General features: G+C 71.0%; 54 protein-coding genes (1 of these 54 running past the window's edge). 25 read left to right on the plus strand and 29 right to left on the minus strand.

Features of this window, described 5'->3' with window-relative positions; translation table 11 throughout:
* Positions 1 to 136 precede the first annotated feature (136 nt).
* From ACWC2B_RS33360 to ACWC2B_RS33395, 8 genes are all read left to right on the plus strand, one after another.
* Positions 137 to 781: an HAD family hydrolase gene (locus ACWC2B_RS33360; protein WP_450723258.1), complete on the plus strand. Its 645-nt coding sequence runs from the start codon at positions 137 to 139 to the stop codon at positions 779 to 781.
* A gap of 43 nt (positions 782 to 824) precedes the next feature.
* The gene (locus ACWC2B_RS33365) at positions 825 to 2024 is read left to right on the plus strand and encodes an MFS transporter (RefSeq protein ID WP_450723260.1); all 1200 of its coding nucleotides are present in this window, start codon (positions 825 to 827) and stop codon (positions 2022 to 2024) included.
* Entirely contained in the window at positions 1993 to 3168 is a 1176-nt protein-coding gene (locus ACWC2B_RS33370; protein WP_450723262.1) for an acetoin utilization protein AcuC, read from the plus strand. Before ACWC2B_RS33365 ends, ACWC2B_RS33370 begins: the two co-directional genes overlap by 32 nt.
* 356 nt (positions 3169 to 3524) lie before the next feature.
* Positions 3525 to 4340 (plus strand): phosphatase, encoded by an 816-nt coding sequence (locus ACWC2B_RS33375; RefSeq protein WP_450723264.1) that lies wholly within the window; start codon positions 3525 to 3527, stop codon positions 4338 to 4340.
* 128 nt (positions 4341 to 4468) lie between these two features.
* Positions 4469 to 4678, plus strand: a complete 210-nt coding sequence (locus tag ACWC2B_RS33380; RefSeq protein ID WP_450723266.1) for a helix-turn-helix domain-containing protein — start codon at positions 4469 to 4471, stop codon at positions 4676 to 4678.
* Positions 4679 to 4798: 120 nt separating this feature from the next.
* On the plus strand, positions 4799 to 4897 hold the full coding sequence (locus ACWC2B_RS33385) for a 30S ribosomal protein bS22 (protein ID WP_003948845.1): 99 nt from the start codon (positions 4799 to 4801) through the stop codon (positions 4895 to 4897).
* A gap of 181 nt (positions 4898 to 5078) precedes the next feature.
* The gene (locus ACWC2B_RS33390) at positions 5079 to 6161 is read left to right on the plus strand and encodes an NAD-dependent epimerase/dehydratase family protein (RefSeq protein ID WP_450723268.1); all 1083 of its coding nucleotides are present in this window, start codon (positions 5079 to 5081) and stop codon (positions 6159 to 6161) included.
* Positions 6162 to 6175: 14 nt separating this feature from the next.
* A complete protein-coding gene (locus ACWC2B_RS33395) occupies positions 6176 to 7231 on the plus strand; it encodes a lysophospholipid acyltransferase family protein (protein ID WP_450723270.1) in 1056 nt (351 codons plus the stop codon).
* A 113-nt stretch (positions 7232 to 7344) separates the two neighbouring features.
* Here the strand turns inward: ACWC2B_RS33395 and ACWC2B_RS33400 are convergent, their stop codons facing one another.
* From ACWC2B_RS33400 to ACWC2B_RS33410, 3 genes are all read right to left on the minus strand, one after another.
* On the minus strand, positions 7345 to 8523 hold the full coding sequence (locus ACWC2B_RS33400; protein ID WP_450723272.1) for a DUF5667 domain-containing protein: 1179 nt from the start codon (positions 8521 to 8523) through the stop codon (positions 7345 to 7347).
* A gap of 259 nt (positions 8524 to 8782) precedes the next feature.
* Complete coding sequence (locus ACWC2B_RS33405; protein ID WP_053724590.1) at positions 8783 to 9571, minus strand: ECF subfamily RNA polymerase sigma factor, BldN family; 789 nt, start codon at positions 9569 to 9571, stop codon at positions 8783 to 8785.
* Positions 9572 to 9942: 371 nt separating this feature from the next.
* Positions 9943 to 10893: an HAD family hydrolase gene (locus tag ACWC2B_RS33410; protein WP_450723275.1), complete on the minus strand. Its 951-nt coding sequence runs from the start codon at positions 10891 to 10893 to the stop codon at positions 9943 to 9945.
* 141 nt (positions 10894 to 11034) lie between these two features.
* On the opposite strand from ACWC2B_RS33410, the gene ACWC2B_RS33415 reads away from it, so the two are divergent.
* The 6 genes from ACWC2B_RS33415 to hemB all read left to right on the plus strand — a co-directional run bounded on the left by ACWC2B_RS33415 (position 11035) and on the right by hemB (position 18166).
* Positions 11035 to 11319, plus strand: coding sequence for a glutaredoxin family protein (locus ACWC2B_RS33415; RefSeq protein WP_450723277.1), 285 nt, complete (start codon positions 11035 to 11037; stop codon positions 11317 to 11319).
* A gap of 327 nt (positions 11320 to 11646) precedes the next feature.
* Positions 11647 to 12438 (plus strand): redox-sensing transcriptional repressor Rex, encoded by a 792-nt coding sequence (locus ACWC2B_RS33420; RefSeq protein WP_450723279.1) that lies wholly within the window; start codon positions 11647 to 11649, stop codon positions 12436 to 12438.
* A complete protein-coding gene (locus tag ACWC2B_RS33425; RefSeq protein WP_450723281.1) occupies positions 12435 to 14132 on the plus strand; it encodes a glutamyl-tRNA reductase in 1698 nt (565 codons plus the stop codon). The genes ACWC2B_RS33420 and ACWC2B_RS33425 overlap by 4 nt, the downstream gene beginning before the upstream one ends.
* Positions 14129 to 15088 (plus strand): hydroxymethylbilane synthase, encoded by a 960-nt coding sequence (hemC, locus tag ACWC2B_RS33430; RefSeq protein WP_450723283.1) that lies wholly within the window; start codon positions 14129 to 14131, stop codon positions 15086 to 15088. Before ACWC2B_RS33425 ends, hemC begins: the two co-directional genes overlap by 4 nt.
* Positions 15085 to 16731 carry a bifunctional uroporphyrinogen-III C-methyltransferase/uroporphyrinogen-III synthase gene (locus ACWC2B_RS33435; protein WP_053724584.1) on the plus strand — a complete coding sequence of 549 codons (1647 nt, stop codon included), beginning with the start codon at positions 15085 to 15087 and terminating at the stop codon, positions 16729 to 16731. Before hemC ends, ACWC2B_RS33435 begins: the two co-directional genes overlap by 4 nt.
* Before the next feature lie 445 nt (positions 16732 to 17176).
* Positions 17177 to 18166, plus strand: coding sequence for a porphobilinogen synthase (hemB, locus tag ACWC2B_RS33440; RefSeq protein ID WP_450723285.1), 990 nt, complete (start codon positions 17177 to 17179; stop codon positions 18164 to 18166).
* Positions 18167 to 18236: 70 nt separating this feature from the next.
* Here hemB and ACWC2B_RS33445 read toward each other — a convergent pair whose 3' ends face one another.
* The 5 genes from ACWC2B_RS33445 to ACWC2B_RS33465 all read right to left on the minus strand — a co-directional run bounded on the left by ACWC2B_RS33445 (position 18237) and on the right by ACWC2B_RS33465 (position 21631).
* Positions 18237 to 18896, minus strand: a complete 660-nt coding sequence (locus ACWC2B_RS33445) for a hypothetical protein (RefSeq protein ID WP_450723287.1) — start codon at positions 18894 to 18896, stop codon at positions 18237 to 18239.
* Between the two features lie 117 nt (positions 18897 to 19013).
* Entirely contained in the window at positions 19014 to 19532 is a 519-nt protein-coding gene (locus ACWC2B_RS33450) for a DUF402 domain-containing protein (protein ID WP_450723289.1), read from the minus strand.
* Positions 19533 to 19610: 78 nt separating this feature from the next.
* Positions 19611 to 20372 (minus strand): DUF4253 domain-containing protein, encoded by a 762-nt coding sequence (locus tag ACWC2B_RS33455; protein ID WP_450723291.1) that lies wholly within the window; start codon positions 20370 to 20372, stop codon positions 19611 to 19613.
* Between the two features lie 207 nt (positions 20373 to 20579).
* Positions 20580 to 20810, minus strand: a complete 231-nt coding sequence (locus tag ACWC2B_RS33460) for a DUF397 domain-containing protein (protein WP_450723293.1) — start codon at positions 20808 to 20810, stop codon at positions 20580 to 20582.
* A complete protein-coding gene (locus ACWC2B_RS33465; protein ID WP_450723295.1) occupies positions 20807 to 21631 on the minus strand; it encodes a helix-turn-helix domain-containing protein in 825 nt (274 codons plus the stop codon). The genes ACWC2B_RS33460 and ACWC2B_RS33465 overlap by 4 nt, the downstream gene beginning before the upstream one ends.
* 112 nt (positions 21632 to 21743) lie before the next feature.
* Here ACWC2B_RS33465 and ACWC2B_RS33470 point away from each other — a divergent pair, with 112 nt between their 5' ends.
* Both ACWC2B_RS33470 and ACWC2B_RS33475 read left to right on the plus strand, forming a co-directional pair.
* Positions 21744 to 22217 (plus strand): ATP-binding protein, encoded by a 474-nt coding sequence (locus ACWC2B_RS33470; protein ID WP_450723297.1) that lies wholly within the window; start codon positions 21744 to 21746, stop codon positions 22215 to 22217.
* Positions 22218 to 22264: 47 nt separating this feature from the next.
* Positions 22265 to 23491: an aminotransferase-like domain-containing protein gene (locus tag ACWC2B_RS33475; RefSeq protein WP_450723299.1), complete on the plus strand. Its 1227-nt coding sequence runs from the start codon at positions 22265 to 22267 to the stop codon at positions 23489 to 23491.
* Between the two features lie 81 nt (positions 23492 to 23572).
* On the opposite strand, the gene ACWC2B_RS33480 is transcribed toward ACWC2B_RS33475, so the two are convergent.
* From ACWC2B_RS33480 to ACWC2B_RS33490, 3 genes are all read right to left on the minus strand, one after another.
* On the minus strand, positions 23573 to 23779 hold the full coding sequence (locus ACWC2B_RS33480) for a hypothetical protein (protein WP_450723301.1): 207 nt from the start codon (positions 23777 to 23779) through the stop codon (positions 23573 to 23575).
* Complete coding sequence (locus ACWC2B_RS33485) at positions 23779 to 24177, minus strand: carboxymuconolactone decarboxylase family protein (protein WP_450723303.1); 399 nt, start codon at positions 24175 to 24177, stop codon at positions 23779 to 23781. The genes ACWC2B_RS33480 and ACWC2B_RS33485 overlap by 1 nt, the downstream gene beginning before the upstream one ends.
* A gap of 289 nt (positions 24178 to 24466) precedes the next feature.
* On the minus strand, positions 24467 to 25219 hold the full coding sequence (locus ACWC2B_RS33490) for a DUF4232 domain-containing protein (protein WP_450723305.1): 753 nt from the start codon (positions 25217 to 25219) through the stop codon (positions 24467 to 24469).
* 348 nt (positions 25220 to 25567) lie between these two features.
* On the opposite strand from ACWC2B_RS33490, the gene ACWC2B_RS33495 reads away from it, so the two are divergent.
* On the plus strand, positions 25568 to 27040 hold the full coding sequence (locus tag ACWC2B_RS33495) for a helix-turn-helix domain-containing protein (RefSeq protein WP_450723307.1): 1473 nt from the start codon (positions 25568 to 25570) through the stop codon (positions 27038 to 27040).
* A 49-nt stretch (positions 27041 to 27089) separates the two neighbouring features.
* Here the strand turns inward: ACWC2B_RS33495 and argS are convergent, their stop codons facing one another.
* Entirely contained in the window at positions 27090 to 28850 is a 1761-nt protein-coding gene (gene argS, locus ACWC2B_RS33500; RefSeq protein WP_450723309.1) for an arginine--tRNA ligase, read from the minus strand.
* A 168-nt stretch (positions 28851 to 29018) separates the two neighbouring features.
* Between argS and lysS the strand changes: the two genes are divergently transcribed.
* Complete coding sequence (gene lysS / locus ACWC2B_RS33505; protein ID WP_450723311.1) at positions 29019 to 30746, plus strand: lysine--tRNA ligase; 1728 nt, start codon at positions 29019 to 29021, stop codon at positions 30744 to 30746.
* 129 nt (positions 30747 to 30875) lie between these two features.
* On the plus strand, positions 30876 to 31100 hold the full coding sequence (locus tag ACWC2B_RS33510; protein WP_450723313.1) for a hypothetical protein: 225 nt from the start codon (positions 30876 to 30878) through the stop codon (positions 31098 to 31100).
* A 7-nt stretch (positions 31101 to 31107) separates the two neighbouring features.
* Here ACWC2B_RS33510 and ACWC2B_RS33515 read toward each other — a convergent pair whose 3' ends face one another.
* The 3 genes from ACWC2B_RS33515 to ACWC2B_RS33525 form a co-directional block, all read right to left on the minus strand.
* Positions 31108 to 32403: a DUF2637 domain-containing protein gene (locus ACWC2B_RS33515; protein WP_450723315.1), complete on the minus strand. Its 1296-nt coding sequence runs from the start codon at positions 32401 to 32403 to the stop codon at positions 31108 to 31110.
* 104 nt (positions 32404 to 32507) lie between these two features.
* The gene (locus ACWC2B_RS33520; RefSeq protein WP_450723317.1) at positions 32508 to 33269 is read right to left on the minus strand and encodes a DUF3558 domain-containing protein; all 762 of its coding nucleotides are present in this window, start codon (positions 33267 to 33269) and stop codon (positions 32508 to 32510) included.
* 34 nt (positions 33270 to 33303) lie between these two features.
* Positions 33304 to 34149, minus strand: coding sequence for a DUF3558 domain-containing protein (locus ACWC2B_RS33525; RefSeq protein ID WP_450723319.1), 846 nt, complete (start codon positions 34147 to 34149; stop codon positions 33304 to 33306).
* Between the two features lie 210 nt (positions 34150 to 34359).
* Here ACWC2B_RS33525 and ACWC2B_RS33530 point away from each other — a divergent pair, with 210 nt between their 5' ends.
* Positions 34360 to 35553: an RtcB family protein gene (locus ACWC2B_RS33530; protein WP_450723321.1), complete on the plus strand. Its 1194-nt coding sequence runs from the start codon at positions 34360 to 34362 to the stop codon at positions 35551 to 35553.
* Between the two features lie 721 nt (positions 35554 to 36274).
* Here ACWC2B_RS33530 and ACWC2B_RS33535 read toward each other — a convergent pair.
* Positions 36275 to 37315, minus strand: a complete 1041-nt coding sequence (locus tag ACWC2B_RS33535; RefSeq protein WP_450723323.1) for a hypothetical protein — start codon at positions 37313 to 37315, stop codon at positions 36275 to 36277.
* 617 nt (positions 37316 to 37932) lie between these two features.
* Between ACWC2B_RS33535 and ACWC2B_RS33540 the strand changes: the two genes are divergently transcribed.
* The gene (locus tag ACWC2B_RS33540) at positions 37933 to 38760 is read left to right on the plus strand and encodes an MmyB family transcriptional regulator (RefSeq protein WP_450723325.1); all 828 of its coding nucleotides are present in this window, start codon (positions 37933 to 37935) and stop codon (positions 38758 to 38760) included.
* A 109-nt stretch (positions 38761 to 38869) separates the two neighbouring features.
* Here ACWC2B_RS33540 and ACWC2B_RS33545 read toward each other — a convergent pair whose 3' ends face one another.
* Both ACWC2B_RS33545 and ACWC2B_RS33550 read right to left on the minus strand, forming a co-directional pair.
* On the minus strand, positions 38870 to 39634 hold the full coding sequence (locus tag ACWC2B_RS33545; protein ID WP_189968750.1) for an SDR family NAD(P)-dependent oxidoreductase: 765 nt from the start codon (positions 39632 to 39634) through the stop codon (positions 38870 to 38872).
* A 320-nt stretch (positions 39635 to 39954) separates the two neighbouring features.
* Positions 39955 to 40290 carry a YnfA family protein gene (locus ACWC2B_RS33550; RefSeq protein ID WP_450723327.1) on the minus strand — a complete coding sequence of 112 codons (336 nt, stop codon included), beginning with the start codon at positions 40288 to 40290 and terminating at the stop codon, positions 39955 to 39957.
* A 266-nt stretch (positions 40291 to 40556) separates the two neighbouring features.
* Between ACWC2B_RS33550 and ACWC2B_RS33555 the strand changes: the two genes are divergently transcribed.
* The gene (locus tag ACWC2B_RS33555; protein WP_450723329.1) at positions 40557 to 41108 is read left to right on the plus strand and encodes a hypothetical protein; all 552 of its coding nucleotides are present in this window, start codon (positions 40557 to 40559) and stop codon (positions 41106 to 41108) included.
* Positions 41109 to 41163: 55 nt separating this feature from the next.
* Here ACWC2B_RS33555 and ACWC2B_RS33560 read toward each other — a convergent pair whose 3' ends face one another.
* The gene (locus ACWC2B_RS33560; RefSeq protein WP_450723331.1) at positions 41164 to 42705 is read right to left on the minus strand and encodes an FAD-dependent monooxygenase; all 1542 of its coding nucleotides are present in this window, start codon (positions 42703 to 42705) and stop codon (positions 41164 to 41166) included.
* 104 nt (positions 42706 to 42809) lie between these two features.
* Here ACWC2B_RS33560 and ACWC2B_RS33565 point away from each other — a divergent pair, with 104 nt between their 5' ends.
* On the plus strand, positions 42810 to 43388 hold the full coding sequence (locus ACWC2B_RS33565; RefSeq protein WP_450723363.1) for a TetR/AcrR family transcriptional regulator: 579 nt from the start codon (positions 42810 to 42812) through the stop codon (positions 43386 to 43388).
* A 67-nt stretch (positions 43389 to 43455) separates the two neighbouring features.
* Positions 43456 to 43956 carry a MarR family winged helix-turn-helix transcriptional regulator gene (locus ACWC2B_RS33570; protein ID WP_450723333.1) on the plus strand — a complete coding sequence of 167 codons (501 nt, stop codon included), beginning with the start codon at positions 43456 to 43458 and terminating at the stop codon, positions 43954 to 43956.
* 185 nt (positions 43957 to 44141) lie between these two features.
* Here ACWC2B_RS33570 and ACWC2B_RS33575 read toward each other — a convergent pair whose 3' ends face one another.
* Both ACWC2B_RS33575 and ACWC2B_RS33580 read right to left on the minus strand, forming a co-directional pair.
* Entirely contained in the window at positions 44142 to 44897 is a 756-nt protein-coding gene (locus tag ACWC2B_RS33575) for a Mut7-C RNAse domain-containing protein (RefSeq protein ID WP_450723335.1), read from the minus strand.
* A gap of 104 nt (positions 44898 to 45001) precedes the next feature.
* Positions 45002 to 45841 (minus strand): NAD(P)H-binding protein, encoded by an 840-nt coding sequence (locus ACWC2B_RS33580; RefSeq protein WP_450723337.1) that lies wholly within the window; start codon positions 45839 to 45841, stop codon positions 45002 to 45004.
* Positions 45842 to 46152: 311 nt separating this feature from the next.
* Here ACWC2B_RS33580 and ACWC2B_RS33585 point away from each other — a divergent pair, with 311 nt between their 5' ends.
* Entirely contained in the window at positions 46153 to 46584 is a 432-nt protein-coding gene (locus ACWC2B_RS33585) for a GNAT family N-acetyltransferase (RefSeq protein ID WP_450723339.1), read from the plus strand.
* A 41-nt stretch (positions 46585 to 46625) separates the two neighbouring features.
* Here ACWC2B_RS33585 and ACWC2B_RS33590 read toward each other — a convergent pair whose 3' ends face one another.
* From ACWC2B_RS33590 to ACWC2B_RS33625, 8 genes are all read right to left on the minus strand, one after another.
* A complete protein-coding gene (locus ACWC2B_RS33590) occupies positions 46626 to 47165 on the minus strand; it encodes a GNAT family N-acetyltransferase (RefSeq protein WP_450723341.1) in 540 nt (179 codons plus the stop codon).
* Positions 47166 to 47205: 40 nt separating this feature from the next.
* Complete coding sequence (locus tag ACWC2B_RS33595) at positions 47206 to 48030, minus strand: AraC family transcriptional regulator (protein ID WP_450723343.1); 825 nt, start codon at positions 48028 to 48030, stop codon at positions 47206 to 47208.
* A 74-nt stretch (positions 48031 to 48104) separates the two neighbouring features.
* Positions 48105 to 50720 carry a magnesium-translocating P-type ATPase gene (mgtA, locus tag ACWC2B_RS33600; protein WP_450723345.1) on the minus strand — a complete coding sequence of 872 codons (2616 nt, stop codon included), beginning with the start codon at positions 50718 to 50720 and terminating at the stop codon, positions 48105 to 48107.
* Positions 50704 to 51057: an ArsR/SmtB family transcription factor gene (locus ACWC2B_RS33605; protein ID WP_450723347.1), complete on the minus strand. Its 354-nt coding sequence runs from the start codon at positions 51055 to 51057 to the stop codon at positions 50704 to 50706. Before ACWC2B_RS33605 ends, mgtA begins: the two co-directional genes overlap by 17 nt.
* A 70-nt stretch (positions 51058 to 51127) precedes the next feature.
* Complete coding sequence (locus ACWC2B_RS33610) at positions 51128 to 53158, minus strand: ABC transporter permease (protein WP_450723349.1); 2031 nt, start codon at positions 53156 to 53158, stop codon at positions 51128 to 51130.
* 103 nt (positions 53159 to 53261) lie between these two features.
* The gene (modA, locus tag ACWC2B_RS33615) at positions 53262 to 54074 is read right to left on the minus strand and encodes a molybdate ABC transporter substrate-binding protein (protein ID WP_450723365.1); all 813 of its coding nucleotides are present in this window, start codon (positions 54072 to 54074) and stop codon (positions 53262 to 53264) included.
* Between the two features lie 213 nt (positions 54075 to 54287).
* A complete protein-coding gene (locus tag ACWC2B_RS33620) occupies positions 54288 to 54683 on the minus strand; it encodes a TOBE domain-containing protein (RefSeq protein WP_450723351.1) in 396 nt (131 codons plus the stop codon).
* A 344-nt stretch (positions 54684 to 55027) separates the two neighbouring features.
* Positions 55028 to 55262 carry the 3' end of a hypothetical protein gene (locus ACWC2B_RS33625; protein ID WP_189968883.1) on the minus strand. Its footprint extends 350 nt past the window's final position, so 235 of the gene's 585 nt are visible here — the last part of the coding sequence; its start codon lies beyond the right edge, outside the window; its stop codon occupies positions 55028 to 55030.

Here is a 55262-nt window from a genome sequence, read left to right on the forward strand (position 1 = left end):
AGCCTTTCAGCGCCGATGGTACTGCAGGGGGGACCCTGTGGGAGAGTAGGACGCCGCCGAACAAATTTTGGGGAAAGCCCCGCACCAGACTCTTCAGAGTCACGGTGCGGGGCTTTTCTGCGTTTAAGGTCGAGTCATGCGCTACGACCTCATCATCTTCGACAACGACGGCGTGCTCGTCGACAGCGAGCCCATCTCGAACACCATCCTGTCCGGGTATCTCACCGAGCTCGGCCATCCCACCTCGTACGAGGAATCCCTCCGCGACTACATGGGGGCCGCCGTCCACCGCGTACACGATCTGATTCAAGAGCGGACCGGGCAGGTGCTGCCGGCTGACTTCGACGAGACGCTGCATGCCCGGATTTTCGCCGCGTTCGAGCGGGAACTGCAGCCCGTCGCGGGGGTCACCGACGTACTCGGAAAGCTCGTGGCGGACGGAGTGCCTTACTGCGTGGCGTCGTCCGGGACGCATGAGCGGATCAGGGTGGGGCACCGCACGGCCGGGCTCGACGAGTGGTTCGAGGAGGAGTGGGTGTTCTCCTCGGAGGACGTCGGGCGGGGGAAGCCGGCGCCGGATCTGTTCCTGCACGCCGCCGAGCGGATGGGCGTGGCGCCCGAGCGGTGTGTCGTCGTCGAGGACAGCCCGCTCGGGGTGGAGGCCGCGCGGGCCGCCGGGATGGACGTGTACGGGTTCACGGCGATGACGCCAGCCGAGCGGCTCGACGGGGCCAACGGGTACTTCGACGACATGGGGCAGCTGCTCGGATTGCTCGGGTGATCTCTCTACCCAGGAGTAAGTAACGGCTCTAGGCTGTGCCGCCATGACAGACGCACGCCTGCGGCACGGCAGAGCGTCCCTGGCGGTGAGTTTCTTCGCGCAGGGCATGGCCTTCGCCCTCCTGGTGACCCGCATACCCGCGATCCAGGACCGGTACGGGATATCCGACGGGCTGCTGCCCGTCTTCCTCGCGGCCGTGCCGATCCTCGCGGGGGTCGGCAGCGTCTGCACCGAGCAGCTGATCAAGCGGGTCCGGCCGAGCGGGGTCCTGCGGTTCGCCCAGCCCGCCGTGCTCCTGGCGCTGCTCGGGGCCGGGGCGGGCGACCGGATGTGGCAGGCCGCGCTGTCGCTCGGCGCGTTCGGGCTTTCGGTGGGGGCGCTCGACGCGTCGATGAACATGCTGGGGGTCAGCCTCCAGCGGACGTACGGGCGCAGCATCATGCTCGGGTTCCACGCCTCGTACAGCCTCGGGGGGATCGGCGGCGCCTCGCTCGCCTGGGTGGGGGCGCACTGGCAGCTGTCGCTGCTCGTGTCGTATCTGCCGGTCGTGGCCGTGCTGCTGCCGGTGTGTCTGGCCGCGAGCCGGTGGTACGTGGACGGGGAGCCGGCCGGCGCCGCGGTGGAGGGCGCTCCGGGGGCCAAGCCCGTCGTCTTCCGGCTGCTGCTGCCGCTCTGCTTGGTGATGAGCTTCGCGTACATCGGGGACTCGACCGTCTCCAACTGGAGCGCGAAGTACCTCCAGGACACCCTGGGAAGTTCCGAGCAGCTCGCGACCGTTCCGTACAACGTCTACATGGTGACCACGCTGCTCGGGCGGGCCGCCGGGGACTTCGGGGTGCGGCGGTTCGGGGCGGTGGCAGTGGTGCGGCTGGGGACGGTGCTCGCGGCGGCCGGGTTCGCCGTGGTGGCGGCCGCGCCCGGGGCCTGGGCGGGCATGGCCGGATTTACGCTGCTCGGGTTCGGGCTGTGCGTGATCGTGCCGCAGACGTTCGCCGCCGCCGGGCGGCTGTTTCCGGACGCCAGCGACGCGGCGATCGCCCGGCTCAACATCTTCAACTACGTGGGTTTTCTTGTCGGCTCGCCGCTCGTGGGGGCGCTGGGGGATGCCTGGAGTTACCGCGGGGCGATGCTCGTGCCGATGGTTCTGGTGCTTCTGACGTTGGTGTACGCCCGCTCGTTCGGCTCCGAGGCCGCCCGATACGGTGGCGGGCATGAGCGGCCGCGCACTGTTGATGTGGGATGAAGCTGTCACGCGCTACGACTTCGGGTCGAGCCACCCGATGGACCCGGTGCGGCTCGCGCTGACCATGGGTCTGGTGCGGGCGTACGGGCTCGACAAGCAGGTGGATGTCGTTGCCGCGCCGTCGGCCGGGGATTCCACGCTGCGGCTCGTGCACCGGCAGGACTACGTCGACGCGGTGCGGGCGGCGTCGGCGGATCCGGGTGCCGCCGACGCCTCGTACGGGCTCGGGACGATGGACGATCCGGCCTTCGCCGGGATGCACGAGGCCTCCGCGCTCATCGCCGGGCAGTCGGTCGCCGCGGCCGAGGCGGTGTGGGCGGGGGAGGCCGCACACGCCGTCAACTTCGCGGGCGGGTTGCACCACGCGATGCCGGGCGGGGCGGCCGGGTTCTGCATCTACAACGATGCGGCTCTGGCCATCGCGCGGCTGTTGGAGCTCGGCGCCGAGCGGGTCGTGTACGTGGATGTCGATGTGCATCACGGGGACGGCGTGCAGGCGGCGTTCTGGGAGGATCCGCGAGTCCTGACGATCTCGCTGCACGAGCATCCCCGGCTGCTGTTTCCCGGAACGGGGTGGCCGGAGGAGACCGGTCCGGACGGGGCCGGCGAGGGCTCCGCGGTCAATGTCGCGCTGCCGGCGGGGACGGGGGACGAGGGGTGGCTGCGGGCGTTCCACGCGGTGGTGCCCGAGCTGATCGCCGACTTCCGGCCGCAGGTCCTCGTCACGCAGCACGGGGCGGACACCCACTTCGAGGATCCGCTGGCCCATCTGGCCGTTTCGCTCGACGCGCAGCGCGCGGTGCAGGCCGCCTGCCACTCGCTGGCCCATGAGTACGTCGAAGGTGCGAAGTGGGTCGCGCTCGGGGGTGGGGGGTATGCGGTGGTGGATGTGGTGCCGCGGTCCTGGACGCATCTGGTGGGCATCGCGGGGCATGCGCCGATCGATCCCGAGTCGGTGATCCCCGGGTCCTGGCGGGATGAAGTGTTCGCGCGTACGCGGGAGTTGGGGCCGGGGCGGATGACGGACGGGCGGGCCGTGTCGTGGCGGTCCTGGGATGCGGGGTACGACCCCGCGGATCGGCTCGATCAGGCGGTGTTGGCCACTCGGCGGGCGGTGTTTCCGTTGCGGGGGTTGTTGGCGTAGCCGGTGCTGGTGCCGGTGGCCGGCGCCTTCGGCGGGCTTCCCCACCCCGCCCGTTCCCGAGACCCTCCGGGAGGAGTCGTTCGGCTGCGGACCGTACGTGGCTGGTCGCGCAGTTCCCCGCGCCCCTGTAGGGCACCCAGGGCTGCCGGTCGCGCCCACCGCGGCGGAGCCGCACATGTCGCAGTCCCGCGCCACTAGCGGGGTCGGTGCTGGCCCGCACCGGGCATTTCAGCCTGTCCTGGGGGTCCCCAGGGTGGGGAGAGGAACCCCCGTCGGCGACCGGCCGCGTTACGCCAACTGTGGGGTGACAGCCGGGTTTTGGCCCGCGCCCCGCCCCCCTGCGGGAGCATCGTCGTGTGTTGAGCATCGGGGCGCTGCGGGCGCACCTTCTGGCGGCCAGGCTGGCCGGGCCCGTGGCTACCTCGCGGGAGGAGAGTCTGCGGAGCTATCGGCTGTTCGCGGCTCGGGATCCGCGGGTCACGCTCGGGCTCGATCCCGAATGGGGGTGGGGCGAGCGGGATCTGTTGAGGCTGATGGCGGACAAGTGCGGGGTGAGTGACGACCCGGGCCATGTGAGTGGGCCCGATGTCATTGACCCCGAGCGGACGTTGGCGGGGCTCGACGCCTTCGCGGTGCGGCTCGGGGAGGTGGCTTCGCGGCGCGGCGCGGTGCTGCTCGGGACCGGGCATCCGCACCGTCTGCTCGGGTTCTACGCCGCCCTGGCGGACGCTTTGTCGGCGGCGGGGTGCCCTGTTCTCACCCCCGCGAAGGGTAGCTCTGTCGACATAACGACCCGGTTCGGGGTACGTACGTACAACCTTGACTACGTACGAGGAGTCGCGTTGGTGCGGGAACCCGGCGCGCGGGGAGCCGGGAGCGAGACCGGCGCGCACACCCATTCGCCGCTCCCGGTTCGGGTCGCTCTGGGGGCCGCGGCGGGCGGTTCAGGGCAGGTTCCCGATCTCGTGATCGGAGATCACGGATGGGTCTGCGGGGCAGGTCAGCTGGGCATTGAGGCGGTCGGTCTTGCCGATACGGACGACCCCGCGCTGTTCGTCGGCGAGGCCGAGGGGCGGGTGGCCGTGGCCGTTCCGCTTGATGACGCTGTGCGGTCTGATTACTACCGGCCGCTTACTCGCTATGTACTCAATCGAGCGTGTCTGTCACAGTAGGCGGCCGATGGCAGCTCCTCTTCCCCACTCGCACCACCCGCCCCTAGTCTGGGGAGTGAGCGCACAGCGACGTTGAGTCACCGGAGGGGAAGCCGGTGCGCGTTGGGTGCGGAAGGTACAGGTGGGTCATGGCTGCAGACCAGAGGCCTCTCAACGAGGTCGTGTTCCTTACCGTGGCGGAGGTCGCCTCGGTGATGCGAGTGTCAAAGATGACCGTGTACCGCTTGGTGCACAGCGGTCATCTGCCGGCGATCCGGGTGGGCAGGTCCTTCCGGGTCCCGGAACAGGCAGTTCAGGAGTACCTCCGCGAGTCCTTTGTGGGGGTGGAGACGGGCTGAGGGGGCTCCCTGTTCCCCTCGGATTACGTCCCTCACTCGGTGGCAGGTAGGCTAGGCCGACGTAGGTCGTGTGGGCCCAGACGCCCCGCACCGAGTGAGAAGAAGTGAGCGAGGGTAGTCGTGGGCTCTGTTATCAAGAAGCGGCGCAAGCGGATGGCCAAGAAGAAGCACCGCAAGCTGCTCAAGCGCACGCGCGTTCAGCGTCGCAACAAGAAGTAAGCGAGCGCTGTTCGTGAGATCGCAGCCCTCCCGCCGCATTATCGGTGGGAGGGCTGCGGCGTACACGGACGCAGTTTCTCGGCCATGCGCGTGCACGTGGTCACCGCCGCGCAACGTCCAGCCGCTACGGTGGCGCACAGGGCGTCAGGGACGTACCGAAGGCCGAAGGAAGGCGCTGATCTTGGGGAAGGTCGTGCTCGTCACCGGAGTCGCCCGGCAGCTGGGCGGCCGTCTTGTGCGGCGGATCCAGCGGGATCCCGAGGTCGACCGGGTGATCGGGGTCGATATCGTCCGGCCGGGGCACCGTCTGGGTGGTGCCGATTTCGTACAGGCGGACATCCGCCAGCCGGCGATCGCGAAGGTGCTCGCCGAGCACGAGGTGGACACCGTCGTGCACATGGATGTGACCGGGACGCCGCTCAGTTCTGGCGGCGGCCGCACCACGGTCAAGGAAACCAACGTCATTGGCACGATGCAGCTGCTCGGCGCGTGCCAGAAGTCGCCGACGGTCAAGCGGCTCGTCGTGAAGTCGAGTACGAGCGTGTACGGGTCCGCGCCGCGCGACCCCGCGGTGTTCACCGAGACGACGCCGCCGAAGTCGCTGCCCAGCGGTGGCTTCGCGAAGGACGCCGTCGAGGTCGAAGGGTATGTGCGCGGCTTCGCCCGGCGCCGGCCCGATGTGGCGGTGTGCGTGCTCCGGTTCGCGAACATCCTGGGGCCCAGCGCCGACTCGCCGCTCGCCGAGTACTTCTCACTGCCGGTGCTTCCGACGGTGCTCGGCTACGACCCGCGGCTCCAGTTCGTCCACGAGGACGACGTGATCGACGTGCTGCGGATCGCGGCGGGCGAGCCGCGCCGCGGGACGCTCAACAGCGGGACCTTCAACGTGGCGGGGGAGGGCGTGCTGCTGCTCTCGCAGTGTTCGCGGCGGCTCGGCCGGCCCACGGTGCCCGTGCTGCTTCCGGCGGTCCGCTGGGTCGGCACCGCCCTCAGGACGGTCGGGGTGACCGATTTCTCGCCGGAGCAGATTCGTTTGCTCACGCACGGCAGGGTGGTCAGCACGGCTCAGATGCGCGAGACACTGGGCTACGAACCCAAGTACACGACCGCCGAGACCTTCACGGACTTCGCCCGCAGCCGGGGCCCGGGGCTGCTGCCCCCGGACTCGCTGGCCAGGGCCGTGGACCGGGTGGCGGGGCTGCCGTTCGCGCCCTTCCCCGGCGGGGCCCTCGCCGGAGCCACCACCCCTTCGAACGCGGAATGAGGAGCGCACCAACGATGGCGGACGCCAAGGTCATCCCGTTCGACGACGACCGCTCGCGCCAGAGCGCGCAGCGCACCGGCCGCAGGCGCCCCGTCCCGGGCCGCCGCAAGGCCGAGCCCGGCCCGCAGCCGCTCGGAGCCCCCACCGCCCCGGTCAGTGCCCTGCCCGGGGCGCAGGGGGCCGTGGAGCAGCCTTCCGGGGCCCGGGCGGCGAACGGGCAGGAGCAGCGCGGCGGCTGGGACCGGCGCATCGCGGGCGGCCTGTCGTTCCTGCGGCGACGGATCACCGGCGAGTACGACGTCGACGAGTTCGGCTACGACAAGGAGCTGACCGACCAGGTCCTGATGTCGATCCTGCGGCCGTTCTACGACAAGTACTTCCGGGTGGAGGTGAAGGGCGTCGAGAACATCCCGGCCGAGGGCGGGGCGCTGGTCGTCGCCAACCACTCCGGGACGCTGCCGCTGGACGGCCTGATGATGCAGGTGGCCGTCCACGACCACCACCCCGCGGGGCGCCATCTGAGGCTGCTCGCGGCCGACCTGGTGTTCATGCTGCCGGTCGTCAACGAGCTGGCCCGCAAGGCCGGGCACACCCTGGCCTGTTCGGAGGACGCGCAGGCGCTCCTGGAGCGGGGCGAGGTCGTCGGGGTGATGCCGGAGGGCTTCAAGGGCATCGGCAAGCCGTTCGGCGAGCGGTACAAGCTGCAGCGCTTCGGGCGCGGCGGCTTCGTGTCGACCGCGCTGAAGGCGGGCACGCCCATCGTGCCGTGCTCGATCGTGGGGGCCGAGGAGATCTACCCGATGATCGGGAACTCCAAGACGCTGGCCCGCCTGCTCGGCATCCCGTACTTCCCGATCACGCCGACGTTCCCGTGGCTCGGCCCCGCGGGTCTGGTGCCGCTGCCGACGAAGTGGACGATCCAGTTCGGCGAGCCGATCCCCACCGACGGGTATCCGCCGGAGGCGGCGGAGGACCCGATGCTGATGTTCAACCTCACCGACCAGGTGCGGGAGCAGATCCAGCACACGCTGTACAAACTGCTTGTGCAGCGACGGTCCGTGTTTTTCTGAGTTCTTCTGAGGTCGCGTTCTTCTGCGCCGCCCGATTCTTCTGGGCCGCCCGAGGCTACGCACTGGAGGGGCTGGGGAAACCCAGCCCCTCCAGTGCGTACGTACGTGGACTTCTACTCCGCCTTGTCCGCGTCGATGCCGAGGCCCGGCAGCAGGCCCGGCAGGAGCGGGGGCAGGGTGACGTCCGGGACCGGGGGCTTGTTGGAGGTCTTGCCGGACGGGGCGGGGACGATGCCGCCCGTGCCCGGCTCGAACAGGCCGCCGGTGTTGCCGCCGAGCAGACCCTCGCTGGAGGGGGAGCCGGAGGGCTGAGGCTTTCCGCTGGTGCCGGGGGCGCTGTGGCCGGGCGCGGAGGACGGGGGCGGCGCGGACGGGCGGGCGGTGCTGGAGGCGCTGCCCGGGTGCGAGGAGTCCTGTCGGCCGTGGGTCGTGGACGACGTCTTGGGCAGCAGCGACTGCAGCGGCCCGACCTCCTGGTCTATGGCGGCGAAGACCGAGCTCACCTTGTCGCCGACGTCGGTCAGCTGGGCGGGCAGCTTGCCGCGGAGTTTGCTCCAGCTCGCGCGGTGGGACTCGGCGAAGGAGTTCAGGGCGGCGATGGGGCCGATGGAACCGTCCTTCGCATAGGCCTGGTGCAGCAGGCGGTGGCCCTCGGAGGCGTCGTGCTCCATACCGCTGAGGGCGCGCCGGACCTCCCCGAGCTGCTCGTGGTCGAGGTCGCCCGCGCGGCCCCGCTCCAGCAGGCGTCTCGCCTCGGAGAGCCGGGTCGAGGCCTGGTCGAGGTAGAGCTTGCCCCGGCTGGCGTCGTCGTCGGCCAGGTTGAGCTTGAAGTCCTCCATGCCGCGTTTCAGCCCGTACAGGGAATCACCGGGAAGGGCGTCGGAACTGGCAGCGGCCACGCCGCTGAACGCGCCCGCGGCCACACCGATGCTGAGTCCGCCCGCCGCAATGCCCTTGGACCAGCGGGAGCGGGGTCGCAATTTCCGGAGCGACGTCGCCCGGTGGGCGCCGCGCCCGGTCCGCTGCTCGGGCACCTGAGGGTCGACGGCACCGCCGCCGGCGAACATCCGCTCCATCTCGGCCATGAGCAGCGCCCGCTGCTCGACCTTGACCTGCGGGTCCATCTCCGGTTTCGGCAGTTCGCCGAGCCCACCCGCCAGGGTCAACAACCTGCCGGTGTCGGCCTGTTCGGCCGGACCGGTCTCCGGTGTCTCCTGGTCGGCCGCCGAGGCTTCTTCCAGGGCCTGGGCGAAGGCGTTCGCCCGCCGGTGCGCCGATACGTTCGCGATCACTGGCGGCACCTCCTCTCGTCATCACGGTCGACTCCCCAAGGGGCCTGGAAGGTTGCACGCCTTGAGCACATCCACACGATCGAGTGAGCGGCTGTGGACATGGCGTGACCACAGGGAGCCTTCATCCCGCACAACGACGGACGCGGCACTTGGGTTACGGACGAAGGATGATCGGACCACAGCGTCATCGAAGCTCACGGATGATGAGTTGGACCCGCCTGCGGCGGGTCGTCGGGTGGCGTCCAAGAGGGCCGGGAGGTCAGCGGGCGTCGTCCGGGAGGAGCCGGGCGAGGGTGCGCACGGCCCGGTACTGGAGGGTCTTGATGGCGCCCTCGTTCTTGCCCATGACGCGGGCGGTCTCGGCGACCGAGAGGCCCTGGAGGAAGCGCAGGGTGACGCACTCCTGCTGCTGCGGATTGAGCTTGCGTACGGCTTCGAGCAGGGCGGCGTTGGAGAGTGACTCCAGGACGGAGTCCTCGGGGGAGCGCTCGACCTCGTTGGCGTCGAGCATTTCGCCGGTGGTCACTTCGAGCCGGAAACGGCTCGACTTGAAGTGGTCGGCGACCAGGTTGCGCGCGATCGTGACCAGCCAGGCGCCGAAGTCGCGGCCCTGCCAGGTGAAGGTGGAGATCCGGCGCAGGGCGCGCAGGAACGTCTCGCTGGTGAGGTCCTCGGCGGTCGCCTTGCCGCCGACGCGGTAGTAGATGTAGCGGTAGACCGTGTCGCTGTACTGGTCGTAGAGCCGTCCGAAGGCGTCGGCCTCGCCCGCTTGGGCGCGCTCGACGAGATCCATCATGCGGGCGCTGTCGCTGTCGGCGGTGGGCCGGCGGGCGGTGGGCGTCGCGGACGTGCCCGTGCTGCGGCCGCCGCTCCGTCTACCGACTGCGGCACCACCGTCGGCCAGGGCATAGCAGGGCCCGACGGGTGTTGCGGTGGCGAAGGCAGGGGCGCCGGCGTACGCGGTGGGGACGAAGACGCGCAGGCGGTCGACGACCGCCCCGCGCAGCGTAGCCAGGCCCGAGGCGTCAACCCCGACGTGTGGGTACACGGGACTCCCAGAGGCAGAGCTTCCATCACGTGCAGTGCGGAACTGTTCACCCATCGTGGCGATGTGCGGGTTCCGGATTGCGTCTGAGGAGAATAACGCTTCGTGCAGGGAGCGCTACACCCAGTTGCTCAAATCGTCGATTCCGTCGCTTCTGTTACGTCTATGCGTCTGTTCAAGTCGCACATCGTGAGCGGAAGTTGATCGGGATGCTTTCGGATTTGTCCGTGACGGAGATCTGTTGTGCCCGGGTGTGGGCAACGGGGCTGGCGGGCCAAGGGGGATGGGGGCGAAACCCCCACAATCGAATATTCCGGCGGCTGACGCTGTGGGGTGGCCGCCGATCGCGGCTGTTGGCTGCGGAGAGTCGCCGACTAGCGGCGGCGGCGGTGCAGGGCGACGGCGGCGGCCGTGCCGCCCGCCAGCGCGCCGACCCCGGCCGCGGCCGGGATACCGACCTTCGCGGCCTTGCGGCCGGTGCGGTAGTCGCGCAGGCGCCACTCGCGCTCGCGGGCGTGCTTGCGGAGTTTGGCGTCGGGATTGATGGCGTAGGGGTGGCCGACGAGCGAGAGCATCGGGATGTCGTTGTGCGAATCGCTGTACGCGGCGCAGCGGGTCAGGTCGAGTCCCTCGGCGGCGGCGAGCGCCCGGACGGCCTCGGCCTTGGCGGGCCCGTGCAGGGGCTCGCCCACCAGGCGTCCCGTGTAGACGCCGTCCACGGACTCGGCGACCGTGCCGAGCGCGCCGGTCAGGCCGAGGCGGCGGGCGATGATCGTGGCGGTCTCGACCGGGGCGGCCGTCACCAGCCAGACCTTCTGGCCCGCGTCGAGGTGGGCCTGGGCGAGGGCGCGGGTGCCGGGCCAGATGCGGTCGGCCATGTACTCGTCGTAGATCTCCTCGCCGATCGACATCAGCTCGGAGACGCGGTGGCCCTTGACGATGGACAGCGCGCTGTCGCGGGCGTCCTGCATGTGCTCGGGGTCCTCGACGCCGGCGAGCCGGAACCAGGCCTGCTGCCAGGCGAAGCGCGCGAGCTCGCGGCGCTGGAAGAACTGCCTCTTGTACAGGCCCCGGCCGAAGTGGAAGAGGGCGGCGCCCTGCATCACGGTGTTGTCGAGGTCGAAGAAGGCGGCGGCGAGATCGTCCCCGACGACGGGGAACTCGGGCTCCGGCGCGGTCCCGTCGGCCTTGGCCTGCGCCAGTTCCGCCAGCTCTGCCAGTTCCTGCGAGGACTTGCGGGCTGCCTCGGCTGCGGCCTCGCCGGCCAGCACGCTGCGTGCTGTCGCCGAGCGCCTACGAGGGGTGAGCCATCCCAGTGCGGCCATGTCGTGAGCATAGCCAGTCTGTTCGGAACTTCCCGACCTGCCGGGGGAGCGATGGCGTGAACTCTCCGAGGCGGTCGCGTTAAACGGACGATCCGGGCTTATGGGTCCACGGGGCGGGCCTGAGGTTGGAGAATGGGAGGCATGAGTCCCTTGCTGCGACGTAAGAAGAAGCCGGGCGGGAACCCTGCCGACCGGGTGGTCACGCTGATCGGGAAGCCCGGTTGCCATCTCTGCGACGACGCCCAGGAGGTGATCGAGGCCGTGTGTGCCGAGACGGGTGCGGCCTGGGAGAAGAAGGACATCACCCAGGACGAGGCGCTGTACAAGGAGTACTGGGAGCAGATTCCGGTCGTGCTTGTCGATGGCGAGCAGCACACCTTCTGGCGCGTGGATCCCGTACGCCTCAGAGGCGCACTGGTCGGTTGAACCCTGGCGCGCTTCCGGGCCATGGGCGGTTGAACAGCCAAATGATGGGGTTCGCGATAGTTGCGGTTACCATCATGGTCGTTTTGCTGTGGTTCGGGGGTATCGCTGTGAGGAGAGTGTGCGGCTTTGCCCCCTTCGGGTCCTGAACGGACTGAACCCGTCCGCGGTTCCGCGATTCCCTCCCCAGGTCGCGTGAGCCCGGTCACTTTGCTCGGACAAAGCGGACACCATCTTTGTGCACGCGTTCACAAAGACATAGCCTGCATCCGACGGGGCGGCCTTGGGACATACGGCCGCCTGCAGCCCCGCTCATCCCGCAGGAGCACCGTGGCAACTGGCCGAACTCACCGACCGGCGACCCGAAGCCGAGGAATCCCCGAGGCCACCGTCGCCAGGCTTCCGCTGTATCTGCGTGCGCTCACCGGACTGTCGGAGCGCTCCGTGCCGACGGTCTCCTCCGAGGAGCTCGCGGCCGCCGCCGGGGTCAACTCCGCGAAGCTGCGCAAGGACTTCTCGTACCTGGGCTCGTACGGCACCCGTGGTGTCGGGTACGACGTCGAGTATCTCGTCTACCAGATCTCCCGGGAACTGGGCCTGACCCAGGACTGGCCGGTTGTCATCGTCGGTATCGGTAACCTCGGCGCCGCGCTCGCCAACTACGGCGGCTTCGCCTCGCGCGGCTTCCGGGTCGCGGCGCTGATAGACGCCGACCCCGCGATGGCCGGAAAGCCGGTGGCCGGGATGCCGGTGCAGCACACCGACGACCTGGAGAAGATCATCAGCGAGAACGGGGTCTCGATCGGGGTCATCGCGACCCCGGCGGGCGCCGCTCAGCAGGTCTGCGACCGTCTCGTCGCGGCCGGGGTGACCTCCATCCTCAACTTCGCGCCGACCGTCCTCTCGGTGCCCGAAGGCGTCGACGTACGCAAGGTCGACCTCTCCATCGAGCTCCAGATCCTCGCCTTCCACGAGCAGCGCAAGGCCGGCGAGGAAGCCGCCGTCGCGGAGGAGGCCGCCGTCGCCGAGGCGGCCGCGGCCGTGGTGCCGCCGGTGCGCGGCGGCGCGGGCAATGGCCGGAAGGGACCGGACGGGGACATGCCCGCCGTGATGCCGGCATGAGCCTCCTGGTCGTCGGCCTCAGCCACCGCAGCGCCCCCGTCAGCGTCCTGGAGCGGGCCTCCCTCTCCGCGGACGCGCAGGCCAAGCTGCTCCACGACACCCTCGCGGCCGAGCCCGCCGCCGAGGCCGCGGTGCTCGCCACCTGCAACCGCATCGAGCTGTACGCGGACGTGGACAAGTTCCACGCCGGCGTCGCCGAGCTCTCCACGCTGCTCGCCCAGCACAGCGGCGTCAGCCTGGAGGAGCTCACCCCTTATCTGTATGTGCACTACGAGGACCGGGCCGTCCACCACCTCTTCTCGGTGGCCTGCGGGCTCGACTCGATGGTCGTCGGCGAGGGACAGATTCTCGGGCAGATCAAGGACACCCTCGCGCTCGGGCAGGAACTGCACACCGCGGGGCGGCTGTTGAACGACCTGTTCCAGCAGGCGCTGCGGGTCGGCAAGCGCGCCCACAGCGAGACCGGCATCGACCGGGCCGGGCAGTCGCTCGTCACCTTCGGCCTTGAGCAGCTCTCCGCCGGAGCGTCCGTCGAGGACTGGGCCAAGGGCAAGCGGGCGCTGGTCATCGGCGCCGGTTCGATGTCCTCGCTCGCCGCCGCGACGCTGGCCCGGACCGGCGTCGACGAGATCGTGGTCGCCAACCGGACGCACGCCCGCGCCGAGCGCCTCGTCGAGATCCTCGGCGAGTCGGGCACCCCCGCGCGCGCCGTGGCGATGGCCGACGTCGCACGGGAACTGACACGCGTCGACGTGGCCGTGTCCTGCACGGGTGCCACGGGCCTGGTGCTGACCGGCGAGGCCGTGGCCACCGCGCTCGGCCTGCCGCCGCTGGCCCCGGCCGCCGACCCCGCGACGGTGGCCCGCCTCTCGGACACCGACCGCACCGCTCTCGCCGAGGTCGCCGCCGCCGAGCGCGCAGGCCTGCTCGCGGACGGTACGGAGCCGGACGACGCCGCGAATCAGGCGGTACGTTCCGAGGCCCCCGCGCCCGACGCCGCGGGCTGCCCGGTGGACTTGGCCGCCCTGGCCGACGCGGGCATCACCTTCGCCGGGCCCGGCGTGGACGCCCTGAACGCGGCCCCGGCGGTCGACGTCAACTCCCTTGAACTCCACGGCAGTTGGGCCGAGCGGGCGGAGCGGCCGCAGGCCGGGCGGGGTGTTCCCGTGCCAGCCGGGCCCGTGAAGCTGGCGCTGCTCGACCTGGCCATGCCGCGTGACATCGACGCCGCCGTGCACCGCATCCCCGGGGTGCGGCTCGTCGACATCGAGTCGCTCGCCGAGGCGTCCGCCGACGCGCCGATGGCCGCCGATGTGGACCAGGTGCGCTCGATCGTCTCGGACGAGGTGGCCGCGTTCGGCGCCGCCCAGCGGGCCGCGCACATCACGCCGACCGTCGTCGCGCTGCGTGCCATGGCCGCCGAGGTCGTGGCCGGCGAGGTCGCGCGGCTTGAGGGCCGGCTTCCGGACCTCGACGACAAGCAGCGCTCCGAGGTCACCCAGACCGTGCGCCGCGTCGTCGACAAGCTTCTGCACGCGCCCACCGTGCGGATCAAGCAGCTTGCCGCCGAACCCGGCGGCGCCGGGTACGCGGACGCGCTGCGGACTCTCTTCGACCTCGACCCGGAGACGGTGGCCGCCGTCTCCAGGGCCGATCTGAACGACGCCGATGTCAAGAACCGAGGGCGGTCATGACCGAGCAAGCACTTCGACTCGGGACCAGGCGCAGCAAGCTCGCCATGGCCCAGTCCGGCCATGTGGCCGACGCCGTACGGCAGTTGACCGGCCGTCCCGTCGAGCTGGTGGAGATCACCACGTACGGCGACACCTCCCGCGAGCACCTCGCGCAGATCGGCGGCACCGGTGTGTTCGTCGTGGCGCTGCGCGAGGCGCTGCTGCGCGGCGAGGTCGACTTCGCGGTGCACTCGCTGAAGGACCTGCCGACCGCCGAGCACCCCGACCTCGTCGTCGCCGCCATCCCGGTCCGCGAGGACCCGCGCGATGTGCTGGTCGCCCGCGACGGTCTGACCTTCGACCAGCTTCCGGACGGCGCCCGTATCGGCACCGGTTCGCCGCGGCGGATGGCGCAGCTCAACGCGTACGCCCGCAGCCACGGCCGGGCCATCGAGTGCGTGCCGATCCGCGGCAACATCGACACCCGCGTCGGATACGTCACCAAGGGCGAGCTCGACGCGGTGGTCCTGGCCGCCGCCGGGCTCAACCGCATCGGACGCAGTGACGTCGTGACCGAGTTCCTGTCGGTCGACACCGTTTTGCCCGCCCCCGGCCAGGGGGCACTGGCGATCGAGTGCACGGCGGCCAACGCCGACCTCGCCGCCGCGCTCGCCGAGCTCGACGACCCGTTCACGCGGGCCGCCGTGACCGCCGAGCGGTCCCTGCTCGCCGCCCTGGAGGCCGGCTGCAGCGCACCTGTGGGTGCGTTGGCCGACCTGCTGGCCGACGGGCAGATTGTTCATGAGATGCGCCTGCGCGGAGTCGTCGGTACCACCGACGGTTCTTCGCTGGTGCAGCTGTCCACCACCGGTCCCGTACCCACGTCGCACGACGAAGCGATGGCCCTCGGACGCGAACTCGCGGACGAGATGCTCGCCAAGGGTGCGGCCGGTCTTATGGGGGAGCGAGCACTTTGAGCCCCACCACCAACCCCACCGCAGCCGGAAACGTCACCTTCCTCGGTGCCGGTCCCGGAGACCCCGGACTTCTGACGCTGCGCGCCGTGGAGGCGCTGGCCTCGGCCGACGTCCTGATCGCCGAGCCCGCTGTGCTCGACGTTGTTCGCGCGCATGCGCGGGCAGGTGTGGACACACCTCAGCTGACGGTAGTGGACGAGGCGTCAACTACCGCCGGTATCCCGGTGTTGCGGGACGCCGCCAATCTTGTCATGGAGGCCGCGCGCTCCGGCAGGCGGGTCGTCCGTGCGGTCTCCGGCGACCCGGGCCTCGACGGCGACGCGGCCGGCGAGATGCTGGCCTGCGCCACCGAGGGCATCCCCTTCGAGGTGGTGCCGGGTGTGGCCGCCGCGGTCGGTGTGCCCGCGTACGCCGGTGTTCCGCTGAGCGGGGCCGGCGGCGCGGACGTCCGCTTCGTCGACGCCCGTACCGCCTCCGAGCGGTGCTGGACCGAGGTCGGCGCGAGCGACGGCACGGTGGTGGTGTCGACGACCCTGGAGACCGTCGCGGCCGCGGCCGGCGAGCTGGTCTCCGCGGGCCGCAAGCCCGACACCCCGATGACCGTGACGATCGCGGGCACCACCACGCGGCAGCGGACCTGGTCCGCGACGCTCGGCTCGGTCGCCCAGGTGCTCAAGCAGGCGAAGGTGCTGCCCTCGCCGGACGGGCACCAGGCCGTCATAGCCGTGGTCGGCGAGCGCAGTGCCCCTGCTCAGCGCGACCAGCTGTCGTGGTTCGAGTCCAAGCCGCTGTTCGGCTGGCGCGTACTCGTACCGCGTACGAAGGAGCAGGCGGCTTCGCTCTCCGACCAGTTGAGGTCCTACGGTGCGGTGCCGCACGAGGTGCCGACCATCGCGGTCGAGCCTCCCCGGACGCCGCAGCAGATGGAGCGCGCGGTCAAGGGCCTGGTGACGGGCCGCTACGAGTGGATCGCGTTCACGTCGGTCAACGCGGTCAAGGCGGTGCGCGAGAAGTTCGAGGAGTACGGTCTCGACGCTCGGGCCTTCGCCGGTATCAAGGTCGCCGCGGTCGGCGAGCAGACGGCCGCCTCGCTGGTCGAATTCGGCGTCAAGCCGGACCTCGTGCCGAGCGGCGAGCAGTCCGCGGCGGGCCTCCTGGAGGACTGGCCGCCCTACGACCCGGTCTTCGACCCCATCGACCGCGTCTTCCTGCCGCGCGCCGACATCGCCACCGAGACGCTGGTGGCGGGCCTGATCGAGCTCGGCTGGGAGGTCGACGACGTCACGGCCTACCGCACCGTACGGGCCTCGCCGCCGCCGGCGGACACACGCGAGGCGATCAAGGGCGGCGGATTTGATGCCGTTCTCTTTACGTCATCGTCGACGGTGCGGAACCTCGTCGGCATCGCCGGCAAGCCGCACAACGTGACCGTGATCGCGTGCATCGGCCCCGCCACGGCCAAGACGGCGGAGGAACACGGGCTGCGGGTGGACGTGATGGCCCCGGAGCCGTCGGTCCACAAGCTGGCGCAGGCGCTCGCGGACTTCGGGGCGGCCCGTCGTGACGCGGCGGTGTCCGCGGGCGAGCACGTGACCCGGCCGAGCGAGCGTCGGCCTGGGGCGCGGCGGCGCCGCACGACGTAACCCGGGGTTGAGGCGGAGCTCCCTGGGGCTCCGCCCCAGACCCATTGGCCCCTCCCCGCCCCTTCCCTAGACCCTCCGGGGGTGGGGAAGGGGGGAAGCCGGTTTCCTGGGGCTCTGCCCCAAACCCCGTTCGCGCCTTAAGGGCGCTCGTCCTCAAACGCCGGACAGGCTGTGTGTGCACCCTGCCAGGGTCGGCGCTGCTAGGGGCGCGGGGAACTGCGCGACCAGCCACGCACGGTCCGCAGTTGAGCTCGTCGCGGGGCCCGGGGCAGCGTCCCCGGGAAAGGACCTCAGCCCATCTCCACTTCCCGGCGGGTTTCGGGAAGGGGCGGGGTGGGGCGTCCGGGGGTCTGGGGCGGAGCCCCAGGGCAGCCTGCCCCGGCTGCAGCACGCCGTAGGGGCGGGGTGGGGAAAACCGTCCTCCCCGGCGGCGTAGCGTAGGGGCATGACTGTGTACGGATCCTTCCCCGGGGCCCGGCCCCGTCGGCTGCGCACCACCCCCGCCATGCGCCGCATGGTCGCGGAGACCCAGCTGCACCCCGCCGACCTCATCCTCCCCGCATTCGTACGGGAAGGGATCACCGAGCCCGTTCCGATCCAGGCCATGCCCGGCGTCGTGCAGCACTCGCTCGACACCCTGCGCAAGGCCGCCGTCGAGGCCGTGGCCGCCGGGGTGTCCGGGATCATGCTCTTCGGGGTGCCGGAGGACGAGAAGAAGGACGCGGCCGGGACGGCCGGGACCGACCCCGACGGCATCCTCCAGGTCGCCATCCGCGCCGTGAAGGAAGAGGTCGGCGACGAGCTCGTCATCATGTCCGACCTCTGCCTCGACGAGTACACGGACCACGGCCACTGCGGCGTCCTCGACGCGGACGGGCGCGTCGACAACGACGCCACCCTTGAGCGCTACGCCGAGATGGCCCAGGTCCAGGCCGACGCGGGCGTCCACGTCGTGGGGCCCTCCGGCATGATGGACGGCCAAGTGGGCGTCATCCGGGACGCGTTGGACCAGACCGGCCACGAGGACGTCTCGATCCTGGCCTACACCGCGAAGTACTCCTCCGCGTTCTACGGCCCGTTCCGCGAGGCCGTCGGTTCCTCGCTGCGCGGTGACCGCAAGACGTACCAGCAGGACCCGGCCAACACCCGTGAATCCATGCGGGAGTTGGCGCTGGACCTGGCCGAGGGCGCGGACATGGTGATGGTCAAGCCGGCCGGTCCCTACCTCGACATCCTGGCGAAGGTCGCCGAGTCGGTGGACGTGCCGGTCGCGGCGTACCAGATCAGCGGCGAGTACGCGATGATCGAGGCCGCCGCCGAGAAGGGCTGGATCGACCGCGACCGCGCGATCCTGGAAACCCTGACCGGCATCAAGCGGGCCGGGGCCCACATGATCCTGACGTACTGGGCGACCGAGGTCGCACGCGGGCTCTGAGCCCGCGAAACCCGTCCCGCCTGCCCGTCACCGGGGAGGCGGGACGGCTGCGTAACGGCGGTGACCGCGGTCACGATTCCCACTGGTCGCAGTACTCGACGTGCATCTCGCGGGCGTTGCCGAGAATGCCCTCGGTGGAGTGCAGCTCCGTGCAACAGTGGGAGTGGTTCGGGTGCCCGGGGACGAAGCCGGGCCCTCTGCGGCCGAGATCGCGAAAACGCGGGGCGGTCTCCTTGAACAGCTTCGCGCTGCCTGTCATGAACAGCGTCTCGGCATGGAGATGCTGGTGGAACAGGTCGCGATTCTCCTTGTAATGCCGCGATTCGACGTAATGCCGCGACTCGCCCCCGGCCGGCCGGTCGTTTCCGGGCAGCTCTACGGTCCGTCGGCGCCCCGGGCCGAGCCGTGCGCGTACGCCCTTCCAGCGCGACGGCGCGAACTGCAGCGAATGATGCAGCAGCACGAGGTCCAACTGGCGCGTGCCGTGCCCGGGCAGGTCGTGAGACGGGGCCCGGTTTCGCCGCATCGGCAGGTGGATCAGCGCCTGCGGCGAGGACGCGGCCAGCTCCCACAGCCCGGCGATCAGGTACGCGGCATCCTGGTCGAGGTAGGCCCCCAGATACCGATCCTGGTCCAGGAGCACGGCCCGGCTCGGCGGCGCGGCAGGCCGGATCACTTTCAACTGCCTTGCATTCAGGGTGACTTGGTGAATGGTGAGGGGGATCTTCATTGTGCTCCGGGGTGGGGTTGTTGGGGCCGTGCCCACGGACTGGATTGCCCGGACCGGATTGTTGGGGCCGAGTCGGCTCGGAATGGCGTGGCCAAGGGCGATGCGCACCGGCACCGCCTATCCGATCAGGCCGAGCCAGTGGCGGTACGCCGAGGCGAAGGGTTCGACGCCGTCACCAGCGCGACGTCCCGCCTCCATCAACCACTCGCAGGTCTGTCGGGCCTTGCCGACGGCGCTGTCGGGGTAGCCATAGCGCACGCGGTGTTCGGCGAACTCGTCCTCGTCCTTGATGCGGGCCTCGCCGCCGTGGGGCCGCACGACATCGAGATCGAGGTCCACCGTGCGCAGGACGGCCCCGTCCGCGTCCCACTCGGGCACCGTGCACACGTCGCAGTACATCTCAGGTCCCGGCTCCGCACAGAACGTGGCTGTCCACCACTGACCGCGCGGGACCAACATCACGTACGCGAACCGGGTTGTCCAGCCGCCCGTGTCCGAACTGACGGGGGCGCCCTGTGCCGTGCCCAGCCACACGCCGTGCTCGTCCTCACCGAGCCGGACGGCAGTCCACCGCGCGCTCAGGCTGCCGTCGTATTTGCGGATGTCGACCAGCACCGAAGCGCTCTCTGCAGTCATGCCAAGACGCTAACCCCCCTCATTCCTGAGCCAGCGCTAAGGAGGCGTCGAAGGGGTGGCTCCAGGGGCCACCCGGAGTCAGTCCCACCAGAAGGTCCAACTCTCGTTGTCCAGAAGCGAGTTGGCGTACTCGTCGAGGTCCGTGTCCATCGCGTCCGGGCAGAAGGCGAAGTGTTCCGCGGCCAGCACCACGGCCTCGTCCTTGACGATCGGCGGGGACGCCACCGACACCGTGAGCCGGTTGTGGGTCAGGCCCACCACCCTTATCCCGAACCTGTCCTCCCACGAGCGCAGCACCGCGCACAGCCTCGCCACGTCGTGCTCATGGTTCAGCGGGCCCGTCCAGCCGATGGCCGCCGGTATGTCGGCGCTCCGGCGGGCCGGGACCAATGCCATCCGGGCGCCCTTCAGGGGGCCCTCGGCCGTCGCCGCCCCCGCCACCTTCGCCGCCCTGCTGTCCGGGTCCTCCTGGAGCTCGGGGGCCTCCGCCAGGCCGGGCCAGTCCTCGGGCCCGTAGCCCAGCTCCTCCTCGGCGTACGCCTCCCAGAACCCTTCCAGCACGTCCTCGGCGTCGTGGTCGCCCGGGTACGAGGCCTCGTACGGGGCCAGCTCCCAGTCCGCCAACTCCATTATCCCGCCCAGCAGTACGGGGTGCAGGCCTGCCGCTCTGCGGGCCGGGGCCAGGCGTGCCCAGTTCTCCGGGCCGGCCGGTTCATCCGCGTACCAGAGCAGCGGCTCGGCCGCCGGGCCGATCAGCCTGCCCGACGGCAGGTCAAGGCCGAGCACCTTGCCGGTGGGGTCGTCCATCAGTTGCGGGAGTGGATTCGCAAGCATCGCCATGCCTCGAATGTAGATCCCACCACTGACAACGCGGTTCGCCTCACGGTGCTGGGGGGGGCGGGGCAGGGTGAGGGGCCCTCGCTGCCCTCGCAACCGCAGCGTTCCGCGCCTTCGGCTGCGGGCTGTCTGTGGCTGGTCGCGCCCACGCCGCAGAGCCGCACAATGTCACAGCCCCGCGCCCCTATAGGCGTTCAAGCGGGCCGGAGTTCAGAGTTCCGCGATGAAGCCCTGCCACGTGGTGGGGTTCACGGTGAGGGTGGGGCCCTCGGGGGCCTTGGAGTCGCGGATGTGGATGGCCGAGGGGTGGGTTGCTACCTCGACGCAGGCCCCTTCGTCGCCGCTGTAGCTCGACTTGCGCCAAGCGCACGCGATCTCGACGCAGGCGCCGCCCTCGTCGCCGCTGTAGCTGGACTTGAACCACGTAAGTGCGATGCTCATTGCTCTCCTAGTAGCCGGTCCAACAGCCCTCTCGTCTGCTCGGAGTTGAGGGCCTGCGTTCGCAGCATCGCATACTTCTGCGCCAGGATACTGACCTCGCCGGGGTCGGAAATGAGCTGACTGCCACGTTGGGTCTCGGCATAGGCGAGGTGCTGATGGTCTGGTGTCTCCAGGAGGATGAAGGGCCCATTGAGCCCGGCGTGCGTATGCCTGCCGAGCGGCATGACCTGGAGGGTCAGCCCCGGCAGATCCGCGCAGGCGCGCAGGTGCCGCAGCATCTCGACGTACACCGCGTCGCTGCCCAAGCGGTCCCGCAGGATGGCCTCGGAGATGACGAAGCTGAGGGTCGGCGGTTCCTTCCGGTGCAGTATTTCCTGCCGCTCCAACCGCTTCTCGACCTGCGCAGCGATCTCGTCCTCGCTCATCGCGGGCACCTTGCTGAGGAACACCGCCCGCGCGTAGCTCTCCGTCTGGAGCAGGCCCGGCAGTACCTGGTTCTCGAACCAGGACAGCGCGATGGCCTCGCGCTCCAGGTCCATGTACTCCTCGGCCCACGCCGGGATCAGGTCGATCTCCGGCATGTTCTCGACCGCTGTCGTCAACGCCCCTTTTGTGTCGAGGAGTTGGTCTAGCAAGGCGGCCAGGTCGAGTTTCAGGGGGCGGCGGCCCTGCTCGATCGAGGCGATCATCTCCTCGTGCAGCAGCACGCGCTCGCCCAGCTGGCGCTGGGTCAGGCCTGCGGCAATCCGGAAGGTCGCCACGAGGGCGCCGACCATCCTCATCGCCGACGTGTTCTTCCGGGGTCGCTTCCTGGGGTGCATGCCTGCCAACTCCCCATACATACCCGTACGTTACGCATCGTGGACCCGTACAGAATTTGTGTACGGGTCCAGCCACTGCGGCCCGCCGCCACCGCTCCGAAACCCTCCCCCCATGACCGACAACATCACCGCCAGCACGACCGGCAACGAAATGCGCGAGCGTTTCTACCCCCGTCGCCGCCAATCCGTCCCCGCCGCGCGGAGCTTCGCCGCCGGGGCCGTCGCCGACTGGGGGTTCTTCCATCGCATCGACGACATCCTGCTCTGTGTCAGCGAGCTCGCCACCAACGCCCTGCTGCACGGGGTGCCGCCGGGCCGGGGGTTTCTGTTGCGGCTCCGGCTCTGCGAGGGGGCCGTGCTGCGGGTCGAGGTGCACGACAGCGGGGGCGGGGTGCCCCGGGTTGCGGACAGTCCGGACTGCGGTGGGCGCGGGCTGGTGCTCGTGGGTGCCGTCGCCGACAAGTGGGGCGTGGGGGAGCGGGACCCCGGGAAGGCTGTGTGGTGCGAGTTCTGCTGCGAGGGCCCATCGCCGGACCGGGGTTCGGATCATGGAATGGGGCGTCAGGGGTGGGCGGGGGCTGCGTAGGGTGCGGGGGTAGTTGGACGTCCGAGCAACTGACAGGAGCCCCCCCCATGCCCGCCCCCTCACCGGCCCCCGCATCGGCAGGAGCAGCGTCGGCCGCCGCCGTGCCCGCGCTCGCCGCGCGTGCCGCGTCCGTCGGGTCCTCGCCCGTCCGGGAGATCCTCGCGCTGACCGCACGGCCCGAGGTGATCTCGTTCGCTGGCGGGCTTCCCGCGCCCGAGCTGTTCGACGGGGAGGGCATGGCCGCCGCGTTCCGGGCCGTGATGGAGGAGCAGGCGGCGACCGCGCTCCAGTACTCCACCACCGAGGGCAGCCCCGCGCTGCGGGCCGCGACGGCCGCCCGGCTCAGCGGGCGCGGGCTCGCCACCCACGCCGACGACCTCCTCATAACCACCGGATCCCAGCAGGGCCTCACCCTCCTCGCGGCCGCGCTGATCGAACCCGGCGATGTGGTGCTTGTTGAAGATCCTTGCTATCTCGCCGCGTTGCAGGCCTTCGGCTTCGCGGGTGCTCGCATCATCCCGGTGCCCTGCGACGAGGACGGGCCCGATCCCGACGCCCTCGACGAACTCGTCGCCCGTGAGCGGCCCAAGCTCTTCTACTGCGTGCCCACCTTCCAGAACCCCACCGGCCGCACCATGACCGCCGAGCGCCGTCGCGCCGTCGCCGACGTGGCCGTTCGGCGCGGGCTGTGGATCGTCGAGGACGACCCGTACGGCGAGCTGCGCTACGAGGGCGAGCACGTGCCGTGGATTTCGTCGTACGAGGACGCCGCCGACCGGACCGTGCTGCTCAGCAGCTACTCGAAGATCATGGCGCCCGGGCTTCGTCTCGGCTGGGTGCGGGCGCCCCGTGAGCTGCTGCGCGCCTGCGTGATCGCCAAGCAGGCCTCTGACCTGCACACCCCGACCGTCAACCAGCTCGCCGCCGCCCGCTACCTCGCCGACCGGGACCTGGACGTACACGTCGACAGGGTCCGGGCCGCCTACGGTGAGCGCCGCGACGCCATGCTCATGGGCCTCCCCGAAGCGCTGCCCGAGGGCTCCACCTGGAACCGGCCCGAGGGCGGCATGTTCCTGTGGGCCCGGCTGCCGGAGGGAAGTGATGCAACTGCCTTGCTGCGTACGGTGGTTGAGCATGATGTCGCCTACGTTCCCGGTGCGCCCTTCTTCGCCGGTGTGCCGGACGCCGCCGCGCTGCGGCTGTGCTTCGTGACCTCCGCCCCGGACGAGATCCGGGAGGGGCTCGGGCGGCTCGGGCGCGCTCTCAAGGGCTGAGGTTTCTCGCGGATCTCGAAGCAGCGCCCCACGAGGTCCCGGCTGCCGCCTTTGACGGCCGCCGGGACCCGGGGGCCGTGATCACTGGTGCTGTTCCGAGGGAGGGCCGAGGCTGCGGACCTGCTGCTCGTAGTCGGCGAGCAGGCGACTCAACTGGTCCAGTGCCTCGGGGGGCACCTCGGACGGCGCGGACTCCACGACGTATCGGGCCGCCGTGACCAGCGACGCCAGCTCGTAGGCGTGGAAGGTGCCGCGCAGCACCTGTGGCCGGATCCGTTCGAGCTCCATCACGCGGCCTTGGCGCTGACGTAGTCCGTGACCTGCTTGAGCTCGGCGGCGAACTGGTCGTAGTCCTCCTGCATGCCGTTGATGTACGCGCTCCAGCCCAGGCTCGCCTTCGCGTAGTGAACGGCCTCCTGGATCTCCTCGTCCGTCGCCCCGAACAGCTTCGCGGCCTCGGCGTGGAACAGGCTGCAGTAGCGGCACTTCGTCTCGGAGTGCAGTCCGACGCCGATCAGTTCCTTGTACTTGTTCGGGATCAGCGTCTCGCCGAGCTCGATCCGCTTGAAGATCTCCCATTCCGGCCCGAGCAGCTCGGTCGGGATGCTCTGGAAGAAGTGCGGGACCAGGCCGAGGGTTTCCTTGATGTCGGCTTCGATCTCGCCGCGGTTGACCGTGGCAGACATGACGGCCTCCTTAAAGGGACTCCGCCCTGCCAGATCCGGCCCAGCCCGCTCCGGCCGCGAGCTACCAGGACCGGCTCTCGGAGCGGGTCCTGTGACCAGACTAGATCCGCTTCCGGTACGTAGTCATGCGTGAATTCTTCGTTGCCGGTTCAACAGACGCCGGGCGGGTTCCGAAAGCCGGTCCACGGCCTCCATCCCTTCGGCTCCGCCCTCACGTGCACCCAGTCCACTCCCGTATCCCGGAATCGGCAACACGGGTTGCCGCTGCGGACTCCGGCCCGCCGACCGGCTACCAGGCCTCGATCGCCGACAGGTCCGACTGCCAGTACGTGGCCATGGCCTGGCTGTCCACGACGGCCACGCTCTTGGGGAGCGCCGCGTACGCCGAGGGGCCCGTGGACTCCATGCCGACCTTGCCTCGGAAGTGCACGACGACCTGGCCGGTGTTGTACGACTCGCTGCCGTCGCTCTCGCCCACGGTGCGGACCATCGCGTACGCCGAGGCGCCCGGAGCCAGCGACACCACCGCCTGGGGGATGGTGTCCTTGTCGACCGCGATCGGGGACTGCTGGGCGTTGGAGAAGGAGACGGCGGGGGCGTCGTAGGCGTTGCACATCGTCTTGCCGGTGTTGGTGACCGTCAGGAGGATGTGGTTGATCGGGCGGGTCACCGGCGTCGCGGTGAGCTTCACGTCGGCGCCGGTGCAGGGCTTGTCGGTGCCGCCGCCCCCGGACGAGGGCTTCTTCGTTGCCTTGCCGGTCGACTTGGCGGGGGTGCCGGTGTGCTTCCCGGAGCCGGAGCCGGAGCCGGAGCCGGAGCCGGAGCCGCCGCCCGTTCCGGTGCCCTTGCCGGCACCCGCGTCCGTTCCGCCCGTCGTGGAGGACTGGCCCGCGTCGGCCGCCGGGCTCGACGAGGAGGCGGCCGAAGCGCCCGGCCTGTCGGCGGACTTGGCGTCGTCCGAGCCGCTGCCGCAGGCCGTCAGGGCGAGGGCGGCGACGAGCGTGGTGGTCGCGGCGGCGGCGATGCGGAAGTTGGTACGCATGTGGTGGTGCTCCCCGTGTGTCGGTAAGGACGTGAAGTGCGTGCCCTGGACACCGCGATGGCGTCAGGCTCGGTAGTGCTGGATCAGCGTGATGAGGGTGGCGATGGACGCGGCCAGGACGACCGCGGCCATCGAATCCGCGAGGTTGAACCGGATGCGGAATCGCATGTACTGCTCCCGGAACGAGCGGTTCGGTTGCTTGCTGCACCTACCTTGCGGGCCGGTCCGGCGGTCCGGCAACGAGCAAGGGACAATGGGGGAAGCTGGAACGCCGAAACACCCTTTGACCTGGGGAAACAACCTGTCCCTGGAATGCGTTCCTGGGATGGATGGGGAGGGTACCGGGGCATGGCGACAACCGAGTCCGAGCAGTTCGCGGCACTGCTGCGGGAGTTGAAGGACCGCTCGGGGCGCAGTTACGGAGTGCTGGCGGGCAAGCTCCACATGAGTACGTCCACGCTCCACCGGTACTGCAACGGCGACGCGGTCCCGAACGAGTACGCACCCGTCGAGCGGCTCGCCCGGCTGTGCGGGGCGACCCCCGAGGAGTCCGTCGAACTGCACCGGCGATGGATCCTGGCGGACGAGGCGCGGCGCCGCTCGCGGGGGGCGAGCCCGGCAGCGCCGGTGGCCGCCGAAGCCACCCCCGCGCCCGCTCCTGTGCCCGCCCCCGCGCCCGCTCCCGACCCTGTCGCCGAGCCCGCTCCCGAGGCCGCCGCCGAGACCGGGTCCGCCCAGGTCCCGGCCACCGCGCCGGAGACCGGCTCCGAGACCGGTCAGTTCGGCGACACCGAGGGCGGCCTTTCCGAGGACACCGAGCTGCCCGCCGTCGGCCCGACCGCCCCGCCCGCCCCGAAACGTACGCGCCACTTCGGACTCGTACCCGGTCGACCGGATCATCCGGGTCGTCCGGGTCGCCCGCTGGGCAAGAAGACGCGGCTCGCACTCATCGGCGCTGTCGTCGTCGCGCTCGCCGTGTCGGCGTCGGCCGTCGCCACGATGTCGGGCCGGCCGAGCGGGAACGACACCGTCGCCGACGCCGGGACGAGTACGCCTCCGGTCACGAACAGCGGCGCCCGGCCCTCGCCGAGTGCCAGCTCCGGCGTGAGCCCGAGCCCGTCCGGCTCAGCCTCCGCGTCCGCCTCCTTGGGTGCCCCGGCTCCGAAGGGGCAGCAGAAGCACAGTCCGGCGGTCGGTGTTCCGCTGAGCGTCGGCATCAGCTCGTACGACTGGGATACGCCCTGCGGCAAGTTCTACCTGCTCGACCAGAAGCCCGGCGCGGTGCCACCGCCCCCGACGAACGAGCAGGACCGGCGCGCCTGGGCGCGGGCGTTGGGCGGGGTCGACGGCGGGGACCTGAAACTGGAGCTCACCGCGACCGGCAAGAGCCAGGACTCGGTGGTGATCACCGGCATCAACGTGCGGGTGGTCGGCCGCGAGGCGCCGCTCAAGTGGACGGCGTACTCGATGGGTTCGGGCTGCGGCGGCGGCGTGGTTCCGCAGACCTTCGACGTCAATCTGGACGCGGCCCAGCCGGTCAGCAAGCCGGTCGCCGGTCATCAGGGCGACGCGGTCGTGCCGGCCAAGGATTTTCCCTTCAAGGTGTCCACGACCGACCCCGAGGTCTTCGACCTGCAGATGCACACCGAGGCGCACGACGTCAGCTGGTACCTGGAGGTCTCCTGGAGCAGCGGTGAGCGCTCGGGCAAGATCCGCGTGGACGACAACGGGAAGCCGTTCCGCACCAGCGCGATCAAGGGCCGCCCAGCGTTCGAATACCGCCTGGACACCAACGTGTGGGACCACCTGGAGATCGGCTGAGAGCCTGTGTCTGAACCAGGCGGCCCCCCCACGGGAGTCGGCGCAGGAGTTACAGGCGCTCGGGCGTCCGGATGCCGAGCAGGGCCATGCCCTGGTGCAGCGTCCGGGCGGTCAGGTCGCACAGGAACAGCCGGTTCTCGACCACGTCCTGCGCCGGGCGCGGCTTGATCACCGGGCACTGGTCGTAGAACGTCGTGAACAGCGACGCCAGCTGGTACAGGTACGCCGCCAGCTTGTGCGGCGCGTACTCGGCCGACGCCTCGTAGACCAGATCGCCGAACGCGTCCAGGTGCAGGCCCAACGCCCGCTCCGCCGGGGCGAGTTCGAGCTCCGGGTGCGCGGCGGCGGTGTCGCCCTCGGACTTGCGCAGGATCGACCTGATCCGGGCGTAGGCGTACTGGAGGTACACGGACGTGTCGCCGTTCAGCGACACCATCTGGTCCAGGTCGAACTTGTAGTCCCGGTTCGCCGAGGTGGAGAGGTCTGCGTACTTGACCGCGCCGATGCCGACGTACCGGCCGTTCTCGACGATCTCCTCCTCGCTCAGGCCGACCTTCTCGGCCTTCTCGCGCACGACCGCGGTGGCCCGCTCGGCGGCCTCGTCCAGGAGGTCCTCCAGCTTGACCGTCTCGCCCTCACGGGTCTTGAACGGCTTGCCGTCCGCGCCGAGCACCGTGCCGTAGCCCATGTTGTGCGCGGTGACCTCGTCGCCGAGCCAGCCCGCCCGGCGGGCCGCCTCGAAGACCATCTTGAAGTGCAGCGACTGGCGTACGTCCACGACGTAGATCAGCGAGGTCGCGTTCAGGTCGGTGACGCGGTTGCGGATCGCCGAGAGGTCGGACGCCGCGTAGCCGAAGCCGCCGTCCGCCTTCTGCACGATCAGCGGGACCGGCTGGTCGTCCTTGCCCCGGATCTCGTCGAAGAAGACCACGAGCGCGCCCTCGGAGCGCACCGCGACACCGGACTCCTCAAGGAGCCGCGCCGTCTCCGGCATCAGGTCGTTGTACGCCGACTCGCCGACGATCTCGTCGTCCTGGATCTCCATGTCCAGCTTCTCGAAGACCGAGTAGAAGTAGACCTTCGACTCGTCCACGAACTGCTGCCACAGCTCCAGGGTCTCCTTGTCGCCGGACTGCAGGGCGACGACCCGCTTGCGGGCGCGCTCCTTGAACTCCTCGTCGGAGTCGAAGACCGTGCGCGAGGCCTTGTAGACCCGGTTCAGGTTCGACATGGCCTCCGCGCCGTCGACGTCCTCCGGCGGGGCCAGCTCGCCGGGGTTCTCGATCAGGTACTGGATGAGCATGCCGAACTGGGTGCCCCAGTCGCCGATGTGGTGGCGGCCGATCGTCTTCTCGCCGGTGAAGTCGAGCATGCCGCGCAGCGCGTCGCCGATGACCGCCGAGCGCAGGTGGCCGACGTGCATCTCCTTGGCCACGTTGGGCTGGGCGTAGTCGATGACCGTGACGCCCGGGTTCTCCTTCAGCGGCACGCCGAGCCGGTCGTCGGCCGCGCGGGCCGCGAGCGTCTCGATGATCGCCCGGTCGGCGAGCGTGATGTTGAGGAAGCCGGGTCCCGAGACCTCGATGTCCTTGATCGCGTCGCCCTGGACCTGGTCGACGACCTTGGTCGCGAGTTCGCGCGGGTTGCCCTTGAGCTTCTTCGCGAGCGCCAGGATGCCGTTGGCCTGGAAGTCGGCCCGGTCGCTTCGTCGCAGCAGCGGGTCGGTGGAGCCGGCCTCCGGCAGGGCAGCCGAGAGGGCGTCCGCCAGGCGCTGCTGGACAGTGGAAGCGAGGGAATGGACCGAGGCCATGAGGTGCCGTTCCTGTCGGGAGTGAGGACGATTGCCCCCCGATTCTCCCACGCGGCCCCCGCCCCTTTCTCCCGAGTTACGGGCAACCCCGGAGGAGCTCGTTCCGTCTGGGAGAATGGGCGTGCCGGCCTCTGCCAGGCAGACGAGGGCATTACGAGAAAGAAGGACGTGCCGACCGTGGCTCAGAGCAGCACCGAGACCGACTGGGTCTCCCGTTTCGCGGACGATGTCATCGCCGAGTCGGAGCGACGTGCGCCTGGCAAACCGGTTGTCGTCGCGTCCGGCCTTTCCCCCTCCGGCCCGATCCACCTGGGCAACCTGCGCGAGGTCATGACCCCGCACCTGGTCGCGGACGAGATCCGCCGCCGCGGGTACGAGGTCCGCCACCTCATCTCCTGGGACGACTACGACCGCTACCGCAAGGTGCCGGCGGGCGTCGCGGGCGTCGACGAGTCGTGGAACGAGCACATCGGCCGGCCGCTGACCTCGGTCCCGGCCCCGGTGGGCTCGGCGTACCCGAACTGGGCCGAGCACTTCAAGGCCGCCATGATCGAGGCGCTGGCCGAGCTGGGCGTCGAGTACGACGGCATCAGCCAGACCGAGCAGTACACGACCGGCGTCTACCGCGACCAGGTGCTTCACGCGATGAAGCACCGCGGCGACATCGACGCGATCCTGGAGCAGTACCGGACCAAGAAGGCCCCGGGCAAGAAGTCGCAGAAGCCGGTCGACGAGGCCGAGCTGGAGGCCGCCGAGGGCTCCGGCGCGGCGGCCGAGGACGACGGCACCGGCTCGACGGGCTACTTCCCGTACAAGCCGTACTGCGGCGGCTGCGGCAAGGACCTCACGGTCGTGTCGGCCTACGACGACGACACCACGGAGCTGACCTACACCTGCTCCGCATGTGCGTTCTCGGAGACCGTCCGGCTCAGCGAGTTCAACCGCGGCAAGCTGGTCTGGAAGGTCGACTGGCCGATGCGCTGGGCGTACGAGGGCGTGATCTTCGAGCCGTCCGGCGTCGACCACTCCTCGCCGGGTTCGTCGTTCCAGGTCGGCGGCCAGATCGTCGAGATCTTCGACGGCGTCCAGCCGATCGGACCCATGTACGCCTTCGTCGGCATCAGCGGCATGGCCAAGATGTCCTCCTCGAAGGGCGGCGTCCCGACCCCGGCCGACGCGCTGCAGATCATGGAGCCGCAGCTCCTCCGCTGGCTGTACGCGCGCCGTCGGCCGAACCAGTCGTTCAAGATCGCCTTCGACCAGGAGATCCAGCGGCTCTACGACGAGTGGGACAAGCTGGAGGCGAAGGTCGCCGACGGCTCGGTGCTGCCCGCCGACGCCGCGGCCCACGCCCGGGCCGCCCGCACGGCCGCCGGTGAGCTGCCGCGCACCGCGCGCCCGCTGCCGTACCGCACGCTGGCCTCGGTGGTGGACATCACCGCGGGCCACGAGGACCAGACCCTGCGCATCCTCAGCGAGCTGGACCCGGCGAACCCGGTCACCTCGCTCGACGAGGTTCGCCCGCGCCTGGACCGCGCCGAGAACTGGATCACCACCCAGGTCCCGGCCGACCAGCGCACCCTGGTCCGCGAGGAGCCGGACACCGAGCTGCTCGGCTCCCTCGACGACGAGGCCCGCGAATCGCTGCGCCTCCTGGTCGAGGGCCTGGACTCGCACTGGTCGCTCGACGGGCTCACCACGCTCGTCTACGGCGTGCCGAAGGTGATGGCGGGCCTGGCGCCGGACGCCAAGCCGACGCCCGAGCTGAAGGTCGCCCAGCGGTCGTTCTTCGCGCTGCTCTACAAGCTCCTGGTGAGCCGCGAGACGGGGCCGCGCCTGCCCACCCTGCTCCTCGCCGTCGGCGCGGACCGGGTGCGCAAGCTGCTCGCCGCCTGACGTACGTACCGCAAGGGCCGAGGGCCGCCACCCGTTCCCGGGTGGCGGCCCTCGTTCCATCTTTCGATGTACTGCGGATTCCATCCCGGGCAGGAGCCATCGGGCCCGACGCCGGGTGACCATGGGGTCATGAACGCGTACATCACCAAGCAGGTTGCCGGGGCCATCGGCTGGGTCATCGGCATCCAGGGCGCACTCGGATTCGCCGGCGCGCAGTTCGGCAACGGACCCTGGGGTTTCCTGCACAAGCTCGCCGACATCCCGGCCGTCGGCTACCTCGCCCTGGCTGTCGTCGGTGCCGCCCTGGCCGTATGGGGCGAGGCAGCCAAGAAGGCCCGGCAGAACGCAGCTTGACGCACCGTCAGGCGATGTGGTCCTCGGCGAGCTCGGCGTCGTAGCGCTGCTTGAAACCGGGGATCAGGCCGCGCAGCAGGGCGGTGCCGCGGGGGTGGGTCACCCCGTGGCCGTCGGAGAGGTGTATTTCGAGGACCTCGACGCTCGGGTAATCGCTGTGCTGGTGCGCGTACCGGCGGAACTCGCCGTACGCCACCTCGGCGAACTCCGCGTCCTCCAGGGAGGATTCCTCCGCCTCCGGCGCGGGCTGCGGGCCCGCCGTGCGCTGGCCGGGTACGCCGAGGGGGCGTTCGCGGCCGGGGCCGGACGGCACCATCACCGGCTCCTGCTGGGGCACTTGGCCCGGCTGGGGCCCGGCTTGCGCTTCAGCCTCCGCTTCCGCGAAGGCCGGGTCGTAGGTGCCCTCGTACACCTCGGGCGAGACGTGCTGGGCGGCGAACCAGGGGCTCTCGTGCGTGGTGGGCTGCTCCGGCTCGACGTACGCCTGCTCCTGCTCGGGGGCCGGGGGCTGGGCCTTGCGCGGGGGTTCCTCGGGGGCGGAGTGGGTGTGGGCCGGGGGCAGCTCGGGCTGTGGCTCGTGCTGCGCGATCACCGGCGCGGGCGGGAGGAGCACCGGCTCCATGCCGGCGGCGGCGAGTCCGGCCGGGGCGGTCTCGGCGAGCGGCACGCCGAACTTCGCCAGGCGCAGCGGCATGAGGGATTCGACGGGAGCCTTGCGGCGCCAGGCGCGGCCGTAGACGGACTGGAGGCGGGCGCGGTAGACGAGGCGGTCCTGTTCGAGCTTGATGACCTGCTCGTAGGAGCGCAGTTCCCACAGTTTCATGCGGCGCCACAGCAGGAAGGTGGGGCCGGGGGAGAGCAGCCAGCGGGTGAGGCGGACGCCTTCCATGTGCTTGTCGGCGGTGATGTCGGCGATCCGGCCGACCGCGTGCCGGGCGGCCTCGACGGAGACGACGAACAGGACCGGGATGACCGCGTGCATGCCCACGCCCAGCGGGTCCGGCCAGGCGGCGGCGCCGTTGAAGGCGATCGTGGCGGCCGTGAGCAGCCAGGCCGTCTGGCGCAGCAGCGGGAAGGGTATGCGCATCCAGGTGAGGAGCAGGTCGAGGGCGAGCAGCACGCAGATGCCCGCGTCGACGCCGATCGGGAAGACGTAGGAGAAGTTCCCGAAGCCCTTGTTGAGCGCGAGCTCGCGGACCGCCGCGTACGAACCCGCGAAACCGATGCCGGCGATCACCACGGCACCCGCGACCACCACCCCGATCAAAATGCGGTGCGTGCGTGTCAGCTGAGTCGCGGCCACCCGCGCCCCCTCCCCTTGTCAAGCAACTGGCGGGCACAGCCTGGCACATGCGTACGGAGTCCGGCCCACAGGGGAGGGCCGGACTCCGTACGGTTGTGAAGGGGCTACTTGTTGTTCGCGGTGGCCACCGCGGCGGCCGCCTCCTTGGCGGTGACGGTGGCGCCCTCCTGGACCTCGTTGGTCTGGGGGGCGTCGGCGCCCTGGTAGCCGGTGCCGTTGTAGTCGACGGCGAGTACGACGTTGGCGGTGCGGACCACCACGACGCCGTACTTGAAGTCCGCGTCGGTCTTCTTCAGGTCGAAGGTGATCGCGGTCGCCTGGTCGCCCAGGCCGGAGACCGGCGAGGTCTTCACGTTCTTCGCGTCGGCGGTCGACTGGGCGGACTTCACGGCCCGCTCGAACTGCTTCTGGGCCAGCGCGTCGCCGGTGCCGAGGCCCTGCGCGGAGTCGTAGCGCTTGAAGTCGACGTCGAGCCAGCGGTAGAGCGAGCCCTGGACGCCCTTGTCGTCGAGGCCGTTCCAGGTGCAGCTCGCCTGGGACTGCGGGTCGGAGGTCTTGCCGACCTCGCCCGCCTTCGTCTTCGCCTTGGGGACGTACTTGTCGATCGACCCCGCACCGATCGACTGGCACGCCTCGGGGAGCTTCTTGAACTTCGCCGGGGCGAGCGAGGGCGACGAGGAGGCCTGCTTGCCGCCGGACGCCGACGAGGACGGCGAGTCCGTCTTCTTGTCGCCGCCCGAGTCGGAGGAGCAGCCCACTGCGACGAGCATCACAGGGACGGCGGCACAGGCGAGGACACGGGCGAGCCGGATGCGCGGGGCCGGGGCGTGCGCCTTTTCGGGGGTGGCCGGGGCTGATCGGTGCATGATTCCTTCGCTCTTCGTTCTTCGCGCTGGCGCGCTATTCGCTGAACTGCTCGACGAGCTTGCCGGCCAGAGCCTGGGCCTGCTCCTGCAGCTCCTTGCTGTCGGGGACCACGGCGGATGCCGCGGCCTGGGCGGTGTACTCGATGGTCACGATCACATTGGACGTACGGAAGACCACAGTGACGGTACGTTGTCCGGCCCCCGAACCGCTGTCGGTGCCGGACGGGGACGATACGTCGTTCAGGAACGCGGCGTCACCGAGCCCGCTCAGCCGGCGCGGCTGGAGGCCGTCCCCGTCGCCGCTCCCCGAGGGGCTCGGGGAGGCCGGGGAACCGCTGGGCGGGCTCACCGCGAGGGACGGGATGCCGGGGGTACCGGAGGCGGGCGGGCCGGACGGCGTCGGGGTCGCGGAGGAGCTCGGGGCGGGCGCGGAGCTCTTGGGGGCGGGCAGGTTCGCCGCCGTCTCCTTCTTCCCGTACAGCTGCTTGGTCTGGTCGTCGTCGCTCACCGCGGGGTCGTAGGAGACGACCCGCTCGAAGTCGACCGTGAGCCTTCGCACACCCTCGGCCGTCTCGTCCTTCCAGCGGCAGCCGACCCGGCGGTCGGTGTCGTAGGTCAGGTCGGCGGTGCCCGCGTACTCCTTGGTGGCGTCGGCCTCCGCGAGGGCGGCCGCGCCCGGCAGCATGTCTTTCAGCACACTCTTGCTCACGGCCCGGCAGGGCTCGGGAAGGGTGCGGTACTTGCCGGGCTGTGCGGCGGCCGACTTGGGCACGCCCGCCTTGGAATCGTCGGTGGGGCCGTCGCCGCCCGAGGCCGCCGAGCAGCCGGACGCGAGCGCCACCAGGAGCGCGAGACCGGGCACGTACGCCTTTCGCTGCACGGTTTCCAGGCTCCTTTCAGCAGGACGACGTAAGAAAAAACGGTTGCCGCCCGAGGGCGGTGGCCGGACACAATGTGTATCGCACGCGCACCTGTGAACGCCGGTCCACTGTCCTGGTTGTGGACCTTGGCTCCAGTTTTTGCCGTACGTGCACTTTCAGGCTTTGGCACGCTGTGGTGCCGTTTTATGCTTTCGGGGGATCGAGGAATTATGTCGTACGTGGAGATGCCCGGGGCACGGGTGCCCATCAGGATGTGGACCGACCCGGCGTCGGTCGACGGCGGTGCGCTCCAGCAGCTGCGCAATGTCGCCACGCTGCCGTGGATCAAGGGCCTCGCCGTGATGCCGGACGTGCACTACGGCAAGGGCGCCACGGTCGGCTCGGTCATCGCCATGCGGGGCGCGGTGTGCCCGGCGGCGGTGGGCGTCGACATCGGCTGTGGCATGTCCGCGGTCAAGACCTCGCTGACCGCGAACGATCTGCCGGGCGACCTCTCCCGGCTCCGTTCGAAGATCGAGCAGGCCATCCCGGTCGGGCGCGGCATGCACGGCGACCCGGTGGACCCGGGGCGGCTGCACGGCTTCCCGACGTCGGGGTGGGACGGGTTCTGGGAGCGGTTCGGGGGGATCGCCGAGGCGGTCAAGTTCCGCGAGGAGCGGGCCGTGAAGCAGATGGGAACGCTCGGATCCGGCAACCACTTCGTCGAGTTCTGTCTGGACGAGTCGGGTTCGGTCTGGCTGATGCTGCACTCCGGGTCGCGGAACATCGGCAAGGAACTCGCCGACTTCCACATAGGCGAGGCGCAGAAGCTGCCGCACAACCAGGGCCTGGTCGACCGCGACCTGGCCGTCTTCATCGCGGACACCCCGCAGATGGCGGCCTACCGCAACGACCTGTTCTGGGCGCAGGAGTACGCGAAGTACAACCGGGCGATCATGATGGCGCTCTTCCAGGACGTCGTCCGCAAGGAGTTCAAGAAGGCCAAGGTGACCTTCGAACCGGTCATTTCCTGTCACCACAACTATGTGGCGGAGGAGCGGTACGACGGCATGGACCTGCTGGTCACCCGCAAGGGCGCGATCCGGGCGGGCTCCGGCGACCTCGGGATCATCCCGGGCTCGATGGGCACGGGTTCGTACATCGTGAAGGGGCTCGGCAACGCGGCGTCCTTCAACTCCGCCTCGCACGGCGCGGGCCGCAAGATGAGCCGCAGCGCGGCGAAGCGGACGTTCTCGACGCGGGACCTGGCCGAGCAGACGCGGGGCGTGGAGTGCCGCAAGGACTCGGGTGTGGTCGACGAGATCCCGGGCGCCTACAAGCCGATCGAGAAGGTCATGGACCAGCAGCGCGACCTGGTGGAGGTCGTGGCGAAGCTGAAGCAGGTGGTGTGCGTCAAGGGCTGAGAGCCTGTGCTCCGGCTCTGCCGGGGCGGTCGGGGTTCTGGCCCTGCTGGGGGTGCCGACTGGGTCTGCTGCCTGGGGTTCTGGCCGGTTTCAACCGGGGGAGTGCGGCCGGGCCGGGGGCTTTCGCCCCCGGCCGCCGCCTCTTCCCGGCCCGCATGCCGGGAAAGCGCCGGAAGGGGCGCGCGGCTGTGCCTTCGGCGAGCCGAAGGCCTGCCGGGCACTGCCCGTATCACGAGGACGTACCGGGGAGGGGTCCGGTTTTGTCCGGGCGGCGGTGGCAGAAGCCGCCCGGTGTCCGCGGGACGCCCGGCAGGGCATCGTCTGCCCATGCCCTGCACTGCCGGTTCTGGCGTACGCGGACAACGTCCTCGTGACAGCGGACGTAAGGGCGATCCGGTGCCGTCCCATGACGGGGCGTCCCATTGATCGTCCTCAACCAGCATGCAGGAAGCGGCGGTGGTTTTCCGCTGAAGATTTATCCGCTGAAAAGCGGGGTGGGAAAAGATCCGGCCCGGCGGGCGGGATACCTGTGACCAACTGGCCGGATGCGCCGGGTGCGAGGGGTGCCGGGCGGGGCTGCTCGCGTCGGGCGGTGGCGGGGGCACTGCTGAACTGATGGTGCGTCAGGTGTCGGAGCCGGGGGTGCCGGGTGTGCGGGGTGCGGCGATCTGGTGGTGCGCGTCGCGTGGTGGAGCCGGGTGCGGTGGGGTGGCGTGGTGCGTCAGGCGGTGGCCTGGCCGTGGTGCGGCGGGCGGTCGTCGATGAGGCGCTCGTCCGACAGGGCCCACTGATAGGTGAGTTCCTGAAGCGTGGACGCTCCGAACAACTGCCGCAAGGTGTGCACCTCCTTGGACAGGCTGCGCAGGCCGATACCGAGGCGCTGCGCGGTGAGCCGCTGCTCGATGCCGCGTGCCATGTCGCGCAGGATCTCGCGCTGGAGCAGCGTCGTGCGCGTCCCGCTGCCTCCGGCCGAGCGTGGCGCGCCGCTGTGGGGGTCGCCGTTCCAGGGGTCGGCGCGGCGCCAGCACTCCTCGAAGACCTCGGCGATGAACGCCACCACGGCCCGGTCCCGTACGTGCCAGGAGGCGTGGCCGGGCGCGGAGTTGACGACGTGATCGGAGATGAACGCCTGGCGCCGATCGATGACCACGCAGCGCTGGAACTGGGTGACCTGGGTACGGAACTGGGCTCCCCGGCCCGTCATCGCGCTCACATAGGCGCGGGTCACCGCGTCGTCGCGGCCGGTGTCGAGATACAGGCTGCGGATGTGGACCCCGCGGGCGAGCGCCGCGCGGTCCCGCTCCTCGACGGCCGTCAGCTGAGCCTGGCTGCGCGGGCCGCAGGGCTGCGCGGTGAGGACCTCGGCGCGGGCCTGTCCGACGGCCTGCTCGATACGGGCGTCGACGAGCTCGGGCTCGCCGAGGAACTCCGAGCCGCGGCCCGAGCGCCACTTGGCGCGTTCGAAGTGCAGGCTCAGCTCATCGGTGACCTGGGGGATGCGGGCCGCGAGCGCGGCCTTGGCCGCCATCCGCCGCAGCTCGTCGTCCAGACGGCGCCGGCCGGCCTCCTGCGGGTCGAGCGCGATGGGCAGGTGCGGCAGCCGCGGGTCGGTGGTGACCAGGCCCCACTCGGCGAGCTCCGCGAGCGCCCGGGCGTCCCGCTCCGGGTCGACGTGCTCATGACGGGTGACCCGGCCATAGACGTCGACGGCCTCGGGTGACAACGCTCCGGCGTTGGCCGCCCGACTGTCCGGTTCGCCCATGTCTGCCCCCGTTGCGACGCTGCGTGTGTGCGCCCTGCGTACGTGCGCACCCCGCTACCGCTTGATCCATGCATGGCTCATCAGCCAGCGTACCTGTGGGGTCTCTCCTGGCGGGTGCCTCGGTGGCCACCCCGACGGGGCGGGCGCCAAAGCTGTGCCCGGAGGGGGCCGACCGTACCCGACCCGTCCACGAAAGGGCACACCTCGCCAATCACCTCCCGGCCCGTGCTCCGGCCGTGATGGCCGCTCCGACCGTGATGGCCGACGCTGTCCTCGCCCAGTGCGCGGTGACCGCTGTGTTCCCAGCCCCTGACGCGTTCGTCTCCGTCCGGGGCCGCTGCGCTGTCGGCGGGCCGTGCCCCCGCCGGGCCGCACCGGCCGGCCGGCGCCCCACGGCCACCCCGTGCACCGCGAGGCGTCGAGCCGCTCCGACAATGGGACGTACGCCGACAATGGAACGTACGCCGAACAGGGGACGCGCACCGGGAAGCCGGTGCACGCCGATCACCCGGCCCGGAGCCGATGGCAGAGTCGGGACCGAGAGTCGGGAGCGGCTGTTCCAACCGCGCGGCCAATGGCGAAGTCAACGGCCGCCCGTTACCGGGGGAGAACCACAGATGGACAAGCCCGCTCTGCGCTCTCTGCTGCGCGAGCGCCGCGCCCTGATCACGCCCGAGAGCCATGGGCTGAGCAGACCCACCCGGCAGGGACGGCGGGCGCCCGGCCTGTCGCAGGCCCAGATCGACCAGATCCTGCACCGGGCTCCCGACACCTACGGCCGCCTGGAGTCCGGCCGCTACCCCAACCCGCCGTCGGACCTGCTGCAGGACGTGGCCCGCCTGCTCGGCATGAACGAGCAGGAGTGGATAGCCCTGTGGCGGTACTGCCTGGGCCAGGACCCGCCCTTCCCCCTGCACTCGCAGTCCGGAGAGGAGATCCCCGGCGTGTGGCAAGAGGCCGTCGACGGCATCGGGCACATGGCGTACGTCAATGACCGGTCGTGGAACCTGCTCGCCCACAACGAGCGCTGGACGGAGATGTTCCCCGGCGGACAGGTGCCGCAGAACACCATGCGGTGGATGGCGCTCGACCCCGCCGCCCGGGAGACCCTGACCGACTGGGAGCACTCCTGGGCCCCGTTGGTGCTGCCCCAACTGCGGGCCGCGCTGGCCGCCGACCCGGCCGACGAGACGCTGGCCCAGATCGAGAAGGAGGTCCTGGAGGACCCGCTCGCCTCCGGGATCTACAACCGGGCCAGCGCCTACCTCCACCTCGACGGCGACGAACGCCCCCTCAACCACGCGGCCCAGGGGCCCGGCTGGGTGACGATGTGCGCCGCCCAGCCGATGGCGGCGCCGGGCGCCCGCATGATCATCCTGGTCTTCCACGCGGGCGAGAAGCGCCGCCACACGAGGGCGCCGATGCTTCGGGCGAGGGCGCGGTAGGGGTGGTGCGGTAGGGCGGGGGGCGAGGGTCGGGGGCTGGGAGGCCCGGGAGAGCGGTGTGGGGACCCGGGTGTGGTGGGCCGGGGTGCCGCTGTCGGCCCGGTCCTGGCTACAGCTCGCGGTGGACCTTGGTGTTGGAGGCCTGGGCGCGGGGTCGGACCACGAGCAGGTCGATGTTGACGTGGCTGGGCCGGGTGACCGCCCAGGTGATGGTCTCGGCGACGTCGTCGGCGGTGAGCGGTTCGGCCACTCCCGCGTACACCTTGGCCGCCTTCTCGGTGTCGCCGCGGAAGCGCGTCGTGGCGAACTCTTCCGTCTTCACCATGCCGGGCGCGATCTCGATGACCCGCACCGGACGGCCGACGATCTCCAGGCGGAGCGTCTCGGCGAGCACGCGGGCGCCGTTCTTCGCGGCCACATAACCGCCGCCCCCCTCGTAGGTGGCGTGGCCCGCCGTGGAGGACAGGATGACGACCGTGCCGTCGCCCGAGGCTTCGAGGGCGGGCAGCAGGGCCTGGGTGACATTGAGCGAGCCGATGACGTTCGTCTCGTACATCTGCCGCCAGTCGTCCGGGCTGCCGGTGGCGACCGGATCCGCGCCGAGCGCGCCACCCGCGTTGTTGACGAGCACCCCGATGGTGCGGAAGGCCGTGGCGAACTCGTCCACCGCGGCCCGGTCCGTCACGTCCAGCGCGTACGCGGTCGCCTGGTGGCCCGCCTCGTTGATCTCGGCGGCCAGCGCCTCGATGCGGTCCTTGCGGCGGGCGGTGACCACCACGCGGTAGCCGGCGGCGGCCAGTTGGCGGGCGGTGGCGGCACCGATACCGCTGCTCGCTCCGGTGACGACGGCGATCGGGGTCCCGGCGGCAGTCATGTCGTGCTCCTCGCGCGTGTGGCGACCGGCGCAGCGGTCGAGGTGTGGCGGTCGATGGGGTGTCGATCGGAAGGTGTCGACAGGCGTCGACCGGACGGTGGCGGTCGACGGGGTGGCAGTCGAAAGGCGGCGGTCAAAGGGGTGATCGAAACCGATACGCGGCCAGGATAGGCGGAGTGGTGCGATCCCTGCCGGGACGGTCTGGGACGTGCTGGGGGCGGGTGCGGTCGAGGGCGGGCGGGGCCGGATTCGGGCGGACCGTTCGGGCGGGGTGGGGGTGGGGGCGGATGCGGGTGGGGCCCGTTCGGGTGGGGCGCTTCTCAGCGGCCGCGTGGGGCGTACATGATCACGGCCATCCCGGCCAGGCAGATCAGGGCGCCGGTGATGTCCCAGCGGTCGGGCCGGTAGCCGTCCGCGACCATGCCCCAGGCGATCGAGCCCGCGACGAAGACACCGCCGTACGCGGCGAGGATCCTGCCGAACTCGGCGTCCGGCTGAAGCGTCGCCACGAAGCCGTAGATGCCGAGCGCGACTACTCCGGCGCCGATCCAGACCCAGCCCCTGTGGTCCCTGACGCCCTGCCAGACGAGCCAGGCCCCGCCGATCTCGAACAGGGCGGCCAGAACGAACAGGAGAGCTGAGCGGGCGACGAGCATGGTGCTCAGGGTGGCATGGAGCGGAACGGTGTTCGGGACGGCCGCCGGGGTGGCGCTCCCAGGAAATAAGGGGTGAAAGGTACCTTTCGCTCATGATGGTTCGTGTGATGAACAGATCGAGCAGGGTGGGTGGAGCCGGAGCGCCCCGCCGAATCGACGCCCGTCCGAGCGGGAGCCGTCGTACTGGGGCCCGTCCGGGCGGGGCTCGTCGTACCGGAGCCCGTCGCACCGGGGCTCGCGGAGCTCTGGCAACGGTCGCCGTCGCCGTGCTGGTGGCCGCGGCGCTCATCGCGACCGGCACGCCGAGCGGGGCGACCGGCCCCGAGCCGGAGGCCGGGCCTGCCGGTGCTGCCGGGATCGACCGTGGCGTCGGCGCTGTTCCGGAGGCGGCCGATGTCGTCGGGCCCGCGCCGGCGGCGGCCGGCGGCGCCGTGGCCGAGGCGGATGTGTCGTATCACGGTCATGTCTCCCTCTGGAACGGCCGGGTCGGCATCTGGCTCGCGACGGACAACCACGGTCCTGCGCCGGTCTCCGGAACCACCGTGCGGCTGCGGTTCTCGGTGGCCCTCGACCCCCGCGCTGCCCTGCCGCCCAACTGTCTGCGCACCGGTCCGGCGGTGGTGCAGTGCGGCACCGGCTCGATGCGGGCGGCGGGAGCCGGCGGGCAGCTCGCCCTGGACGTGGCGACCGTCGGCATCCCGACCGAGGTGGGCGTCGACATCGACACCACCTGGAACGGCGGTGCGAGCGACCACAACCCGGCCAACAACACCCACCGCGTGCTGGCCCTGGCTACGGGCGACCCGTACACCTACTGAACTCCTGAACGGCCGGGAGCGCGGGGCGGGTTGGTCCTCTTGGGCCGGCCCGCTGTTATGCGCGCCCCGTCCAGCGGGTGAGGGCCGCGTGCAGGCCGGGCGCGTCCGGGCGGTCGCTCGCCCAGGCCACGTATCCGTCGGGGCGGACGAGGAGGGTGCTGCCGCGCTCGCTCTTCCAGTGCGCGCATATCGCGCCCTCCGGCGCCGCGACCCGGCCGTCCCGCGGCGCCACCAGGACGAACTCGCCCCGCCGCAGCACCTCGTAGAGGCGGCCTTCCGCCAGCTCCAGGTCGGGGGCGCGCTTTCCGGTGAGCGGGTGCGATCCGCGCTCGGCTCCGTACGAGATGCCGAGGCCGCTGATCATTCCGATCGCCTTGTCCGCGGCAGGGCGTACGGCGTCGAGGAATCGGACGAGCACGGAACGGGCCGCCCGCTGCAGGGGGTTGTGCGCCATGGCGAGCCGCACGAGCGCCCCGCTGCTGCGCAGGACCGCCTCGCCGACCGGGTGGCGCTCCGCCTGATAGCTGTCGAGCAGGGCCTCGGCGTCGGTGGTGCGGCCCCGCAGCACCGCGGCGAGTTTCCAGGAGAGGTTCGCGGCGTCCTGGAGGCCGGTGTTCATGCCCTGGCCGCCGGCGGGGGAGTGGACGTGCGCGGCGTCACCGGCGAGGAAGACCCGGCCGACCCGGTAGGCCGGGGACTGCCGCTCGTCGCTGTGGAAGCGGGAGATCCAACGGGCGTCGTGCATCCCGTAGTCGGAGCCGAAGGCCTCTCGGGCGATCGTGCGGAGCTCGTCGAGGTCGACGGGGGCGGTGTCGGGGACTTGGCGCTTCCGGTTCCATCCCATGACCCGGTAGTAGCCGTCGCCGAAGGGGGCGATGAAGGCGAAGGAGTCCCCCGCGCCGTTGACGGTGAGCATGTTCTCCGGCTCCTCGGTGAGCCGCACGTCCGCCAGCACGATCGAGCGGATCACGGCCACGCCGGGGAACGGCAGCCCGAGCGCCTTGCGGACGCCGCTGTGCACACCGTCGGTGCCGACGAGATAGCGGGCCCGGACCGAGACGGGCTCCTCGGCATCGCTGTCGCGGAGCTCGGCGGTCACCCCCTCGTCGTCCTGGTGGAGGCTCAACAGCTCGGCCCCGTAACGGAATTGGACGCCTTCGGACAGCGCGCGCCGCTCAAGGAGCTGCTCCACCTCATACTGCGGGGCAACCAGCAGGTACGGGAAGCGCGTGCGCAGCCGGGTCAGGTCCAGAGCGAGCCGGCCGAACATGCGCATGCGGTCCATCACCGTGCCCCGCTTGACCAACTCGTCGGCCAGGCCGCGGGCGTCGAGCATTTCCAGCGTGCGTGCGTGGACGACGAAGGCGCGCGTCATGTTGCTGATCCCGTGCGCCCGGCGCTCGACGACCGTGACGCTCAGGCCGGCGGCGGCCAGGTCGCCCGCGAGCAGCAGCCCGGTCGGCCCCGAACCGACCACGAGGACATCACTGGTCAGAGGGGCTTCGGGCCGGGGAGAGTTCATGGAACGGGCGGAACCGGGCGAGCTGGACGAGCTTGTCGAGCCGGTGGAGCCGGACGAGTTGCTGGTGCCGTTCATGGCTGCCTCCTCGGTGCCAACGGTTGTTGGTCAACGCTTGTTGGCAAATGTAGAACCATCCGGACTGGCATGTCAACACTTGTTGGCCTACAGTCGTTGGCATGATGACCGACACCCCCACCGGAGGCCCCCGCCGCACCTCCGGAGTCACCAAGGCCGCGATCCTCGAAGCCGCCCGCGAGCGCTTCGCGGCCGACGGCTACGAGCGCGCGACCATCCGGGCCATCGCCCGGGACGCGGGGATCGACCCGTCGATGGTGATGCGTTATTACGGGAACAAGGAGGGCCTGTTCGCCGCCGCCTCCGAGATCGACCTGGGCCTGCCGGAGCTGGGGGGGCTGCCCGGCAAGCACATCGGAGCCGCGCTCGTCGCGCACTTCCTCGACCGCTGGGAGGCCGACGAAGTGCTCACCGCACTGCTGAGGGTCGGAGTCACCAACGCGGCCGGCGCCGAGCGGGTGCGGACGATATTCGCCGAGCAACTGGTCCCGGTGGCCGCCGGTGTCTGTCCCGAGCCAGCCGATGCCCCGCGCCGGGCCGCGCTGGTTTCCTCGCAGATCCTGGGCATGGCGATGGCCCGCTATGTACTGCGCTTCCCGCCCGCGGTCGCGATGTCCCGCGAGGAGGTGATCGCCTGGCTGGCCCCCACCCTGCAGCGCTACCTCACGGCCGAGCGGCCTTAGGTCTCTGCGTCGCAGGGGTTCTGTCGCACCCTGCCTCCGCAACTCCTCTGCGCCGTACACTTTCTGCATGGCACAGAAGAAGAGCGGCGGAGAGCGGGCCCATGCCGACCGGGCCGGGCTGATGCGCGACCTGGGCGCCGTCTCGCGCCGCTACATGGCCTCGTACGCGCTCTTCAATCAGGCGCTCGCCGACCATCTGGGGCTGCATCCGACGGACCTCCAGTGCCTCAACCTGCTGGGTCTCGAACCCGGGCCCGTCACCACGGGGCGGATCGCCGGGCTGACCGGGCTCACCACCGGTTCCGCGACCCGGCTCGTGGACCGGCTTGAGAAGGCCGGGTATGTGACGCGGCGCCGCGACACCGAGGACCGCAGGAAGGTGCTCGTCGAGGTGGTGCCCGAGCGGATGGCGGAGCTCGGCAAGGTCTGGGGCCGGCTCAACGGTGCCTGGTGGGAGATGTTCGACGCGTACGAGGACGACGAGATCGCGTTCATCGCCACCCATATGCGCCGGACCGTCGACCTGAGTGCCACCCAGATCGAACGCCTCAGGGACGGGCGGCTCTGACCTTCTGGCGCGTCTGATGGGTCTGATGGGCGCGTCCGGTCGGCGCCTGTCGCAGGGCAATGTGCCGCCGGGAGGCTCCAGCCGGGCTGACCAGCCTGTTCCGGTGGGCAGCCGGCGGGATCCCGTGTGCAGTTGACGGGACCCGTTCCCGGCCCGACCGGTCAGCTGGCCGTCCCGGGCCGCGGCTATCCGGCTCGGTCCGCCGGGCAGGTCCCCGCCGCGCCGAACTCGCGGACGGCCTCGTCGACGATCGCCTCAAGGCTCGCGTGGTGCGCGCCGCGCCAGTAGACGCGCTCGCAGGAACTGCACTCGGCGAACACGTCGTACGTAGTGCGGGTGCCGTGTTCCAGGCGCTCGCCCACCGACTCCTTGTCGGCCTCCCGCAGCGGCGCGTTGCAGGCGGTGCAGCGGGTCCAGGGCGCGAGGGCCGGGGCGAACCGGCCGAGTACGTCCCGGAGTTGCTCGTCGGTGCGGTGGCTGTACACGTACGCCCCGGCCCACAGCTCCCTGCGGTGCAGCAGCCCGCGGTCCCGGGAGAGCATGACGCGCTGTTCCCGCGCGGAGAGCGCGGCCAGCGCCGGGTCCCCGATGTCCTCGCTCTCGTACGCGGCGTCGACGCCGAGCAGCCTCAACCGGCGTGCCAGCGTGCCGAGATGGACGTCGAGGAGGAAGCGGAGCGGGGCGCCGGGCACCTTTTGCGGGCGTTCGACGGCGCGCACCTCGATGAACTCGCCCGCCGACGGGATGTGCGAGACCGGTACCTCGCGGCCGTCGGCGAGCAGCCGCCCGGCCTCGGTGAGCGGAACGCCCAGGGATTCGACGACGTGGCCGAGGGTGGACACGCCGTCGGTCACGACGGCGCTGCGTCCCTCGCGGCGCTTCGTCGGAACGAAGAGCCGCAGCTCAGGGGCGAAGTCGATGTGGATCTCCGGTCCGTTCACGCGGTCAGGATCGCATTGCCACGGGGGCCGGGGCCAGGGATTTCGGGGCGTGCCCCGGTGCTCGCGCCGGAGCGCCGGGGGCTCGCTCGTGGTGCGGGGATTCGTCAGGGGCGGAAGGCGTCCGCGTTTTCGTCGGCCCAGGCCGCAAAGGTTCGGGCCGGGTGGCCGGTCAGCTCTTCGACGGCGTTGGTGACGGTGTCGGGGCGGCCCTGGTGCGCGGCGAAGTAGTCGAGCAGCGCGTCCGCGACGGCCGGGGGTATGTAGTCGGCCATCGACTCCTTCCATGCCTCGGCGCTCACGGCGTTGACGCCGATCGTCCGGCCGGTGGCCTCGGCGACCACCGCGACCTGCTCGGCGGCACTGAGGGAGGCGGGCCCGGTGAGGTGGTAGGCGCGGCCGCGCAGTTCGGGTCTGGTGAGAGCGGCGAGCGCGGCTTCCGCGATGTCCGCCTCATGGATGGGGCTGGTCTGTGCCTCGGGGTAGGGGAGGTCCACGGTGCCGGTCGACTTGGCCGCCCAGGACCAGCCAAGGGCGTTGCCCGCGAAGGCGCCGGGTTGCAGGACGGTCGACTGGATGTCGGAGCGTTCGAGGCCGCGCTCGACGGCGAGGTGCATGGCCGCGATGGCGTTGGTGTCGGCGCCGGCGTCGAGCACGGAGCTGGAGGAGAGCAGCACGATGTGCTGGACCCCGGCGGCCTTCGCCTCGGCAAGGAACGCCTCGATGTGCTTCGGGTTGGCGTACAGGAAGACCGACTCGACTCCGCTCAGCGCGGCCGGGAACGTCGCCGGGTCGTCGAGGTCGAGGACGACGCGCTCCACGCCGGCCGGGAGGGTCAGCTTGTCGGGGCTGGCGGAGGCCGCGCGAACGGCGATACCGCGCTCCTGGAGCAGCGGGATGAGCGTGGCGGCGACCTTGCCGCGGCTGCCGGTGATCAGAACCGTCATGGTGTAAATACCCTTCGGACAAAGGAAGTTGAGGGAGTGCGTCAGCTGACACGCAAGGAGCGAGCCTGCGTCGCGGCCGGTCGCCGCGGTGGGCGTCGGCGTGGCGGGGCGTGATGCGGGGTCTCGCCGCGGCGTCAGCGGGCTGCTGCCGGGGCGTCGAAGGCAGTCCGCCGGGTCGGGGTCCCGCCACTAAGATGTGCTGTGCAGAATCTGCGTTACGCAGATAAATATCCTCGCCGAGGTCTCGCCCGTCAAGCGCGTTTCGTCGGGCCGGGCCGAGTGGAGCCGGGTGGGAGCCCTACCCTCCCCGTATGAAGATCATTGACCTGGAGCCGGGCGACCCGCGTCTGACGGACGACCTGCTGCCGGTACTCAGCGAACTCCGCCCGCACCTCACCGAGGAACTCTTCGCCGAGATCTACGGGGAGGGGCACGCCCAGGGGCTGCGCTTCACCGCCGCGTACGGCGACAACGGGGCCTGCGTCGGCGCCGCCGGGTGGCGGATCATCGTCAACACCGCCACGGTCCGCAAGCTGTACGTCGACGACCTGGTCACCGCCGCCACCGCCCGCTCCGCCGGGGTGGGGCACGCCCTCCTCGCGCACCTGGAGAGCCACGCGAGGGCGGCCGGCTGCACCTCCCTCAACCTCGACTCCGGCACCCACCGCACCGACGCGCACCGCTTCTACTTCCGCGAGCGCATGGCCGTGACGGCCTTCAACTTCGACAAGCGGCTGGACTGATGGGCCGGGCCCCCGCCGGGTGAGGGTGGCCCCTGATGGGGTCAGCCCCCGGCGCCCAGGTCGATCCGCCAGTCGTTGGAGCGCAGCCACGTGCCCGGCGGGTACTCGAACTCGACCTCGCCGGCCCACTCGAACCCGGCCTTGCGGCACGTGGCGTTGGAGGCGGCGTGGTCCACGGACGGGTAGGCGTGCAGCCGGCGCCGGCCGCCCGCGGCACGGGCCTCCTCCACGACCGCCAGGAGCGCCGCGACGGCCAGGCCACGGCCCTGGAACTCGGGGAGGATGCCGTACCCCGTCTCGTACACCGCCTCGCCCTGCCATATGCGCGGCCAGTACCCGACCGATCCGACGGTCTCGCCCGTACCGTCGAGGACGACCTTGAACATCCGGCCCTCGGTGGCCGGGCGGGCGCTCATCGCCCTGTACTTGTCGTGCCGGGACAGCACCTTCTCCTCGGACTCCGGGCCGCCGAGGTGGTCGGTCATCTCCGGCGCGTTCTTCCTCCGGAGCAGGCCGAGGTCGCCGTCCGACCAGGCTTCGAGGCGGATGTGCGGGGGAACTTCACGGGTCGTGTCGCTCATGTCGAAAACAGTAAACGCCGGGTCTGACAACGGCAGTTGATCATGCGCGGGAGGCGCCGGGGCGCAGGGCCGAGGGCGGCGCGCCGAGCGTGGCGGTGAAGTCCCGTACGAGATGGGCCTGGTCGGCGTAGCCCAGCTCGGCGGCCAGCCGGGCCCAGTCGACGGCGTCGGTGGATTCGGCGTGTTCGAGGGCCTCGTGGATGCGGTAGCGCAGCACCACCCACTTCGGGCCGACGCCCACATGGGCGGCGAAGAGCCGTTGCAGGGAGCGCGGGGACAGCCCAGCCTCGCGGGCGAGTGCGTCAACCCGGAGGACCGTGCGGTCGTGGCGGATGCGGTCGACCAGTTCCATCGCGAGCTCCACCTGCGGGTCGGGCCGGGGATCGAGGCCGAGCAGGAAGGCGTCGAGGGCGGCGACCCGGTCCTCGTCCCGGTCCGGTGACAGCACCGACGTGGGACCGGCGGTGGGGAACACAGGGTCGGCCGGGATCACCCGGTCCGTCCACCGGGAGACGGGGAACCCTGGCGCGAAGGGCCGGAACCCGCCCGGCCGGAACTGGATCCCGCACACCCGCCCGCGGCCCGCCAACTTCCGTGTGTCCAGTGCCAGTCCGACCCCCGAGAGCTCCAGGAAGTCGGGCCGGCCGTCGTCGTACCGCTGGAAGACCAGGTTGACGGAGGGGTGCGGCACCACGTGCGAGGCGTATGGCTGGGGCAGGTCCCAGTCGATCAGCCAGTAGTGCTCCAGGTAGGGGCGCAGCGCGGGCGCCGGCTCATGGCGGCGGAACCGTACGTGCGCGAAGAGATCGGCAGCATCGACGATGCCCCGGGTGTCGCGCCGCGGGCCGGAGTTCTGCGCTGTCATGGGCCGATCCTATGGAGCGGCCGCCTCCTGAGGAGGACTGCCTTGCGCGGAGGCGGCAGCCGAGTCGGCATCCCCTACGGGAGAGGCCGCTCCGAACCGGCCGCCTCCTGGGGAGCAGCCTTCCGCCGAGCCCGTTGCGCGAACCAGTACAGCGCGCCCGCGTACAGGGCCAGCACCAGGACGAGCAGCGGGTAGTACGCCAGGGGCAGCGCGGCCATGCCGATGAGCGGGCCCAGGGGCGAGAGGGGGAGCAGCAGGCCGGTCAGCGCGAGGACGCCGGCGGTGACCGGGATGCCGCCGCCGCGGCCCGTGCGCAACAGGACCATCACCAGGGCCTGGGTCAGCAGGTTCTCCGTGAACCAGCCCGCGTGGAAGGCCGTTTCGGCTCGGGTGTGGCTCACGGCCCAGACGAGCACCGCGAAGGTCGCGAGGTCGGCGGCGGCATTGAGCAGGCCGAACCCGGTGACGGAGGCGAGGACTTCACGCGGGCGCAGCTTCAGCGGGCGGCGCAGCGCCCCGGCCCGCGGACGGTCGTACGCGAAGGCCAGCTGGGCGGCGTCGAAGCACAGGTTCTGGACCAGGACCTGGGCCGGCAGCATGGGCAGGAACGGCAGCAGCAGACCGGCGGTCAGCATCGCGATGACGTTGCCGAGGTTTGAGGAGAGCGTGATCCGCAAATAGCCCGCGATGGTGGCGCCGCTGCTGCGCCCCGCCACGATGGCGTGGTCGAGCGAGGTCAGATCCTTCGCCGCGAGCACGACATCGGCCGTCTCGCGGGCCACGTCCACGGCTTCGGGCGGGCAGATGCCGACGTCACAGGCGCGCAGCGCGGGCAGGTCGTTGACGCCGTCGCCCAGGAATCCGGTGACATGGCCGCGCTCGCGCAGGACCCGTACGATCCGGGCCTTCTGCTCGGGGGAGCAGCGGGCGAAGACAGTACCGCTGTCGGCGAGTTCGCCCAGTTCGGCGTCGCTGAGGGCGTCCAAGGAGGCGGCGGTGACGACCTCGCCGGGCTCCAGGCCGAGTTCGCGGCAGGCGCGGGCGGCGGTGCCGGGGTGGTCGCCGGTGAGGACCTTCACGGCGACGCCTCTGTGGAGGAGGGCGGTGAGCGCGTCGGCCGCGGTCTCCGCCGTGGCGTCGCGCAGCCCGACCAGGCCCTGGAAGGTCAGCCCGCGCTCGTCCCTGGTGGTGTACGGGCGCCTGGCGGCGGGCCGTTCGGCGAGTGCCACCGCGAGGACGCGCAGCCCATCGGAGGCGAGGCGGTCGGCGAGCGCGAGTGCCCGTTCCCGTTCGCCGTCGGTGAGCGCGCACCGTTCCAGGACGTCCTCCACCGCGCCCTTGACCACCAGGGTGTGGTGGCCGAGCCGGTGCGGTGTGTTGACCACGGCGGTGGACAGGCGGCGTACCGGGTCGAAGGGGAGGGCGGTGACGGCGTCGTACTCCAGGGCGTCCAGGCCCTCGGGGAAGCGTTCCTCGGCGGCGTTGAGGAGGGCCTCGTCGAGGGCGTCGGCGCTGGGCAGTTCGGCGAGCTGCAACGTCCACAGGCTGTTGACGGCGGCCCAGTGCAGCACCGAGTCGTCGGGGGTGCCGGACGCGTCGAGCGCGCAGTCCAGGACGGGCCGGTCCTGGGTCAGGGTGCCCGTCTTGTCCAGGCAGACGACGTCGACGGCGCCCAGGTCGTGCAGCGCGGGCAGGCGCTTGACGATCACCTGGTGGGTGCGAGCAAGCGCGGAGGCGCCCCGGGCGAGGGTGGTCGTCACGATGACCGGCAGCATTTCAGGCGTGAGCCCGACCGCGACCGCCACCGCGAACGGCAGCGTCTCCAGGCCGCGGCCGCGGAGCGCGGCATTGGCCATCAGGACCAGCGGCGGGGTGAGCAGCATGAAGCGGATCAGGATCCAGGAGATGCCGTACACCGACCGGTCGAAGGCGGTCGTGCGCCGGTCGTTGCCCGGCAGCCTGTCGGCCCTCGCGAGCCGGGTGTCGGCGCCGGTGGCGACCACCACACCGGTGCCGCTGCCGGAGGCGACACTGCTGCCCTGGAAGCAGACTTCGGGACGGTCGAAGTCCTGGGCGCCGATGGCGCCCGCCCGCACCTGCGCGAACGGCTCGTCCACCGGGTGCTTGGGGACCGGCGCGGACTCCCCGGTCAGCGCCGCCTGATGCATCGTCAGGCCGGTGGACCGCAACAGCCGCAGATCCGCCGGTACGAGGTCGCCGGACGCCAGGCGCACCACGTCGCCCGGCACCACCTGGTCCACGGGCACCTCGCGCGAGACCGGCGCCGCGTCCTCGTCCGCTCTGCGCAGCACTGTCGCGGTGCTCGCCACCAGCTCCCGCAGCCCGGCCGCCGACCGGTCGGCGCGGTGCTCGCCGGCCGCCCGCAGCGCACAACTCACCACCACGAGCACGGCGATGACCCCGGCGGTGGCCCAGGCGGCCACGGCCGCCGAAACCAGTGCCAGGCAGGCGAGGACGGCCGTGAACGGGTCGCGCAGGCTGCGGAGGAAAATAATCGGGAGGGAGGGAACTCGGCGCGCCGGAAGGACGTTTTCCCCATACCGCGTGAGTCGTTTCTCGGCTTCTGACTCCACCAGCCCCCGTGGGCCGGAGCCGAGGGAACGCAGCAGCTGCAGAGGAGTGCTCTTTGACAACTGCAGAGAAGAGATCCGCTCAGGCGCCGAGGTCACGGACGAGTCCCGACGGTCCCGGCAGCTTTACGCCCCCGCCCAGCCGGGCGACCAGCCAGCGCACCATCTGAGCCACATCGGGATCGTCGACGAGATAGACGACCCGGCGACCCTCCCGCCGGGACCGGACGAGCCCCGCGAGTTTCAGCTTCGCCAGATGCTGACTGACGGCCGGCAGCGCACCGCCGACCCTCTCGGCCAGCCCCGACACATCGGACTCGCCGTGGCTCAGCGTCCACATGATGTGCAGCCGCGCGGGCGAGGCAAGGAGTCCGAAGACGCCCGCTGCCTCGCCGAGCACCTCGGCGGACGGGTCGGTGCTGTTCGCCGTCGTCACCGTCGTCTCCCGTCTCCTGGGTGTGGTGGCCGTTCCTGTCGCCCCGGGCAGCCAGTCTAGGGGCGCCGACTCACAGGGATACGAGGGTCACCTCGGTTGCCTTCACGCTCGACCACACGGCCGCGCCCTCCACCAGGTCCAGCTCGGCGGCCGCCTGAGGGGTGACCTCCGCGACCAGGTCGGGCGACTCGGCGGACCCGATGAGCACCCGCAGCCTGCTCCCGCTCGCCGTGATCTCCCGCACGGTGCCGGGCCAGACATTGCGGGGGCTGCCGTCGGGACGCTTGCGGTGCACGGACACCGACTCCGGCGCGATGATCGCCAATGCCCGGCTGCCCTCGCGCAGTTGCTCGGCCGCGACGATCCGCCCGCCGCCGGTCAGTACGAGGCCGTCGCCGCTCGCTTCCCCGGCCCACGCGTTGCGGCCCAGCATTCGAGCCACCCACGGGGAGCGCGGATTCCGGGCGACCTCTGTGGGCGGCGCGTCCTGGAGGGTGCGTCCGGCATCGAGTACGAGGACGCGGTCAGCCAGGGAGACCGCCTCGACCGGGTCGTGGGTGACGAGCAGGCAGACCCCGGCGAACCCGGCCAGGTGGGTGCGCAGGGTGTGGCGGACGTGGGCCCGGGTGGTCTGGTCGAGGGCCGCGAGCGGCTCGTCCAGGAGCAGCAGCCGGGGACGCGCGGCGAGCGCCCTGGCCAGGGCGACGCGCTGGGCCTGGCCGCCGGAGAGCTGGGCGGGCTTGCGGTGGGCGAGGTGGCCGACGCCGAGCCGGTCCAGCCAGCGCTGGGCGGCGGCGCGAGCCTCGCCGCGGGTGACGCCCTGGGCGCGCAGCCCGTACGCCGTGTTGGCGAGCGCCGTGAGATGCGGGAACAGCGCACCGTCCTGGGGCACCCAGGCCACCCCGCGCTTATGGGGAGGCAGGGCGGTGACATCGAGGTCGCCGAGGCGCAGTTCGGCGTGGGCGCGCGGGGTGAGGCCGAGCAGGGCCCGCAGCAGGGTGGTCTTGCCGGCCCCGTTCTCGCCGACGACGGCGATGGTGGTGCCGGGGTTCGCTTCCAGCGTCAGCTCATTGAAGCCGGTCACTTCGGCGTGAAGCGGCCAACTCGGTGTGGATTCAGCCGGGTTGAAGGGTTCGACGGGATGCGGGGCGCGCCCGGCGCCTTCCGGTTTGCCTTGCGGGGAGCCGGTTTCTCCCGGGCGCACGGAGTCGGAGTCGGTCGAGCCCGCCTGCTCCGGGCCGGAATCCAGCGCGGTGGTGTCCGCAAGTACGGCGGTGGCGGGCGAGCCGCCCCGTACCGAGGCGGAGCCGGTCCAGCGGCCGCGCAGCGCCACGAGTACCGCCATGGCGATGGCGAGCAGGAGCAGGGAGACCGAGGTCGCGGCCTCGGGGGAGTCCTGGAGGAGGAGGTAGACCTGGAGCGGCAGGGTCTGGGTGGTGCCGGGGAGGTTGCCGGCGAAGGTGATTGTCGCGCCGAACTCGCCGAGCGCGCGGGCCCAGGTGAGTGCCGCGCCGGCGGCGAGGCCCGGCGCGACCATGGGCAGGGTCACGGTGAGGAAGACGCGGAACGGGGAGGCGCCGAGCGAGGCGGCGGTCTCCTCGTAGCGGGGCCGCAGTCCACCGAGCGCGCCCTCCAGGCTGATGACCAGGAACGGCATCGCGACGAAGGTGGCGGCGACGACGGCGCCGGAGGTGTGGAAGGGGAGGGTGATCCCGAAGGTGCCCTCCAGCCAGGGGCCGAGCAGTCCGCGCCGCCCGAAGCCGAGCAGCAGGGCGACGCCGCCGACGGTGGGCGGCAGCACCATGGGCAGCAGGACGAGAGAGCGCACCAGGGCCTTGCCGGGGAAGTCGACGCGGGCGAGCAGCCAGGCCAGGGGCACACCGAGCAGGAGGGAGAGGCCGAGCGCCCAGAACGAGACGACCAGCGAAAGTCGCAGGGCTTCGGTGACATCGGGGCCGGTCAGGTGCGTGCCGATGTCGCCCCAGGAGGTGCGGGCCAGGATGCCGAGGAGCGGCATCAGCAGGAACGCGATGGCGAGCAGCGCGGGCAGGGCCAGCGCGGCGGGTGGGCGTCGGCGGGTGCGGGAGCGGCTGCGACTCATGGGGGTCCCCGGTGTCCTGAGGGTGTGGGGTCTGCCCGCCCGGCGCGAACGGGCAGACCCCGCAAGGGAGTTGGAGCGGTTTTGGACGAGGGAGGTCCGGTGGTTACGGGTGCTGGAAGCCGGCGTCCTGGAGGATCTTCTGCGCCTCGGGGGAGGACAGCCACTTCACGAACGCGGCCGAGGCGTCGGCGTTCTTCGAGGCCTTGAGGGTGGCGGCCGGGTACTTGGCGACGGCGTTCTGCGCGTCCGGGACGTCGACGGTGTCGACCTTGCCCTTCGCGGAGGCGGCGTCGGTCTTGTAGACGATGCCCGCGTCGGCCTCACCCAGCTCGACCTTGCTGAGCACGGCGCGGACGTTCGGCTCCTGGGAGACCGGCTTGACCGTGATCTTCTGAGCGTCGAGAACCTGCTTGCTGTAGCGGCCGACCGGCACCTCGGGGGCCGCGAGGACGACCTTCAGGCTGGTGTCGGAGAGGCTCTTGAGGCCGGCGACCTTCTTCGGGTTGCCCTTGCCCGTCGCGATGACGAGACGGTTCTTGGCGATGATCGACGAGTCGTTCACGTCGGCCTTCAGGCTGTCCATGGTCTTGGTGTCGGCGGTCACCAGGGCGTCGGCGGGGGCGCCCTGCTTCACCTGGGCGGCGAGCTCCTGCGAACCGGCGAAGGAGAACTTCACGTGGGTGCCCGGGTGCTCCTTCTCGTAGGCCGCGCCCGCCGCCTTGAAGACGTCGGTGAGCGAAGCCGCCGCGAGGACGGTCAGCTGCGCCGCCGGCACGGAGCCGGAACTCCCGGACGGCGTGGCGGTCTTGTCGCCGCCGCTGCCCTTGCCGCTGCCGCACGCGGCGGCCAGCGGGATGAGCAGGGCGGCGGAGGCGACGGCCGCGGCGGCGCGGCGGCGCTTGGTGCTGAGAGCCATGACGGACATGGGGCGGTGCTCCTTCGGATGTTTTGTCGAGCCGCGCCGGGGGATGAGGGCTTCCCCTGCTTGATGCCCTCGGTCTTGATGTCCACGGTGGATGTCCGACTGCCGGATGTCCTGTGGCCGGATGTCCGTCGAGTTGTCGGACGTCCGTCGAGGGGCGGGGAAGGGCGACGCCGCAGGGACGTTCGTGAGTGGGCTGTTGTCGACCTAGGTGCGGTCGATGTGCACGCTGGTGGACTTCACCCGCGCGGTGGCCTGCATACCCACCTCAAGGCCCAGCTCTTCGACGGCCTCCCGGGTCAGGAGGGAGACCAGCCGGTGCGGACCGGCCTGGATCTCGACCTGGGCGGCGACATCACCGAGCTTGACGGCGGTGACGATGCCGGGGAACGCGTTGCGGACAGAGGTGTGGGGCACCTCTTCCTCGCTGGTGGAGGACTGGCCGACTTCGATGGAGAAGGCGGCCAGATCCCGCCCGTCGATGAGTCGGCGGCCGCCTTCGTCACGATGGGTCGTGACGCGGCCGCCGTCGGCCCAGCGGCGCACGGTGTCGGGGCTGACGCCGAGCAGGCGCGCTGCCTGGCCGATGGTGTAGGACTGCATGTGCGACAAGATAGGCGGCTTCACGCCGCATATACAAAGGATCCAGCGGAACATACGTCGCAGCTGCAAGGCCGAATGGATGAAGGTCCAAGCTGATCGCCCCATGCTGCGAAGGTCGCCTCATGCTGCGAAAGCCTCTCGCCCTGCCGCCTCCGCCATAAGTCCGCGGCCTGCCAGGCTGGGTTCCCCGCCGCTTCGTGGCGGCCCGGCCCCGCGGAGCCGCGGGCCCGGCCCGCCCGAGCCTCAGAGCCCGGGGCTGAACCCCGCCCGGGTCTGCGGCGGTCGGAGTTCGGGCACAGGCTCTCGGCCAGTGGCCTAAACGGGCCGGCCCTCGGGCCAGGTGCTCAGGGCCACACCAAGCAATACGGCTGATGCCCAGCCTCATGCAGCCGGTGCGAGAAGTCCTGCCACTCGTGCAGCAGTTGATAGACGTTGAAGGCGTCGCGCGGGCCGCCGCGGTCCGGGACCGTGGACCAGATGAAGGCGGCGGCGCCGACCGTCTCCTCGCCGACACCGCGCAGCGGGTCGACCACCGTCATGGGGAGCTTCACCACCGCGTAGTCGGGGTGCAGGACGACC

The sequence above is a fragment of the Streptomyces sp. NPDC001415 genome (genome assembly GCF_053597395.1).

What these genes read in the sequence shown, in the direction of transcription:
- ACWC2B_RS33360 (WP_450723258.1), top strand. Translation starts at nt 137, where the DNA reads ATGCGCTACGACCTCATCATCTTCGACAACGACGGCGTGCTCGTCGAC.
- ACWC2B_RS33365 (WP_450723260.1), top strand. Translation starts at nt 825, where the DNA reads ATGACAGACGCACGCCTGCGGCACGGCAGAGCGTCCCTGGCGGTGAGT.
- ACWC2B_RS33370 (WP_450723262.1), top strand. Translation starts at nt 1,993, where the DNA reads ATGAGCGGCCGCGCACTGTTGATGTGGGATGAAGCTGTCACGCGCTAC.
- ACWC2B_RS33380 (WP_450723266.1), top strand. Translation starts at nt 4,469, where the DNA reads ATGGCTGCAGACCAGAGGCCTCTCAACGAGGTCGTGTTCCTTACCGTG.
- ACWC2B_RS33395 (WP_450723270.1), top strand. Translation starts at nt 6,176, where the DNA reads ATGGCGGACGCCAAGGTCATCCCGTTCGACGACGACCGCTCGCGCCAG.
- ACWC2B_RS33410 (WP_450723275.1), bottom strand. Translation starts at nt 10,893, where the DNA reads ATGGCCGCACTGGGATGGCTCACCCCTCGTAGGCGCTCGGCGACAGCA.
- ACWC2B_RS33415 (WP_450723277.1), top strand. Translation starts at nt 11,035, where the DNA reads ATGAGTCCCTTGCTGCGACGTAAGAAGAAGCCGGGCGGGAACCCTGCC.
- ACWC2B_RS33425 (WP_450723281.1), top strand. Translation starts at nt 12,435, where the DNA reads ATGAGCCTCCTGGTCGTCGGCCTCAGCCACCGCAGCGCCCCCGTCAGC.
- hemC (WP_450723283.1), top strand. Translation starts at nt 14,129, where the DNA reads ATGACCGAGCAAGCACTTCGACTCGGGACCAGGCGCAGCAAGCTCGCC.
- hemB (WP_450723285.1), top strand. Translation starts at nt 17,177, where the DNA reads ATGACTGTGTACGGATCCTTCCCCGGGGCCCGGCCCCGTCGGCTGCGC.
- ACWC2B_RS33445 (WP_450723287.1), bottom strand. Translation starts at nt 18,896, where the DNA reads ATGAAGATCCCCCTCACCATTCACCAAGTCACCCTGAATGCAAGGCAG.
- ACWC2B_RS33450 (WP_450723289.1), bottom strand. Translation starts at nt 19,532, where the DNA reads ATGACTGCAGAGAGCGCTTCGGTGCTGGTCGACATCCGCAAATACGAC.
- ACWC2B_RS33455 (WP_450723291.1), bottom strand. Translation starts at nt 20,372, where the DNA reads ATGGCGATGCTTGCGAATCCACTCCCGCAACTGATGGACGACCCCACC.
- ACWC2B_RS33460 (WP_450723293.1), bottom strand. Translation starts at nt 20,810, where the DNA reads ATGAGCATCGCACTTACGTGGTTCAAGTCCAGCTACAGCGGCGACGAG.
- ACWC2B_RS33465 (WP_450723295.1), bottom strand. Translation starts at nt 21,631, where the DNA reads ATGCACCCCAGGAAGCGACCCCGGAAGAACACGTCGGCGATGAGGATG.
- ACWC2B_RS33470 (WP_450723297.1), top strand. Translation starts at nt 21,744, where the DNA reads ATGACCGACAACATCACCGCCAGCACGACCGGCAACGAAATGCGCGAG.
- ACWC2B_RS33475 (WP_450723299.1), top strand. Translation starts at nt 22,265, where the DNA reads ATGCCCGCCCCCTCACCGGCCCCCGCATCGGCAGGAGCAGCGTCGGCC.
- ACWC2B_RS33480 (WP_450723301.1), bottom strand. Translation starts at nt 23,779, where the DNA reads ATGGAGCTCGAACGGATCCGGCCACAGGTGCTGCGCGGCACCTTCCAC.
- ACWC2B_RS33485 (WP_450723303.1), bottom strand. Translation starts at nt 24,177, where the DNA reads ATGTCTGCCACGGTCAACCGCGGCGAGATCGAAGCCGACATCAAGGAA.
- ACWC2B_RS33490 (WP_450723305.1), bottom strand. Translation starts at nt 25,219, where the DNA reads ATGCGTACCAACTTCCGCATCGCCGCCGCCGCGACCACCACGCTCGTC.
- ACWC2B_RS33495 (WP_450723307.1), top strand. Translation starts at nt 25,568, where the DNA reads ATGGCGACAACCGAGTCCGAGCAGTTCGCGGCACTGCTGCGGGAGTTG.
- argS (WP_450723309.1), bottom strand. Translation starts at nt 28,850, where the DNA reads ATGGCCTCGGTCCATTCCCTCGCTTCCACTGTCCAGCAGCGCCTGGCG.
- ACWC2B_RS33510 (WP_450723313.1), top strand. Translation starts at nt 30,876, where the DNA reads ATGAACGCGTACATCACCAAGCAGGTTGCCGGGGCCATCGGCTGGGTC.
- ACWC2B_RS33520 (WP_450723317.1), bottom strand. Translation starts at nt 33,269, where the DNA reads ATGCACCGATCAGCCCCGGCCACCCCCGAAAAGGCGCACGCCCCGGCC.
- ACWC2B_RS33530 (WP_450723321.1), top strand. Translation starts at nt 34,360, where the DNA reads ATGTCGTACGTGGAGATGCCCGGGGCACGGGTGCCCATCAGGATGTGG.
- ACWC2B_RS33535 (WP_450723323.1), bottom strand. Translation starts at nt 37,315, where the DNA reads ATGGGCGAACCGGACAGTCGGGCGGCCAACGCCGGAGCGTTGTCACCC.
- ACWC2B_RS33540 (WP_450723325.1), top strand. Translation starts at nt 37,933, where the DNA reads ATGGACAAGCCCGCTCTGCGCTCTCTGCTGCGCGAGCGCCGCGCCCTG.
- ACWC2B_RS33545 (WP_189968750.1), bottom strand. Translation starts at nt 39,634, where the DNA reads ATGACTGCCGCCGGGACCCCGATCGCCGTCGTCACCGGAGCGAGCAGC.
- ACWC2B_RS33550 (WP_450723327.1), bottom strand. Translation starts at nt 40,290, where the DNA reads ATGCTCGTCGCCCGCTCAGCTCTCCTGTTCGTTCTGGCCGCCCTGTTC.
- ACWC2B_RS33560 (WP_450723331.1), bottom strand. Translation starts at nt 42,705, where the DNA reads ATGAACGGCACCAGCAACTCGTCCGGCTCCACCGGCTCGACAAGCTCG.
- ACWC2B_RS33565 (WP_450723363.1), top strand. Translation starts at nt 42,810, where the DNA reads ATGACCGACACCCCCACCGGAGGCCCCCGCCGCACCTCCGGAGTCACC.
- ACWC2B_RS33570 (WP_450723333.1), top strand. Translation starts at nt 43,456, where the DNA reads ATGGCACAGAAGAAGAGCGGCGGAGAGCGGGCCCATGCCGACCGGGCC.
- ACWC2B_RS33580 (WP_450723337.1), bottom strand. Translation starts at nt 45,841, where the DNA reads ATGACGGTTCTGATCACCGGCAGCCGCGGCAAGGTCGCCGCCACGCTC.
- ACWC2B_RS33585 (WP_450723339.1), top strand. Translation starts at nt 46,153, where the DNA reads ATGAAGATCATTGACCTGGAGCCGGGCGACCCGCGTCTGACGGACGAC.
- ACWC2B_RS33590 (WP_450723341.1), bottom strand. Translation starts at nt 47,165, where the DNA reads ATGAGCGACACGACCCGTGAAGTTCCCCCGCACATCCGCCTCGAAGCC.
- ACWC2B_RS33595 (WP_450723343.1), bottom strand. Translation starts at nt 48,030, where the DNA reads ATGACAGCGCAGAACTCCGGCCCGCGGCGCGACACCCGGGGCATCGTC.
- ACWC2B_RS33610 (WP_450723349.1), bottom strand. Translation starts at nt 53,158, where the DNA reads ATGAGTCGCAGCCGCTCCCGCACCCGCCGACGCCCACCCGCCGCGCTG.
- modA (WP_450723365.1), bottom strand. Translation starts at nt 54,074, where the DNA reads ATGGCTCTCAGCACCAAGCGCCGCCGCGCCGCCGCGGCCGTCGCCTCC.
- ACWC2B_RS33620 (WP_450723351.1), bottom strand. Translation starts at nt 54,683, where the DNA reads ATGCAGTCCTACACCATCGGCCAGGCAGCGCGCCTGCTCGGCGTCAGC.